Annotated in this window: 56 protein-coding genes and 1 pseudogene (1 of these 57 only partly in view); 22 read left to right on the top strand and 35 right to left on the bottom strand. The window is 63.6% G+C overall.

The features are described 5' to 3' along the window. The 6 genes from FJ940_RS27850 to FJ940_RS27825 all read left to right on the top strand — a co-directional run. Positions 1-2,267: the 3' portion of a circularly permuted type 2 ATP-grasp protein gene (locus FJ940_RS27850; RefSeq protein ID WP_140658526.1), read on the top strand. The gene continues 145 nt to the left of window position 1, outside the view; the window shows 2,267 of its 2,412 coding nt (coding positions 146-2,412); its start codon lies beyond the left edge, outside the window; the stop codon is at positions 2,265-2,267. A gap of 14 nt (positions 2,268-2,281) precedes the next feature. Continuing rightward, a complete protein-coding gene (locus tag FJ940_RS27845) occupies positions 2,282-3,166 on the top strand; it encodes a transglutaminase family protein (RefSeq protein WP_140522300.1) in 885 nt (294 codons plus the stop codon). Positions 3,167-3,295: 129 nt separating this feature from the next. Then, a complete protein-coding gene (locus tag FJ940_RS27840) occupies positions 3,296-4,399 on the top strand; it encodes a DNA topoisomerase IB (RefSeq protein WP_140658524.1) in 1,104 nt (367 codons plus the stop codon). An 84-nt stretch (positions 4,400-4,483) separates the two neighbouring features. Beyond that, positions 4,484-4,858, top strand: coding sequence for a YciI family protein (locus FJ940_RS27835; RefSeq protein ID WP_140496184.1), 375 nt, complete (start codon positions 4,484-4,486; stop codon positions 4,856-4,858). Further along, positions 4,855-6,117 carry an RNA polymerase sigma factor gene (locus tag FJ940_RS27830; protein ID WP_140522297.1) on the top strand — a complete coding sequence of 421 codons (1,263 nt, stop codon included), beginning with the start codon at positions 4,855-4,857 and terminating at the stop codon, positions 6,115-6,117. The genes FJ940_RS27835 and FJ940_RS27830 overlap by 4 nt, the downstream gene beginning before the upstream one ends. 170 nt (positions 6,118-6,287) lie before the next feature. After that, positions 6,288-7,802 (top strand): aldehyde dehydrogenase family protein, encoded by a 1,515-nt coding sequence (locus FJ940_RS27825; RefSeq protein ID WP_140658523.1) that lies wholly within the window; start codon positions 6,288-6,290, stop codon positions 7,800-7,802. Between the two features lie 188 nt (positions 7,803-7,990). Here the strand turns inward: FJ940_RS27825 and FJ940_RS27820 are convergent, their stop codons facing one another. The 17 genes from FJ940_RS27820 to FJ940_RS27740 form a co-directional block, all read right to left on the bottom strand. Then, positions 7,991-8,845: a hypothetical protein gene (locus FJ940_RS27820; protein WP_140496181.1), complete on the bottom strand. Its 855-nt coding sequence runs from the start codon at positions 8,843-8,845 to the stop codon at positions 7,991-7,993. Between the two features lie 382 nt (positions 8,846-9,227). Beyond that, positions 9,228-12,119, bottom strand: a complete 2,892-nt coding sequence (locus FJ940_RS27815) for a nitrate reductase (RefSeq protein WP_140658521.1) — start codon at positions 12,117-12,119, stop codon at positions 9,228-9,230. 3 nt (positions 12,120-12,122) lie between these two features. Next, positions 12,123-12,452, bottom strand: a complete 330-nt coding sequence (gene nirD / locus FJ940_RS27810; protein ID WP_140658519.1) for a nitrite reductase small subunit NirD — start codon at positions 12,450-12,452, stop codon at positions 12,123-12,125. 208 nt (positions 12,453-12,660) lie between these two features. Next, complete coding sequence (gene nirB, locus FJ940_RS27805) at positions 12,661-15,111, bottom strand: nitrite reductase large subunit NirB (protein WP_140658517.1); 2,451 nt, start codon at positions 15,109-15,111, stop codon at positions 12,661-12,663. 20 nt (positions 15,112-15,131) lie between these two features. Next, positions 15,132-16,433 (bottom strand): nitrate/nitrite transporter, encoded by a 1,302-nt coding sequence (locus FJ940_RS27800; protein ID WP_140496177.1) that lies wholly within the window; start codon positions 16,431-16,433, stop codon positions 15,132-15,134. A 68-nt stretch (positions 16,434-16,501) separates the two neighbouring features. Next, complete coding sequence (locus tag FJ940_RS27795) at positions 16,502-16,822, bottom strand: hypothetical protein (protein ID WP_140496176.1); 321 nt, start codon at positions 16,820-16,822, stop codon at positions 16,502-16,504. A 210-nt stretch (positions 16,823-17,032) separates the two neighbouring features. Next, positions 17,033-18,259 carry a CmpA/NrtA family ABC transporter substrate-binding protein gene (locus FJ940_RS27790; RefSeq protein WP_181167297.1) on the bottom strand — a complete coding sequence of 409 codons (1,227 nt, stop codon included), beginning with the start codon at positions 18,257-18,259 and terminating at the stop codon, positions 17,033-17,035. Positions 18,260-18,261: 2 nt separating this feature from the next. Continuing rightward, complete coding sequence (locus FJ940_RS27785) at positions 18,262-18,864, bottom strand: ANTAR domain-containing response regulator (protein ID WP_140496174.1); 603 nt, start codon at positions 18,862-18,864, stop codon at positions 18,262-18,264. A 125-nt stretch (positions 18,865-18,989) separates the two neighbouring features. After that, positions 18,990-19,322, bottom strand: a complete 333-nt coding sequence (locus FJ940_RS27780) for a hypothetical protein (protein WP_140496173.1) — start codon at positions 19,320-19,322, stop codon at positions 18,990-18,992. A gap of 112 nt (positions 19,323-19,434) precedes the next feature. Beyond that, positions 19,435-20,235, bottom strand: coding sequence for an endonuclease/exonuclease/phosphatase family protein (locus FJ940_RS27775; protein ID WP_140549708.1), 801 nt, complete (start codon positions 20,233-20,235; stop codon positions 19,435-19,437). A 107-nt stretch (positions 20,236-20,342) separates the two neighbouring features. Then, positions 20,343-21,806, bottom strand: a complete 1,464-nt coding sequence (locus FJ940_RS27770) for a phosphatidylserine/phosphatidylglycerophosphate/cardiolipin synthase family protein (RefSeq protein ID WP_140560354.1) — start codon at positions 21,804-21,806, stop codon at positions 20,343-20,345. A gap of 120 nt (positions 21,807-21,926) precedes the next feature. After that, on the bottom strand, positions 21,927-22,952 hold the full coding sequence (locus FJ940_RS27765) for an ABC transporter ATP-binding protein (protein WP_140496170.1): 1,026 nt from the start codon (positions 22,950-22,952) through the stop codon (positions 21,927-21,929). Positions 22,953-22,960: 8 nt separating this feature from the next. Next, complete coding sequence (locus tag FJ940_RS27760; RefSeq protein WP_140496169.1) at positions 22,961-23,803, bottom strand: carbohydrate ABC transporter permease; 843 nt, start codon at positions 23,801-23,803, stop codon at positions 22,961-22,963. Further along, positions 23,800-24,720, bottom strand: a complete 921-nt coding sequence (locus FJ940_RS27755; protein ID WP_140496454.1) for a sugar ABC transporter permease — start codon at positions 24,718-24,720, stop codon at positions 23,800-23,802. Before FJ940_RS27755 ends, FJ940_RS27760 begins: the two co-directional genes overlap by 4 nt. 23 nt (positions 24,721-24,743) lie before the next feature. Continuing rightward, entirely contained in the window at positions 24,744-25,988 is a 1,245-nt protein-coding gene (locus FJ940_RS27750) for a sugar ABC transporter substrate-binding protein (protein ID WP_140658515.1), read from the bottom strand. Between the two features lie 79 nt (positions 25,989-26,067). Further along, on the bottom strand, positions 26,068-26,856 hold the full coding sequence (locus FJ940_RS27745; protein ID WP_140496167.1) for an SDR family oxidoreductase: 789 nt from the start codon (positions 26,854-26,856) through the stop codon (positions 26,068-26,070). Next, on the bottom strand, positions 26,853-27,611 hold the full coding sequence (locus tag FJ940_RS27740) for a FadR/GntR family transcriptional regulator (RefSeq protein WP_140496166.1): 759 nt from the start codon (positions 27,609-27,611) through the stop codon (positions 26,853-26,855). Before FJ940_RS27740 ends, FJ940_RS27745 begins: the two co-directional genes overlap by 4 nt. A 133-nt stretch (positions 27,612-27,744) precedes the next feature. Here FJ940_RS27740 and FJ940_RS27735 point away from each other — a divergent pair, with 133 nt between their 5' ends. The 4 genes from FJ940_RS27735 to FJ940_RS27720 are packed head-to-tail and all read left to right on the top strand — an operon-like array spanning position 27,745 to position 30,981. Next, positions 27,745-28,884: a mandelate racemase/muconate lactonizing enzyme family protein gene (locus FJ940_RS27735; protein WP_246671097.1), complete on the top strand. Its 1,140-nt coding sequence runs from the start codon at positions 27,745-27,747 to the stop codon at positions 28,882-28,884. A gap of 52 nt (positions 28,885-28,936) precedes the next feature. Further along, a complete protein-coding gene (locus tag FJ940_RS27730; protein ID WP_140632677.1) occupies positions 28,937-29,803 on the top strand; it encodes a DUF6772 family protein in 867 nt (288 codons plus the stop codon). Next, the gene (locus tag FJ940_RS27725; protein ID WP_140496164.1) at positions 29,803-30,138 is read left to right on the top strand and encodes a hypothetical protein; all 336 of its coding nucleotides are present in this window, start codon (positions 29,803-29,805) and stop codon (positions 30,136-30,138) included. The genes FJ940_RS27730 and FJ940_RS27725 overlap by 1 nt, the downstream gene beginning before the upstream one ends. Before the next feature lie 54 nt (positions 30,139-30,192). Continuing rightward, positions 30,193-30,981 carry an SDR family oxidoreductase gene (locus tag FJ940_RS27720; RefSeq protein ID WP_140658511.1) on the top strand — a complete coding sequence of 263 codons (789 nt, stop codon included), beginning with the start codon at positions 30,193-30,195 and terminating at the stop codon, positions 30,979-30,981. A gap of 141 nt (positions 30,982-31,122) precedes the next feature. Here FJ940_RS27720 and FJ940_RS27715 read toward each other — a convergent pair whose 3' ends face one another. The 6 genes from FJ940_RS27715 to FJ940_RS27690 all read right to left on the bottom strand — a co-directional run bounded on the left by FJ940_RS27715 (position 31,123) and on the right by FJ940_RS27690 (position 35,941). After that, positions 31,123-31,425: a DUF982 domain-containing protein gene (locus tag FJ940_RS27715; protein ID WP_140658509.1), complete on the bottom strand. Its 303-nt coding sequence runs from the start codon at positions 31,423-31,425 to the stop codon at positions 31,123-31,125. A gap of 153 nt (positions 31,426-31,578) precedes the next feature. After that, a complete protein-coding gene (locus FJ940_RS27710) occupies positions 31,579-32,046 on the bottom strand; it encodes a hypothetical protein (RefSeq protein WP_140658507.1) in 468 nt (155 codons plus the stop codon). A gap of 66 nt (positions 32,047-32,112) precedes the next feature. Beyond that, a complete protein-coding gene (locus FJ940_RS27705; protein WP_140496161.1) occupies positions 32,113-32,577 on the bottom strand; it encodes an Hsp20 family protein in 465 nt (154 codons plus the stop codon). A 354-nt stretch (positions 32,578-32,931) separates the two neighbouring features. After that, complete coding sequence (locus FJ940_RS27700; protein WP_140632638.1) at positions 32,932-34,701, bottom strand: thiamine pyrophosphate-dependent enzyme; 1,770 nt, start codon at positions 34,699-34,701, stop codon at positions 32,932-32,934. Between the two features lie 49 nt (positions 34,702-34,750). Then, entirely contained in the window at positions 34,751-35,191 is a 441-nt protein-coding gene (locus tag FJ940_RS27695; protein WP_140560359.1) for a DUF2267 domain-containing protein, read from the bottom strand. Positions 35,192-35,338: 147 nt separating this feature from the next. Then, positions 35,339-35,941 (bottom strand): alpha-ketoglutarate-dependent dioxygenase AlkB, encoded by a 603-nt coding sequence (locus tag FJ940_RS27690; RefSeq protein WP_140560360.1) that lies wholly within the window; start codon positions 35,939-35,941, stop codon positions 35,339-35,341. A 164-nt stretch (positions 35,942-36,105) separates the two neighbouring features. Between FJ940_RS27690 and FJ940_RS27685 the strand changes: the two genes are divergently transcribed. From FJ940_RS27685 to FJ940_RS27665, 5 genes are all read left to right on the top strand, one after another. Next, positions 36,106-38,493, top strand: coding sequence for a phosphoketolase family protein (locus FJ940_RS27685; RefSeq protein WP_140658538.1), 2,388 nt, complete (start codon positions 36,106-36,108; stop codon positions 38,491-38,493). Between the two features lie 18 nt (positions 38,494-38,511). Beyond that, positions 38,512-39,702 (top strand): acetate/propionate family kinase, encoded by a 1,191-nt coding sequence (locus tag FJ940_RS27680; protein ID WP_348641160.1) that lies wholly within the window; start codon positions 38,512-38,514, stop codon positions 39,700-39,702. Between the two features lie 106 nt (positions 39,703-39,808). Continuing rightward, complete coding sequence (locus tag FJ940_RS27675; protein ID WP_140496157.1) at positions 39,809-40,267, top strand: DUF2231 domain-containing protein; 459 nt, start codon at positions 39,809-39,811, stop codon at positions 40,265-40,267. Beyond that, positions 40,254-41,600: a sorbosone dehydrogenase family protein gene (locus FJ940_RS27670; RefSeq protein WP_140522266.1), complete on the top strand. Its 1,347-nt coding sequence runs from the start codon at positions 40,254-40,256 to the stop codon at positions 41,598-41,600. Before FJ940_RS27675 ends, FJ940_RS27670 begins: the two co-directional genes overlap by 14 nt. 173 nt (positions 41,601-41,773) lie before the next feature. Continuing rightward, on the top strand, positions 41,774-41,971 hold the full coding sequence (locus FJ940_RS27665; protein ID WP_140496155.1) for a hypothetical protein: 198 nt from the start codon (positions 41,774-41,776) through the stop codon (positions 41,969-41,971). Positions 41,972-42,070: 99 nt separating this feature from the next. On the opposite strand, the gene FJ940_RS27660 is transcribed toward FJ940_RS27665, so the two are convergent. After that, complete coding sequence (locus FJ940_RS27660) at positions 42,071-43,774, bottom strand: HAD family hydrolase (protein ID WP_140658505.1); 1,704 nt, start codon at positions 43,772-43,774, stop codon at positions 42,071-42,073. A gap of 269 nt (positions 43,775-44,043) precedes the next feature. Here FJ940_RS27660 and FJ940_RS27655 point away from each other — a divergent pair, with 269 nt between their 5' ends. Together FJ940_RS27655 and FJ940_RS27650 are read left to right on the top strand one after the other, a co-directional pair. After that, positions 44,044-44,853 carry a nucleotidyltransferase family protein gene (locus FJ940_RS27655; protein WP_140496153.1) on the top strand — a complete coding sequence of 270 codons (810 nt, stop codon included), beginning with the start codon at positions 44,044-44,046 and terminating at the stop codon, positions 44,851-44,853. After that, complete coding sequence (locus FJ940_RS27650) at positions 44,846-45,595, top strand: metallophosphoesterase (RefSeq protein WP_140496152.1); 750 nt, start codon at positions 44,846-44,848, stop codon at positions 45,593-45,595. Before FJ940_RS27655 ends, FJ940_RS27650 begins: the two co-directional genes overlap by 8 nt. Positions 45,596-45,619: 24 nt before the next feature. Here FJ940_RS27650 and FJ940_RS27645 read toward each other — a convergent pair whose 3' ends face one another. Next, a complete protein-coding gene (locus FJ940_RS27645) occupies positions 45,620-45,805 on the bottom strand; it encodes a hypothetical protein (protein WP_140496151.1) in 186 nt (61 codons plus the stop codon). 202 nt (positions 45,806-46,007) lie between these two features. Here FJ940_RS27645 and FJ940_RS27640 point away from each other — a divergent pair, with 202 nt between their 5' ends. Further along, entirely contained in the window at positions 46,008-46,181 is a 174-nt protein-coding gene (locus FJ940_RS27640) for a hypothetical protein (protein ID WP_140496150.1), read from the top strand. A 121-nt stretch (positions 46,182-46,302) separates the two neighbouring features. After that, positions 46,303-46,740 carry a CBS domain-containing protein gene (locus tag FJ940_RS27635; protein ID WP_140496149.1) on the top strand — a complete coding sequence of 146 codons (438 nt, stop codon included), beginning with the start codon at positions 46,303-46,305 and terminating at the stop codon, positions 46,738-46,740. 54 nt (positions 46,741-46,794) lie between these two features. On the opposite strand, the gene FJ940_RS27630 is transcribed toward FJ940_RS27635, so the two are convergent. The 3 genes from FJ940_RS27630 to FJ940_RS27620 all read right to left on the bottom strand — a co-directional run bounded on the left by FJ940_RS27630 (position 46,795) and on the right by FJ940_RS27620 (position 49,325). Next, entirely contained in the window at positions 46,795-47,985 is a 1,191-nt protein-coding gene (locus FJ940_RS27630) for an NADH-quinone oxidoreductase subunit D (RefSeq protein ID WP_140658503.1), read from the bottom strand. A 77-nt stretch (positions 47,986-48,062) separates the two neighbouring features. Further along, positions 48,063-48,449: a hypothetical protein gene (locus FJ940_RS27625; protein WP_140658501.1), complete on the bottom strand. Its 387-nt coding sequence runs from the start codon at positions 48,447-48,449 to the stop codon at positions 48,063-48,065. Between the two features lie 162 nt (positions 48,450-48,611). Continuing rightward, positions 48,612-49,325, bottom strand: coding sequence for an MgtC/SapB family protein (locus tag FJ940_RS27620; protein WP_224618017.1), 714 nt, complete (start codon positions 49,323-49,325; stop codon positions 48,612-48,614). A gap of 149 nt (positions 49,326-49,474) precedes the next feature. Here FJ940_RS27620 and FJ940_RS27615 point away from each other — a divergent pair, with 149 nt between their 5' ends. Next, on the top strand, positions 49,475-50,092 hold the full coding sequence (locus FJ940_RS27615; protein ID WP_140522254.1) for an NAD(P)H-dependent oxidoreductase: 618 nt from the start codon (positions 49,475-49,477) through the stop codon (positions 50,090-50,092). Between the two features lie 99 nt (positions 50,093-50,191). Here the strand turns inward: FJ940_RS27615 and FJ940_RS27610 are convergent, their stop codons facing one another. Continuing rightward, positions 50,192-50,473 carry a hypothetical protein gene (locus tag FJ940_RS27610; RefSeq protein WP_140658499.1) on the bottom strand — a complete coding sequence of 94 codons (282 nt, stop codon included), beginning with the start codon at positions 50,471-50,473 and terminating at the stop codon, positions 50,192-50,194. 364 nt (positions 50,474-50,837) lie between these two features. Between FJ940_RS27610 and FJ940_RS27605 the strand changes: the two genes are divergently transcribed. Further along, the gene (locus FJ940_RS27605) at positions 50,838-51,176 is read left to right on the top strand and encodes a DUF427 domain-containing protein (RefSeq protein ID WP_318012459.1); all 339 of its coding nucleotides are present in this window, start codon (positions 50,838-50,840) and stop codon (positions 51,174-51,176) included. A 77-nt stretch (positions 51,177-51,253) separates the two neighbouring features. Here FJ940_RS27605 and FJ940_RS27600 read toward each other — a convergent pair whose 3' ends face one another. The 3 genes from FJ940_RS27600 to FJ940_RS27590 are packed head-to-tail and all read right to left on the bottom strand — an operon-like array spanning position 51,254 to position 53,089. Further along, positions 51,254-51,670 carry an HD domain-containing protein gene (locus tag FJ940_RS27600; RefSeq protein WP_140513578.1) on the bottom strand — a complete coding sequence of 139 codons (417 nt, stop codon included), beginning with the start codon at positions 51,668-51,670 and terminating at the stop codon, positions 51,254-51,256. Between the two features lie 13 nt (positions 51,671-51,683). Next, positions 51,684-52,739 (bottom strand): ATP-dependent DNA ligase, encoded by a 1,056-nt coding sequence (locus tag FJ940_RS27595; protein ID WP_140560377.1) that lies wholly within the window; start codon positions 52,737-52,739, stop codon positions 51,684-51,686. Beyond that, a complete protein-coding gene (locus FJ940_RS27590) occupies positions 52,691-53,089 on the bottom strand; it encodes a GFA family protein (protein ID WP_224618060.1) in 399 nt (132 codons plus the stop codon). Before FJ940_RS27590 ends, FJ940_RS27595 begins: the two co-directional genes overlap by 49 nt. Before the next feature lie 256 nt (positions 53,090-53,345). On the opposite strand from FJ940_RS27590, the gene FJ940_RS27585 reads away from it, so the two are divergent. Further along, the gene (locus tag FJ940_RS27585; RefSeq protein ID WP_140522250.1) at positions 53,346-53,954 is read left to right on the top strand and encodes an isochorismatase family cysteine hydrolase; all 609 of its coding nucleotides are present in this window, start codon (positions 53,346-53,348) and stop codon (positions 53,952-53,954) included. Between the two features lie 19 nt (positions 53,955-53,973). Here the strand turns inward: FJ940_RS27585 and FJ940_RS27580 are convergent, their stop codons facing one another. From FJ940_RS27580 to FJ940_RS27575, 3 genes and pseudogenes are all read right to left on the bottom strand, one after another. Then, positions 53,974-54,417 (bottom strand): PPC domain-containing DNA-binding protein, encoded by a 444-nt coding sequence (locus FJ940_RS27580; RefSeq protein WP_140522248.1) that lies wholly within the window; start codon positions 54,415-54,417, stop codon positions 53,974-53,976. A gap of 145 nt (positions 54,418-54,562) precedes the next feature. After that, positions 54,563-54,727 (bottom strand): hypothetical protein, encoded by a 165-nt coding sequence (locus FJ940_RS28585; protein ID WP_181165226.1) that lies wholly within the window; start codon positions 54,725-54,727, stop codon positions 54,563-54,565. Positions 54,728-54,828: 101 nt separating this feature from the next. Continuing rightward, positions 54,829-55,485 (bottom strand): annotated as a pseudogene (locus FJ940_RS27575) (EmrB/QacA family drug resistance transporter); the annotation flags it as partial.

Raw genomic sequence — 55,485 nt, 5'->3', positions numbered from 1 at the left:
CGCTCGACGATCTCGGCGCCGAAGAACTCGCCCAGCGTTTTGCCCGTGCCGACCAGTATCTGCGCGACGCCGGCGTCTACTATCGCGTCTACGACAAGGCCGGCGCCAACGAGCGCGAATGGCCGCTGGCGCATGTTCCGGTGCTCATCGAGGATGCCGAGTGGGCAGCGATCAGCGCCGGCCTGGTGCAGCGCGCCGAGCTGTTCGAGGAGATCATCGCCGATATATACGGGCCGAACCGGCTGGTCGAGAAGGGCATCCTGCCGGCCGGACTGATCGCGGCAAGCGCCGAATATTTGCGGCCCGTGGCCGGAACCAGGCCGGCAGAGGGGCATTTCCTTCACTTCTGCGCTTTCGAACTTGGCCGCGGGCCGGACGGCCGCTGGTGGGTGTTGGGCGATCGCACTCAGGCACCATCCGGCGCCGGTTTCGCTCTGGAGAACCGCGTCGCCACGACCCGCGCGCTGTCGGACATCTATGGCGAGATGCATGTGCATCGCCTCGCCGGCTTCTTCCGGCGCTTTCGCGATGCGCTGATCGGCATGGCCAGGGAAGCTGACGGCCGCGTCGCCATATTGACGCCTGGGCCGCTCAACGAAACCTATTACGAACACGCCTATATCGCCCGCTATCTCGGCATCATGCTGCTCGAAGGCGAGGACCTGACCGTTTCCGGGGGCAGGCTGATGGTGCGCACCGTTTCCGGGCTGATGCCGATCAGCGTGCTGTGGCGACGGCTGGACGCGGCGTTCGCCGATCCGTTGGAACTGCGCTCGGAGTCGCAAATCGGTACGCCGGGCCTGGTCGAGGCGATCCGGCAAGGCAGCGTCTCCACCGTCAATGCGCTCGGCTCGGGCCTGATGGAAACGCGCGCGCTGCTTGCCTTCCTGCCCAAGATCGCGCGCGAATTGCGGGGCGAGGAACTCGAGCTGCCCACCGTCGCGACATGGTGGTGCGGTCAGGCATCCGACCGAGCGCATGTGCTCGCCAATATCGACCGCATGGTGATCGGGCCGGCGCTGTCGACGAGGCTGGCCTTCGAGGACGACGACCAGACTAGGCTTGGCTCCGCGCTGTCGGCCGGGGAGCGGGCGGACCTGGTGGCGCGCATCGAACGCGACGGCGACGCTTTCGTCGGCCAGGAAGCGGTGACGCTTTCGACGACGCCCGTCTATGTCGGCGGCTGGCTGGAGCCGCGGCCGGCAAGCCTGCGTGTCTACCTGGCGCGCACGCCCGAGGGCTGGACGGTGATGCCGGGCGGGTTCGCCCGCGTCGGCCTGTCGCTCGATCCGACCGCGATCGCCATGCAGCGCGGCGGCCAGGCGGCCGATGTCTGGGTGGTCAGCGACCGGCCGGTGGAGCGCGAGACGCTGCTGCCACAAGAGGGCGACAGCTTCAGCCGCACCAGGCCGGGCAGCCTGCCCAGCCGCGCAGCGGAAAACCTGACCTGGCTCGGCCGCTACATCGAACGCTCGGAAGACACGGTGCGCATCCTGCGCGCCTATCATGTGCGGCTCGCCGAAACTTCCGATCCGGATATGCCGCTGCTGGCCGACATCAGGGATCATCTCGAACCGTTCGGCATCGATGTCGGAACAGCGATCCCATCGGGGCTGATCGGTACGCTGGACAGCGCGGTCTACAGCGCCGGCCAGATCCGCGACCGTTTCTCGCCGGACGGCTGGCTGGCGCTCAAGGACTTGTCGAAGACCATCCATCAGTTCGCGACGACGGTGGCGCCGGGGGATGACGCGACGCGGGCGATGACCGTCATCCTGCGCAAGCTCGCCGGTTTTTCCGGCCTGCTGCACGAGAACATGTACCGCTTCGCGGGCTGGCGGTTCCTGGAGATCGGCCGGCGGCTGGAACGCGGCATACAGATCGCCAGCACGCTCGCCCGGCTGACCAGCGACAAGGCGCCGGACGGCGCGCTCGACATGATGCTAGAGATCGGCGACAGCGTCATGACGCACCGGCGGCAGTACCCTGTGCAAGCCGGCCGCCGCACGGTGATCGACCTTCTGGCGCTCGATCCGCTCAATCCGCGTTCCATCCTGTTCCAGCTCGAACGGCTGAAGGCCGAGATCGGGCTGCTGCCGGCGATCGGCGGCGAGGGGCACATGTCGCCTGCGGCCAAGGAAATCCTGCAGCTCAACACAGCCATCGCCATCAAGGAGCCAGCGGACATGACTGTGAAGGCGCTGAACGATCTCGCCGGCGAGATAGGCGGGCTCTACAGCAGCCTCGCCAAGGCCTATTTCGGTTAAGGCGGCGCTCCGGCATGCTCTACGACATCAGGCTTCACCTTCACTACGACTACGCCGCCGTCGCCGGCGGCGGCCGTCACCAGGTCCGCGTGTTGCCGCCGACCATCGACGGCGTGCAGCGCGTCGTCGCAGCGTCGCTATCCTTCGCGCCGGCGCCAAACGAACGCTCGGATTTTTCCGATTTCTTCGGCAACAACGTCACCTCGATCGCCTTCCGCGACGCGCATGACGCGCTCGACATCAGGATGAGCGCGCGCGTGGCGGTGTCGCGACCGGAACTCGGGCTCGACGTGTCGCCCGATCTTAGCCGGCTGCGTCAGGAGCTCGCCGCCATGCGCTCCCTGGCGCCGGATACACCGCACCATTTCCTGGCCGCCAGCGGTCACGCCGGCATCGATGCGGCGATCACCGCCTATGCGCGCGATAGCGTCGGCGGCTCGGCCGCCGGTACGGCGATGAACCTCTGCAATCGCATCCACCGCGATTTCACCTATGATGGCGAGGCGACAACCGTGCGGACCCTGGCTGGCGACGCATTCCGGCTGAAGCGCGGGGTGTGCCAGGATTTCTCGCATATCATGATCGCCGGCCTGCGCGGGCTTGGCATACCGGCCGGCTATGTCAGCGGCTTCCTGCGCACCATTCCGCCCAAGGGCAAGGCCAGGCTGGAGGGCGCCGACGCCATGCATGCATGGGTCAAGGTGTGGTGCGGGCGCGATGCCGGCTGGCAGGAGTTCGACCCGACCAACGGCATGCGGGCCTCCAACGATCACATCACCGTCGGCTATGGCCGTGACTATTCGGATGTCGCGCCGATCGTCGGCGTTCTCAAGACCACCGGCGGACAGGTCGGAGAGCAAGCCGTCGACGTTATTCCGGTGGTGCTGGAGAAGACCTGACGTCAGGCCTGCTTGCGCAAAGCGCCTTGCAGGGTTCCGCCCGACGTGGGTGGCCGCCGACTTTTCGGACAGGAATGGAACCAGTGCTCGGCCCAGAGGCTTATCTACGGGTGTTTCCGTGGGGCCAGCATGCTGCAGAAATCCGGATTGACTATCGACGGCGAGGCCGCACCAAAGAACGGCGCTCAGATCTCTGCCGAGGATGCCGCACTGATCTATGTCAGCGATACCGAGCCCGGTATCCGCCGACTGAAAGCGGGCAAGGGATTTTCCTACAGGGGAGCTGACGGAAGGCCGGTCTCGGATGCCACCCGAGCGCGCATCGAGGCGATCGTTATCCCGCCGGCCTGGACGGATGTGTGGATCTCGCCCGAGGCGGACGGCCATATCCAGGCAACCGGCAGGGATCAGCGCGGGCGCAAGCAATATCGCTACCATCCGCGTTGGGCCGAGGAACGCGACAGCGCCAAATATTCGAGCCTTGTCGCTTTCGCCGAAAGCCTGCCGGAGCTTCGGCGCAGGATCGACAGCGACCTGCGCCGCCATGGCCTGCCGCTCGAACGCGTCGTCGCCGCGATCGTCTGGCTGCTCGACAACACCATGATCCGAGTCGGCAACGCCGCTTACGCCCGCGACAACAAGAGCTTCGGCCTGACGACGCTGCGGGACCGCCATGTCGACATCAAGGGATCGAGCCTGCGGTTCGCCTTCAAGGGCAAATCGGGCAAGGAATGGAAATTGAAGCTGGTCGATCGCCGCATCGCGCGAATCGTGCGGGGCGCGCAGGACCTGCCGGGCCAAAAGCTGTTCCAGTATCTCGATGAGGACGGCAACAGACACCCGGTGCGCTCCGAGGACGTCAACCGCTACATCCGCGAGGCCATCGGCGATGCATTCAGCTCGAAACATTTCCGTACATGGGGCGGCACCATTCACGCCGCGTCGCTGTTCGCGCAAACGGTGCTGCCCGACAGCCAGGCACAGCAGAAACGGGCGATGAACAGCGTCATCGACAGGGTCGCCGAGCGGCTGGGCAACACGCGCGCCGTCTGCCGCCAATGCTATATCCATCCGCAAGTCTTCGAAGCATGGCTGCAGGGACGGCTGCTTGCCGAAATGGCGGAAGCCAACAAGCGCAAACGGTCGATAGACGGTCTCGATGACGAGGAAGCGCTCGTGCTGCGATGGCTGAAGACGCACGAAAGCGGACCCGCGGCAACCACCGGCCGCTGAATCCACGGCGCCTCGATTTTTTTATCGACGCCGTGTCGGGATCGGTCCTAGTGTTTCGTCCTTTGACACAGAAGAGGACAAACCATGCTCTACGCGATCTTGTGCTATGCTTCCGAAGACGTCGTCTGCTCCTGGAGCAAGGAACAGGACGACAAGGTCATGGCCAACATTCTCGATGTCCAGCAGAAATACGCGGACGCCGGCCGGCTTGGCCCGGTGGCGCGGCTTTTGCCGACGACGGCGGCGACGACGCTGAGGAAGGTCAAGGGCGAATCGATCGTCATCGACGGGCCGTTCGCCGAGACCAAGGAACAGTTCCTCGGCTTCTACACGCTCGAATGCGCCGATCTCGACGAGGCGGTGGAGTTCGCGCGCGAACTTTCCGAGGTCAATCCGAGCGGCGGCTCCTACGAAATCCGGCCGGTATCCATCTTCAATCCCACTAGGGTCGCCGTATGACCGAACTTGCCTGGATCAGCTCAGCGATCAGCGCCGCCCGCCCGCAGGCGATGGGTGCGCTGCTGCGCTATTTCCGCGACCTCGATACGGCGGAGGAAGCTTTCCAGGACGCTTGCCTCAGGGCGCTGAAGAACTGGCCGCAGAACGGTCCGCCGCGCGATCCGGCGGCCTGGCTGATCTTCGTCGGACGCAACAGCGGCATCGACGCGGTGCGCAAGCGCGCCAAGCAGGCGCCGATGCCGGAAGAGGACCAGATATCTGATCTCGAGGACGCAGAGAGCGACATCGCCGAGCGGCTCGATGGCGCGCACTACCGCGACGACATATTGCGACTGCTGTTCATCTGCTGCCATCCCGACCTGCCGGCAACGCAGCAGATCGCGGTGGCGCTGCGCATTGTCTCCGGCCTTACGGTCAAGCAGATCGCGCGCGCCTTCCTGGTCGGCGAAAGCGCCATGGAGCAGCGCATCACCCGCGCCAAGGCACGTATCGCCGACGCCGGCGTGCCGTTCGAGACGCCGGGCGCGGTGGAGCGCTCGGAGCGGCTCGCCGCAGTCGCAGCCATGGTCTACCTGATCTTCAACGAGGGCTATTCGATCAACAGCGGCGAGGCGCCAGCCCGCGCGCCGCTGTGCGAGGAGGCGATCCGGCTGGCCCGGCTGCTGCTCAGGCTGTTCCAGACCGAGCCGGAGATCATGGGGCTGACGGCGCTGCTGCTTCTCCAGCATGCGCGCGCACCGGCCCGCTTCGATGCGGACGGAGAGATCGTTCTGCTCGAGGATCAGGACCGCAGCCTGTGGAGCCGCAAGATGATCGATGAGGGGCTGGCGCTGGTCGACAAGGCGCTGCGCCACCGAAAGCCCGGCCCTTACCAGGTGCAGGCGGCGATTGCCGCGCTGCATGCGCGGGCTGAAAAGGCCGAGGACACGGACTGGGTGGAGATCGACCTGCTCTACGGCCTGCTCGAACAAATGCAGCCGTCGCCCGTCGTCACCCTCAACCGTGCGGTTGCGGTCTCCAAGGTGCGTGGCCCGGAGGCCGCGCTCGCCATGATCGAGCCGCTGGAGCAGAGGCTTTCCGGCTATTTCCACTTCTTCGGCCTCAAGGGCGGGCTTTTGATGCAACTCGACCGGGGCGAGGAGGCGCGGGTCGCCTTCGATCGCGCCATCGCGCTTGCCAACACCGCGGCGGAAGCGGCCCATATACGCATGCACATCGACCGGCTGATGAAGGACAGCGCAGCGCGCACCGCAAGCTGACCCTGGTTCAATGGTCTGGCCCGAGCTTGGACCATGCCGGGGTGGCGATTTTTTCCTGAAACCGCTATTGGCACGCCAAGACAGCGCCACCCTGCGCCTGACCGCACAGGGAATGCACGGCGCAATGCTTGACCACGCCACATGAATGGCGGGATCTGAAAGGGACAGACATGACGATAGCGAAGGAAACCGCCGAGCTGCTGGCGAAACTGGGTGTTGCCAAGGAGGCGCTTGCCGGCGGCGACCTGATCGTGCGCAGCCCGGTCACGGGCGAGCAGATCGCGGCATTGAGCACGATCTCACAGGCCGATGCGGCCAGGACCATCGATGCCGCGCACAAGGCGTTCCAGGCCTGGCGGCTGGTACCGGGCCCGAAGCGCGGCGAGCTGGTGCGGCTGCTCGGCGAGGAATTGCGCGCGCACAAGGCCGAACTTGGCCGGCTGGTGTCGATCGAGGTCGGCAAGATCCCCTCGGAAGGGCTCGGCGAAGTGCAGGAGATGATCGACATCTGCGACTTCGCCGTCGGTCTTTCCAGGCAATTGTACGGACTGACCATCGCGACCGAGCGCCCAGGACACCGGATGATGGAAACCTGGCATCCGCTCGGCGTGGTCGGCGTCATCTCCGCCTTCAACTTCCCGGTCGCGGTGTGGTCGTGGAATGCGGCGCTGGCGCTGGTCTGCGGCGATGCGGTGGTATGGAAGCCTTCCGAAAAAACGCCGCTGACGGCGCTGGCCTGCGAGGCGATCTTCAAGCGCGCCGTCAAGCGCTTCGGCACTGATGCGCCGGAAGGGCTCGCGTCGGTGCTGATCGGCGACCGCGCCGTCGGCGAGATTCTGGTCGATCATCCCAAGGTGCCGCTGGTCTCCGCCACCGGCTCGACCCGCATGGGCCGCGACGTCGGCCCGCGCCTGGCCAAGCGCTTTGCACGCGCGGTGCTGGAGCTCGGCGGCAACAATGCCGGCATCGTCTGCCCGACCGCCGATCTCGACATGGCGTTGCGCGCGATTGCCTTTGGCGCGATGGGCACGGCGGGCCAGCGCTGCACGACGCTGAGGCGCCTGTTCGTGCATGACAGCATCTACGACGCCTTGGTACCGCGGCTGAAGAAGGCCTATCAGAGCGTCTCTGTCGGCAATCCGCTGGAGACGTCGGCCCTCGTTGGGCCGCTGATCGACAAGGCAGCCTACGAAGCCATGCAGAAGGCGCTGCAGGAAGCGTCCGCCCACGGCGGCAAGGTGACCGGCGGCACGCGGGTCGAGAATGGCCATCCGGACGCCTACTACGTGCATCCGGCGCTAGTCGAAATGCCCAGCCAAGTGTCGCCGGTGACCGAAGAGACGTTCGCGCCGATCCTCTATGTGATGAAGTATTCCGATTTCGACGCCGTGCTTGACGAGCACAATGCGGTGGGAGCGGGGCTGTCGTCGTCGATCTTCACCCGCGACCTGCAGGAGTCCGAGCGCTTTCTCGGCGTCGACGGCTCGGACTGCGGCATCGCCAATGTCAATATCGGCACGTCGGGCGCCGAGATCGGCGGAGCCTTCGGTGGTGAAAAGGAAACCGGCGGCGGCCGCGAGAGCGGCTCCGATGCGTGGAAAGCCTATATGCGCCGCGCCACCAACACGGTGAACTATTCCAAGGCGCTGCCGCTCGCCCAGGGTGTCTCCTTCGACATCGAGTGACATTGCGGGTTCCGGCTCGGGTGACCTTGCGCACCCGGGCCGTTCTGCGGCCTGAGGTTCACTGCTGAGGGCAGTTATGCTGTCATTCTTCGTATGGTGCTGACGTCCCGCCGCCGAGGCGGTTTTTTTGTTTCAAAGGATACACAGCGGCACGGACCGCCTTCATAGCCTGGGCAGCGGCGAGTCTCTCAGTGGTCGGTGGAAAAGCATGCTGCGAAGGCGGCATCCACGATGGCCAGCTTGGCGGCCTGGACGGTCATGTATTCCTGAAAGAAGCGGTGCGAGACCCACATCACGGAATTGCCGCGCTGGCCCAGCCAGCCGATGCTGCCGAGCGCCTCGGCATCGCGTAGTTTTCGGGCGAGGTGGGTGCGCGACAGTTTGAGCCAACTGGCGAATTCCGCCACCGAGACCACGCTGGTCGGAATCCGATCTAGGCCGGCATGGTCGGGGTCGATGCCGGACATGAGCCGATCCATGACGATGCCGCCATTGTTGAGCCAGATGAACAGGGAAAAGGTCTGGTTGGGTTCGCGCACCGGTTTGGACGAAAGCAGGCCGTCGGCCACGAGGGGCTGCAGGGCGGCGAGCATATCGGGCCGCTCCAGGTATCTCGCCAGCCGGTCCGCGCCGTCGAGTCGGTCAAGGGTCCGTAGATGTGCGTGCACCCATCCGGTGAATGTCCGCACCGTGTCCGCTGTCGGCTGCAACGGGTGGGTGCGCCCGTCTCCGCCCGCGACGTATTCGGCGATGCGGTAATTCAGCATCTCCTTGATGAAAGCGTCGGCGGTGTTGCGGCTGGCGACCTTGTGCTGATGCACGAACTCGATGAAGCGCGACACCGTCAACGCGGTGCGACGGTCGCCCGGGTCGCGCCTGAAATGCATGGCAAGGCCGACATGGCCCATCAGCCAGCGCTGCTGCGTGGCGAATATGGAAGCAAGCCGCGGGCTGGCTTCGTAGATGTGGATCAGCGCCAACGACTGCTCCTGGACGTGGCGGTGCAGATCCGGATGAGCGGCTATGTCCTCGATGTCCAGCATCCGCCTCCTTCTGGTTGGCCAAGCTTACTGCGCTCCAAGAGCGGGTCGCGTCGAAGCGGATTCATGCGACGCGCTTTTGGCTTTTTTCGTGCATGTCGTCCTCCCAAAACCGAGGTTACTTTTGGGCGACATGCATTAAGACATTTTCAGCCTTGCGCTTTTGTGTCCAGATGAGACAGCTCGGACTAAAGTCCAGTTCTGTAGCCAATGATGGCGGCGAGACGTCGGCGGCAACCCACACGGCGGCAAGTACGGCGCGCTTAGCGATCTGGACAACCGCAGCTACGCCCCGGGTGTCGTCCTGCCGCCCGGCCATGATGGGCTGACGCGGGGTCCGCCGGCGCATACGCATCGGGAGGCCGCCGATGGCGGGTTCTGCCGCCTACTCGGCCGCCTGAACGCGATGTGCCTGGATGATGGCGCGGATCTCAGAGCGGCAGGAGCCGCAATTGGTGCCTGCCTTCAGCGCGGCGCCGATGGCTTCCACGTTCGTGCAGCCGGAAGCCACCGCCGCCGTGATCTGCTTGATCCCGACGTTGAAACAGGAGCAGACGGTCGCGCCGGCATCGGGCCGTTCGGCGCCGGCGCGGCCGGCGACGATGCGGAAGCGCTCGCGTTGGCTGGCATGGGCCTCTTCGAGCTGCTGCGTTGCCCATCCGCGCGACACGGCGACCGGGCCGGGAGCGACGAACAGGGCGCCCGCGAGCTGTACGCCATCGAAGGCGGCGATGCGATGCTGGCCGGCATCGCGGTCGTGATAGGCGAGTATTTCGGCATCGGTCGAGGCGCCGAACAGGGATTGGGCAAAAGTCGTCCAGTCGATTTTGTCGTCTGCAAAGGCGAGCTCGACCCGCCAGCCATCCCTGCAGCGGGCCACGGCCCAATAGTCGCCGGCGATCGCTTCGGGCCTTTGTCGGGTCACGGCGAAGCCGAACGCCATCGCGGCGAATTTCTCGATGTGCACCGCGACGTGCTTCAGTGCCGGCTGGCCGGAAACTGGGTCGGTGAGTGGCGCGGTGAGCGTGTCGAGCCGGCCCTTGGCGGTGAACTGGTCCGTCCAGTGCATCGGCGCGAAGATGCTGCCCCGGCGCTGGCGGGACGTGATCAGCGCGCGCACGAGCACGGCGCCGCGCGGGCTGGAAACGCGCGCGATGTCGGCGTCGCCGATGCCGTATCGCGCGGCGTCGTCGGGATGAATCTCGACGAAGGGTTCGGCGATGTGCTGCGACAGACGCGGGCTTTTGCCGGTGCGTGTCATGGTGTGCCAATGGTCGCGGACACGGCCGGTGTTGAGGATGAGGGGGAATTTCTCGTCCGTGCGGGTTTCCGTGACAGGGCGGACGGCGATGAAGCGCGCCTTGCGGTCGGGCGTGTAGAAATTGCCGTCGGCGAAGAAGCGGGTGTTCGGTGGCCCTGCTTTATCGTTCTCCGGTTGGGGCTCAGCTTGAACGTTCCCCTCCGAGAGATGTCGAGCCCAGGCGCCCCCCTCTGTCCTGCCGGACATCTCCCCCTCTAGGGGGGAGATCGGCAGTTTTGTCGACGGCGCTCGTCCTGCGGTATCGGCGATTGGCGAAGGCCGTCGTGGCATCCAATCTCCCCCCTTGAGGGGGAGATGGCCGGCAGGCCAGAGGGGGGCGCCTGGGCTCGGCGCCGGCCATTGAAAAGGCGCCAGCGCGTCGTATTCCTCCCCATTGAGGCCGGCATAAATCCCAATATCGAAATCGCGCCCACCGTCGTTTTCAAATCCCGACAGCGCCGCGTGTTCGCCAAAAACCTCCGCCGGGGATGCATGCGCGAACGCTTCGCCAAAACCCATCCGCCGCGCCACTTCCGCAATGATCCACCAATCCGGCCGCGCCTCGCCAGGTGCCGCCAGGAACGGGCACTGGCGTGAGATGCGACGCTCGGAATTGGTGACGGTGCCGTCCTTCTCGCCCCAGGCGGTGGCCGGCAGCCGGACATGGGCATGGCGCACCGTGTCTGTGTCGGCCTGCACGTCCGACACCACCACAAACGGGCAGGCCTTGATCGCTGCTTCGACGGCGTCGGCATCGGGCATCGAATCGACAGGATTGGTGGCGAGGATCCACAGCGCCTTGATCCGCCCGTCGGCGACCGCCCGGAACATGTCGACCGCTTTCAGGCCGGGCTTTTGCGCGATGTCAGGTGCATTCCAGAAGCGCTTCACGCGTTCGCGATGCCCCGAATTTTCAATCTCCATATGCGCGGCCAGCATGTTGGCCATGCCGCCGACCTCGCGTCCGCCCATGGCGTTGGGCTGGCCGGTGACCGAGAACGGCCCGGCGCCGGGCCTGCCGATGCGACCGGTGGCGAGGTGGCAGTTGATGATGGCGTTGACCTTGTCGGTGCCGGACGACGACTGGTTGACGCCTTGGCTATAGACCGTGACGGTCTTGGCGGTCGCGGCGAACAGGCCGTAGAAGCGGGCGAGCTCGTCCTCGCTCAGGCCCGTGGCGGCAGCGATGCCGGCAAGGTCGAGTGCCGAGGCGGCGAAAAGGGCTTGTCCGAAGCCGGTCGTGTGCGCCGTGATGTAGGCGCGGTCGAGCGCATTGTGCTGGCCGAGCCAAGCGAGCAGGCCGGTGAACAGGGCGACGTCGCCATCGGGCGCGATCGCCAGGTGCATGTCGGCGATATCGGATGTCATGGTGCGGCGCGGGTCCACCAGCACGATTTTCATCTCCGAGCGCTTCTCACGCGCGGCAGCTATGCGCTGGTAGAGCACGGGATGGCACCAGGCGAGATTCGAGCCGACCAGCACGATGAGATCGGCAAGCTCCAGATCCTCGTAGGTTCCGGGCACCGTGTCGGAGCCGAAGGCGCGGCGATGGCCGGCGACCGAGGAGGCCATGCAGAGGCGCGAATTGGTGTCGATATTGGCCGAGCCGATGAACCCCTTCATCAATTTGTTGGCGAGATAATAGTCCTCGGTCAGCAACTGGCCGGAGACATATAAGGCGACCGCATTCGGCCCATGTTCGGCAATGGTTTGCGAGAAGGTCGACGCGACAAGATCGAGTGCCTCGTCCCAGGAGGCGCGGCGGCCGTGGATCTCAGGATGGAGCAGCCTGCCGTCAAGACCTATGGTCTCGGCAAGAGCAGAGCCCTTGGAGCAGAGCCGGCCGAAATTCGCGGGATGATCGGGGTCGCCGCGGACCGACACCTGCCCGTCCGCGGCGACCTTCGCCAGCACGCCGCAGCCCACCCCGCAATAGGGGCAAGTGGTCCTCACCTCGCGTGCTTCGCCAATCTGCATGGGTCAGGCCGCGCGGCTGGCCAGCGCTTCGAGCGCGATGAACAGACGCTCGCCCTCGATCTTCACCGGAATGGTGCGCACCGCGCCCTCGTCGGCGCCGAGCGCCTTGCCGGTCTCCAGCGAGATGACCCAATTGTGCAGGGGGCAGGTGACCGCCGCGCCATGGACGATGCCCTGGCTCAGCGGGCCGCCCTTGTGCGGGCAATGGTCGTCGATGGCGAAGACCTGGTCCTCGGCGGTGCGGAAGATGGCGATCTTGCCTTGCGGCGTGGCAACGCAACGCGCGCCCCGGCGGGGGATGTCGGACAGGGTGCCGATCGGTGTCCAGGTCATTGGGTCGCCTTTACTTGATACGAATGCGCCCAGGCGCCCCCCTCTGTCCTGCCGGACATCTCCCCCTCGAGGGGGGAGATCGGCAGTTTTGCTGATGGCGTCCGTTCTGCGAAGTTGGCGATTGGCAAAGGCCGTTGTGGCATCCAATCTCCCCCCTTGAGGGGGAGATGGCCGGCGGGACAGAGGGTGGCTCGCGCGAACATCTCCATCACTCCGCCGCCTCCGCGAACCCGACCGAGGCCATCGGCCGGAACTCGTGCTTGTCCTTGCCTGACACGCGTTCCGACCACGGATCGACCTGGGCGAATTTCTGGGAAAAGACGAAGCGGTCGTAGAAGGCCTTGCGCTTGTCGCCATCGTCCATGATCTGGCGCTTGATCTCGGCGATGCCGACGCGCTTGGCCCATTTGTAGATGCGTTCGAGATAGCGGGCCTGCTCGCGGTACATCTGCGTCAGCGCCACGATATGCTCCAGCGCTTCGTCCTCGGTCTTGACCAGGCCAAGCACTTCGGTGCCCTTGATGTCGAGGCCTGCCGCACCCGCGAAATGGATCTCGTAGCCACTGTCGACGCAGATGACGCCGACGTCTTTGCAGGTCGCCTCGGCGCAGTTCCTCGGACAACCCGACACCGCCATCTTGACCTTGGCCGGCGTCCACGAGCCCCACATGAATTTCTCGATGCGGATGCCGAGGCCGGTGGAATCCTGCGTGCCGAAGCGGCACCAGTCGGAGCCGACACAGGTCTTCACCGTGCGCAGGCCCTTGGCATAGGCATGGCCGGAGACGAAGCCGGCCTGGCCGAGATCGGCCCACACCGCCGGCAGGTCTTCCTTGCGGATGCCCAGCATGTCGATGCGCTGGCCGCCGGTGACCTTCACCATGGGGATCTCGAACTTATCGACGACATCGGCGATGGCGCGCAGTTCGGCGGCATTGGTGACGCCGCCCCACATGCGCGGCACCACCGAATAGGTACCGTCCTTCTGGATGTTGGCGTGGACGCGCTCGTTGATGAAGCGCGACTGGTAGTCGTCGGCGTATTCGTCCGGCCGGTCGCAGACGAGATAATAGTTGAGTGCCGGCCGGCATTTGGCGCAGCCGCAGGAGGTCTTCCATTCCAGCTCCTGCATGACGGCAGGTATGGTCTTCAGCCCCTTGGCCTTGATCAGCCGGCGCACCTCGTCATGGCCGAGCGTGGTGCAGGAGCACATGGGCTGTACGGCGGCCGGGTTGTACTTGTCGCCGATGGTCAGCACCATCAGTTTTTCGACCAGCCCGGTGCAGGAGCCGCAGGAGGCCGACGCCTTGGTGTGCGCGCGCACGTCGTCGAGCGAAGTCAGCCCCTTGGCCGCGATCGCGCCCGTGATCTTGCCCTTGCAGACGCCGTTGCAGCCGCAGATTTCCGCATCATCCGGCAAGGCTGCAACGGCCGCCATAGGGTCCAGTGGGGCACCCCCCTGGTAGGACTGGCCGAAGATCAACGTATCGCGCATTTGCGATATGTCTGTTTGCTTCTTCTTGAGGTCGTTGAACCAGGCGCCGTCCGCGGTCTCGCCGTAGAGCACGGTGCCGATGATGCGGTCGTCCTTGAGCACGAGGCGCTTGTAGACGCCGGCCGCCGCGTCGCGCAGCACGATCTCCTGGCGGTCCTCGCCCTCTGCGAAGTCGCCGAGCGAGAACAGGTCGATGCCGGTGACCTTGAGCTTGGTCGGCGTGTCCATGTGGACAAAACCGGCCGCCTCGTCGCCGGCGAGCTGGCGGGCGGCGACGCGGGCCATCTCGTATAGGGGGGCGACCAGCCCATAGATCTGGCCGTTGACCTCGGCGCATTCGCCGAGCGCGTAGATGTCCGGGTCGTTGCTGCGCATGCCGGCATCGACGACGATGCCTCTGTTGACGGCGATGCCCGCCTCCTTCGCCAGCGCTGCGTTCGGCCGGATACCGACGGCCATCACCACCAGCGTCGCGGGGATGACGGTGCCGTCGACGAGTTCGACCTGCTCGACCTTGCCGTTGCCCGTGATCGCGTTTGTATTGGCCTTGGTGACAACCTTGATCCCGCGCTGCTCGACGGCGCGCTGTAACAGATAGCCTGCCGCCGGATCGAGCTGGCGCTCCATCAGCGTCGGCATGACATGCAGCACGGTGACGTCCATGCCTTGCGCGTTGAGGCCCGCTGCTGCTTCCAGTCCGAGCAGTCCGCCGCCGATGACCACAGCCTTGGCGCGCGACTGGGCCGCGAGCATCATCGCCTGGACGTCGTCGAGGTCGCGATAGGTGAGAACGCCGGGCAGGTTGTGGCCGGGCACCGGGATGATGAACGGCACCGAGCCGGTGGCGATGACAAGCTTATCGTAGGGTTCGGTGACGCCGTGGTCCGACGTGACGGTCTTCGCTGCGCGGTCGATGGCGACGATCTTATGGCCCTTGTAGAGGGTGATGTTGTTGGCGATGTACCAGCCGTCGCCATGGATGATGATTTCTTCGTAGGCCTTCTCGCCCGAGAGGACCGGCGACAGCATGATGCGGTCGTAATTGACGCGCGGTTCGGCGTTGAAGATGGTGACGCTGTAGCGGTCCGGCGCCTGTTCCAGCAGGTGCTCCAGCATGCGCCCGGGGGCCATGCCGTTGCCGATGATGACGAGTTTTTGGGTCATGTTCCTAATCCGCTCCGGTGTCACTCTGCAGCATAGGAAAGGGTCGACGCCTTGGTTGATGCGGCCCGCCCCATCCGCCTGACGCTGACATGCATCCAGGCAAAGCAGGCGACGACGAGGACGAAGAGCAGCATGAAGCAACTCGACCAGACGCCGGTGAGATCGTTCAGCGCGCCAAAGGCGATCGGCAGGATGAAGCCGCCAAGGCCGCCGATCATGCCCACGACGCCGCCAACGGCCCCGACGCTCTGCGGATAGTAAGCCGGGATATGTTTGTAGACGGCGGCCTTGCCGAGGCTCATGAAGAAGCCGAGCACGCAGGCGACGGCGATGAAGGCGAGCGGGCCGATCTCGAAATGGAAGGCGATCGGCCCGCTGATGCCGCGCACCACATAGTCTGCCGAGGGGAGAGACAGCACCAAGGTCGCGACGGCACAAACGGAGAAGGTCCAGTAGAGTACGGTACGAGCGCCGACGCGGTCGGAAAGCACTCCGCCATAGGCGCGGAAGATGCTCGCGGGAATCGAATAAGCCGCGCCGATCATGCCGGCGGTCGCCAGCCCGAAGCCGTAAACGCCGATCAGGTAGCGCGGCAGCCACAGCGACAGCGCCACGAACGCACCGAAGGAGAAGAAGTAATAGAAGGCGAAGCGCCAGACCTGCGGGTTCTTCAGCGGCGCGAATTCCTGCCAGAAGCTCCTCGCAGGCGTGGTCTTGCCGGCGCGGCGCTCGCGAATCACGGGATCGTCGCCGGTCGTGAACCAGAAGATGGCGGCCATGATGACGAGTGCTGCCGCCCAGATCAGCGCGACCGATTGCCAGCCCCAGGCGAGAAGCACGAAAGGCGCCAGGAATTTGGTGACAGCGGCGCCGACATTGCCGACACCGAAGATGCCGAGCGCCGTGCCCTGCCTGCCCGCCGGGAAGAAGCGCGAGACATAGGCGACGCCAACGGCGAAGGAGCCGCCGGCAAGCCCGACGCCGAGTGCAGCGATCAGCATCTGTCCGTAAGTGTGCGCAAAAGCGAGCAGGAAGGTCGCTACCGCCGCAGCGAGCATGGTGGCGGTGTAAACCAGCCGTCCGCCATAGCGGTCGGTCCAGACGCCGAGCACCATGCGCACGAGGGAGCCGGTGAGGATCGGCGTGCCGACGAGCAGGCCGAACTCCGTCTCGTTCAGCCCAAGTTCCTGCTTTATGCGCACGCCGATGATGGAAAAGATCGTCCACACCGCAAAGCAGACTGTGAACGCGATGGTGGACATCACGAGCGCCTGCCGGGGGGCATTGTCCTGGCTGGGCGCGGCTGGGAGGATTGCGGTCATGTCAGGCTCCGGTTTGCGATGGAGAAGCACCGCGCGTGTTTTCTTGATCGATGGTCAGCGGCGCGGCATCAGCGCGGCGAGCTTGGCGCGTTCACTTGGGCACCTTTGCCCTCGGCCACGGCGCCAACCGGGAACAGCATCTTCGCTGCGACGAACAGCGCCGCCGCCAGCGCGCTGCTGGCGACAAAATCGCGGCGCGTGAAATCCTTGAGGGTTGTTCCAGTTCCGATCCGTTTCGTCATCGTCGTCTCCGGTTGGGCGCTGCCTGGGACCAGCACCGTCGATTGCGTGTTCGGCCAAACAAAAAAGCCGCCGGCCAGGTCTTCGCGTCCGGGAATCCGGATCGCGTCTTGACCTGAGCGGCAGCTTTGCCTGTGGGCGCCCGCCATTGGACGCCTGTTCCGTGACCCACTAAGGGTCCGGTTATTTCAATGCAGGAACCGTGCCAGTCTCGCCTTAGAAAGGAATTTCGAATGAATTCAGCTGAATAGCCGATTCACGGGCAGATCCGGCCACCAGGTGACAAGGCCAAACATTGGTCAGCTATGCGATCAGTCCGCATAAATTTTGTGCAATGCACAAGAATGGCGCGGAAATGATCACCCTTGCCGCTGCGCCCCGATATAAGCGTCGATCTGGTCCGGATCGAAGATGCGGCCGTCGAAGAAACCGTCGGGGCCGAGCACCAGGCTTGCCCCGGCCGAGCCGACGGGCGTTGCGATCTTCAACGCCCCCTCGACCTTGGCATTGGCGCCCGGCAGCGCTACGCCGAGTGGCTTCAGCGCCGCCCGATAGAGGTCGGGCCGGTAGCAGTCGCGGGCGACGGCGAGGTTTTCAGGCGTGTGCGCGATATCGCCCCAGCGCACCATCTGGGTGTAGAACCACAGCGCATGGCTCTTCCAGGGAAAGTTCGCCGCCTTGTCGAACGGAACGAAGAAGTCCTCGACGTTCCGCTCGGCGCCGCTGCCGAGGCGGAGATGTCCGGTCAGGACCGGCATCTGGATTTCGGCGGACTGGCCAAGGAGGCCGGGCTGCGCCATCAGCGCCGCCAGTTCGCCTCGATTGGCCGGGTCCTGGCACCAGCGGGCGGAGTGGTGCAGTGCCCTGAGCAGCGCCGCCAGCGCCTCCGGCTGCGCTTCGGCCCAGGCCTTGCGCGCACCGATCACCTTTTCGGGACTGTTGCGCCACAAAAGCGCCTTGACGGTGACGATGTGGCCGGTGCCGGCCGCGACGGACGCACTGTTCCAGGGTTCGCCGACGCAATAGCCGTCGATGCGGCCGGCGGCCAGCGCGTCGGCCATGAAGGGCGGCGGCACGATGACGATCTCGATCTCACCGTCGGGGTCGATGCCGCAGGCGGCGAGCCAATAGCGCAGTTCGTAATTGTGCCCGGAATGCGGATGCACGACGGCGAAGCGTAGCGGGTCGCGGCCGGCCGCCGCGCGTTCGCGGATAAACGCGCCGAGCGCCGCGCCGGCGCGGGCCGGATCGAGATCCGATACGGCGCCGTGCGCCGCCATGCCTTCCCAGACGGCGTTGGAGATGGTGACGCAATTGCCGCCGAGGCCGAGCGAAAAGGGCACGATCGTCTCGGATGCCAGCGGCGTGAGCCCGAGGTTGCAGGCGAGCGGCATCGGCCCAAGCATATGGGCAAGGTCGAAATGGCCAATGGCGATGCGGTCGCGGATGTTGGCCCAGGAGGTTTCGCGGTGGAGGACGAGATCGACGCCTTCGCGCGCGGCAAAGCCCATTTCGCCGGCCGCGACCAGCACGGCGCTGTCGAACAGGGGCATGAAGCCGGCGGTGATCTGATGCGCAGCTGTCATGCTCATTCATCCTCCAGCGGCCCGAGCAGCCCGGCTGTCGTCACCAGGCTATGGGCGATGTCGCTGATCTTGCGGTTCTGGTTCATCGCCGTCTTGCGCAGCAGCGTGTAGGCCGCGTCTTCGCTCAGACCCCGCGATTTCATCAATATTCCCTTGGCGCGGTCGATGACCTTGCGGTTCTCGAGTTCGCTGCGCGCTTCCTCCAGTTCGCGTGCCATGCGAGAAAAGGCGTTGAAGCGGCTGACGGCCATGTCGAGGATCGGCTTCACGCGTTCCTGCCTGAGGCCATCGACGACATAGGCGGACACGCCGGCATCGACCGCGGCCTCGATAGAGGCCTGGTCGGAACGGTCGACGAACATGGCGATCGGGCGCTTCACCGCGCGCGACAGCTGGAACATGTTCTCCAGCATGTCGCGGTTGGGATTTTCGAGGTCGATGACAATCACGTCGGGTTCGATCTCGGCGATGCGGCGCGCAATGCCCGCCACGTCATGGACGACGGTCACCCGCTGATGGCCGGCCTCGCGCAGTCCCGCCTCGATGATCGAGGCGCGGATACGGTTTTCGTCGATCACCAGGACGGCTAGGGAGGATAGGACCATGCCCCGCATTGTGGGCAAGGTCGCGGAATTGTGCAATGCGGCATAGCCAGTGCAGCAGAAGGGGCGTGGCCGCAGCTTACCGCATTGCAATCAGGCCACGCAGATGCACTTCAGCGATCCTCGGGTCAGGTGCAGACACGAACCTCTTCGATCACCCTGTGATGGTGGCGCCAGTGTTTCACCAACTCGATGTGGCAGCGGTGGTGACGATGGTAGCGGCGGTATTCGCGGTCGCTGTAACGAACATCGCTGTCCTCGTCGTCATTATAGCGATTGTCGATATAACGCTGGCGATCGTGATGGCGGCGCACGACGACCTCGCCATTGTCATAGTCGTCGTCGGGCGAATACTGGGGCTCGTCGCCGGACTGGATGGTGACGCTCGCGGCCTGCGTCGGCGCAATGACGGAAGCCGAAGCGGCCAACGCCATCATCGAGGCCAGGAAAAAGCTTCTCATGTCTCGTCCTCCTGTTGTCCAAGCCATATCAACTCGCAAAAGGAGCCGCCGTTCCGATACCGCCCTACACGCTTTCCAACGCGGTCGACATCAAGGCGTTATCGGCGCGTGGCTACAGGCGGACAAAGGCGGTCAGCGGCAGATGGTCGGAGGCGACCCGCGACAGCGGCGTGTCATGCGCTTCGACGGCCGCGATCATTCCGTGCCGGTTGGCCATGATGCGGTCGAGCGCCAGCAGGGGCAGGTTCGAGGGGAAGGTGGGAACAGCCGGAGGCAACGGTCCAAACGTCAGATGCAGCGTGTTCAGCGCGGAGCGGTTTCCGAGGCGCCATTCGTTGAGGTCGCCGAGCAGCAGCGTCGGCTTCTCGTCGGGGCTGTTCATGATATCCAGTACGACCTGTGCCTGCTGCGACCGCGAACGGCGCAGCAGGCCCAAATGCGCCGCGATGACGCGCAGGGACTGGCTTCCGTCGAGGTCGATTTCTGCCACCAGAGCGCCACGCGGTTCCAGCCCGGGAAGCCTGATCTGATGCACGTCGCGCACGACGCCCTTTTTGAAAAGCAAGACGTTGCCGTGCCAGCCATGGCCCTTGCCGGTTGCCGAAATCGGCACCGGCACCAGGCCGGTTTCCAGTTCGAGCCGGGACAGGTCGAGAAGTCCGGTCCGGTCGCCGAAACGATTGTCCGCTTCCTGCAGGGCGATGACATCCGGGTCGATCTCGCGGATGACGCGACTGGTGCGCTCGGGATCGAACTTGCGGTCGACGCCGATGCATTTGTGGACATTGTAGGAGGCGACCAGCGTTCCGGTGGCGTCCGCCTTGTTGGTCGACGTGGCATTGGCCTTCCGCATCCGCTTGTCGCGAATGGACAAAAGCATGCTTGCCGGCAGGCTGCGCCCGTTCACCCGCATCGTTTGCCCGCCATTCCTGCTGCTTGCACCATGCACCTCAAAAAATAGAACCTTTCGGCATCTGTTCCATCATCGATTTCAAGCTATCTGGCAAACACGTCCTTTTGTTAAAGATAGGGCGAGCCCAGCCACAGGATGCGATCGAACAGACGGATGACGAATGGCCGCGCCCGCAATGCTTCCAGCGTGACAGGGACGGCCGTCTCGATCGCCGCCGCGATCCGCTTTTCGACCTCGCTGGCGAAGCCGGCGTCGAGTACCTCCAGGTCGATCTCGAAATTGAGCCGTAGCGACCTGGCGTCAAGGTTGGAAGACCCGATATAGGCCCATGCGCCATCGATCGAAAGCAGCTTCGAATGGTCGAAAGGTCCTTCCGTGCGCCAGACGCGGCAATAGTGCTTCAGAACCTGGTCGAATTGCGCCGTCATCGCACGGTCGACAAGGAAAAGATTGTTCACCGCCGGCACCACGATATCGATTTCGACACCGCGTCTTGCCGCGGTCGTCAGGGCGCTGATCAGTTCGCGGTCCGGCAGGAAATAGGGCGACATGAGGCGGATCGATTTGCGCGCGACGGAGAAGGCGCCGATCAGCAGCTTGTGATTGGTCTCGACGCTGGCGTCCGGGCCGGACGCGACCGCCCGCACCAGCATGGGCGTGGCGGGCGCCGGCGACAGCGGGGCAATTCGCCAGGCATCGCCCGTCAGCGCCTCGTTGCTGGCGAAACGCCAATCTTCGGCGGCAACCGAAAAGAGGTCGGCTACCACTGGACCGGTCACGCGAAAATGCGTGTCCCTGGAACTGTTGGAGCCGGCAAACTCGGCGGAAAAGCCCTTGCGAATGTTCATGCCGCCGGTAAAGACAACCGTGCCGTCGACCACCAGGATCTTCCGGTGGGTCCTCAGATTGGCATAGGGCAGGTGCAGGCCCATGACGATGTTGCCGTTGAAGAGCCCGGCGGTGATGTCGGCGCCGCGCAGGTGGCCCAATATGCTGGGCACGGAATAGCGGGCGCCTACGGCGTCGATCAACACGCGCACGCTGACGCCGCGGCGGACCGCCCGGGCAAGGGATTCCACGAAGAGCAGGCCGACGGGGTCATTGTCGAAAATATAGGTTTCGAGCAGGACGCTGCGTTCGGCGCCGTCGATGGCCGCACACATCGCGGTATAGGCTTCGTCGCCTGTTTCCAGGACCGTGATGGCATTTCCCGGATGAAGCGCGCGCCGCGCCACCCTGTCGCCCAGCGTCCTGAGGCCGATGAAGCGCGGCCCGTATCGTTCGACGATCAGGGCCTCCTCGGCGGCAATGTCGCGGTCGTGCCTGGCGGACGCCAGATCGCCGGCAAGCGAGCGCTGTGCGCTGATCGAGGCGCGCCGGATGCGGTTGATGCCGGCCACGGCATAGATCAGCACGCCCAGGATCGGCGACAGCACCATCACGCCGACCCAGCCGGTGGCGGCCCGGACGTCCTCCTTGGTCATGACGGCATGGGCAATGCCAACGCTGGCGATCATCACCGAGATGATCGCCAGGATTTGAGGCCAGTGAGTCGTCAGGCTCTGCAGCATGGCCGGAACTATCCAGCGAGCGGGTACAGAAGGCAATGCGGCGGGTCATTCGCCCGTTCTCATGCTTCCGCGGGTTATCGCGTCCGCACGCCGGCTACGCGCTGGCCATTCCTGATCGCGTCAGACCGCGCGGCCCTCGCCGTCGAAGAAGTGCAGGTTCGTCGGGGCTGCGTCCAGGCCGATCTCGGCGCCGATCTCGGGCGCCGTTCCTTGATTGTGGATGACAAGACAAGTCTGGCCCGCGTCCAATTCAACGTGGATGAGCGTGACGGCGCCAGTGTATTCGGCAAGCTTTACCTTGCCGCGCAGCGTGGCGGACGAAGGCTGGGCCAGCGACAGGTGCTCGGGCCGAACGCCGATCGAGACGGCCGCCGCAGGCACGGACGCCCCGTGGGTGATTGGCCGTCCATCGGCGAGCGGCAGGATGTTCATCTTCGGGCTGCCGATGAACTGGGCGACGAAAATGGTTCGGGGGCTGTCGTAGAGCTCGCGCGGTGAGCCGACCTGTTCGATCTTTCCGTCGCGCAACACCACGATCTTGTCGGCAAGCGTCATGGCCTCGATCTGATCGTGGGTCACGTAGATCATCGTCGTCGACAGGCGCTGGTGGAGCGCGGCGATCTCGGAGCGCATGTGCACACGCAGTTCGGCGTCGAGGTTCGAAAGCGGTTCGTCGAAAAGGAAGACGTCGGGATTGGCGACGATGGCGCGGCCGATGGCCACGCGCTGGCGCTGCCCGCCCGACAGCTGACGCGGGAAACGGTCGAGCAACGGCTCGAGCTTCAGCGTCGCGGCGGCCTCCGAGACGCGCCGGGCGCGCTCGCCGGCCGGCACTTTGCGGACCTTGAGGCCGAAGCCCATATTGTCGCGGACGGTCAGGTGAGGGTAGAGCGCGTAGGACTGGAACACCATGGCCACGCCGCGCCTGGCCGCCGGAACCTCATTGACCAGACGGCCGCCAATGTGGAGTTCGCCCTCGCTGAGATGCTCGAGGCCGGAGATCAGCCGCAACAGCGTCGACTTCCCGCATCCCGACGGGCCGACGAAGACCACGAACTCGCCATCCTCGATCTCGAGATCGACGCCACGGATCACCTCGACCGTTCCGAACCGCTTGCGGATGTCCTTGAGCAGAAGCTTTGTCATGACTCCCCTTATCCCTTGACGCCGGAGAGGGCGAAGCTCTCGATGATCTGGCGCTGGGCGATCAGATAGATGATGAGGATGGGAACCACGGCCAGGCTCGTCGCCGCCAATTGCAGGTTCCACAAGGGCAGGCCGTAACTGTCGTTGAAGTTGGACAGCGCCAGCGGCAGCGTGAATTTTTCAAGCGAACTGAGGAAGATCAGCGGTTCGAGGAACAGGTTCCACGAATGCAGGAAGGTGATGATCGCAACCGCCGCAAGCGCCGGCCGCGCCATGGGCAGGGCGATCTTCAACCAGACGCCGAAGCGCGAGAGGCCGTCCATCTTGCCGGCCTCTTCGAGTTCCCTGGGCAGCGCCAGGAAGAACTGACGCATCAGGAAGGTCGCCACCACGCCCTGCGGGCCGAAGACCGGCAGAAGGATGAGCGGCCAGTGCGTGTCGATCAGGCCCATGGCGCGGATCAGGAAGAAATTAGGGATGATGGTGACCTCTTCCGGCACCATCAGTGCCATCATCAGGAACAGCATCAACAGCCCGGCGCCGGCAAAGCGGATGCGCGCCAGCGCGTAGCCCGCGAGCGAGGCGATGAACAAGGTCAGCACCGTCACCGTCGCGGCGATGTAGAGCGAGTTGAAATACTGCCGCGCGAAGGGCTGATAGGTGAACACTTCCGCGAAGTTCTCGAAGCGCCAGACGCGGGGAATCAAGGTCGGCGCGCCGAAGATTTCGGTGGTGCTCTTGAAGCCGCCGGAAATCATCCACAGGAACGGGAACACGAAGGGCACGGCCAAAAGCAGCAGCGCCATGGTCCAGCAGATACGATAGAGAATCTCGGTCCGGCGCTGGGTCACTCCATCTCCTTCCGCCGCAACATCACCTGCACGAGGGTGAGCGCCATCACGATGACGAACATGATCAGGGCCAGCGCGGCCGCGTAGCCGACGTTGAAGAATTTGAAGCCTTGCTGATAGATGTAGAAGGCCAGCACCAGGGTGCCGTTTTCCGGGCCGCCGCCGGTCATCTGGTAGATGTGGTCGAACACCTTGAACGAGCCGATCGTCGTCAGAACCATGATGACCAGCGTCGTCGGCGCGAGCAGCGGCCAGGTGATCATGCGAAAGACCTGCCAGCGCGAGGCGCCTTCCAGCGCCGCTGCCTCCTCGTAGTCGCGCGGTATCGATTGGAGCGCGGCGATGTAGAGGATCATGTTGAGGCCGACCATCTTGATGACTCGGGTGACGATGACGGCCGCCATCGCCCAGTTGGGCTCGCGCAACCAATTCGGGCCATCGATGCCGATCCAGGCGAGCATCTGGTTCACGGCGCCGCCTTCGCCCTGCAGCATGAATTTCCAGACGATGGCCCAGGCGATTGCCGATGTGACCACCGGCGCGAAGAAGACCGTGCGAAAGAAGACGACACCGAAGAACGGCCGCGAAAGCGCCAGCGCGAGGGAGAGCGCCAGCGCCATGTTCAGGGGAACGAGCCCCAGCGCGAAGATCACGGAATTGCGCACGACATGCCAGAAGTCGGGGTTCTCCAGCAGCGCATTCTGGAAATTGCGAAGCCCGACGAAGGTCGCCTGCTGGCTGAGCAGGTTCCACTCGGTCGTCGAATAATAGAAGATGGCGACCAGCGGCCCAAGGAAGAAGACCAGGAAGCCGATCAAGGTCGGGCTGACGAACAGCCATGCCTCCAGCATCTCCCTGGCCTTCAAGCTCAGCCACGGCGCGCTGGCAGGGCGCGCCGCATTGTCCCGGGATGCCATGCCGGCCATGAACCGAAATCCTGTCAGAGCAATGGCTGAATGGCGGCGCAGACGCCCTTCAGCGCCTCTTCGACATTGGCGTCGGCCCGCCACAGCGCGTCGACGCGCGGCGCCATCGCGGCGAATATCTGCGGCACATGCTCATGCGAAGGGTGAACGCGGCCGTTGACGATCGCTGCGGCGACGCTTTTCATCTGCTCGGGCGGGATCAGCTTGTTGGAGTTGACGAAGGCGTCGCTCTCCAGGACGCTCTTGCGGGCCGGCGGAAAGAACTGGGCCATGGCAGCCACATTGTCCTTGCTGGTCATGTCGGCCACCAGTTGCGCGGCAAGCTCCTTGTTCTTGCCGGACGCAAAGACTGTCAGCGCGGCCTGGCCGATGACCGGAGCTTCGCCGGCGGGTCCCGAAGGCAAGGGGGCGATGCCCCATTTGAAGCCTGCCTCGGGCATCTTCGAGGCTCGCGAGATCTGGTTCACGGTCATCGCCGAATTGCCGGAGAAGTAGTCGCCCTGCTCTCCCGGCGGCACGATCGACCTGTCCTTGAACACCATATCATGGAGCTGCTTGATGGCAGCCACCGCTTCAGGCTTGTCGAGGCCGCACTGGCCGTCGGCCCACAGATCACCGCCGTAAGCGCGCACGGGCGGCAGCAAGGCGTGCGTCATACGCGATGCGTAACCTTCGCCATCCTTGAATTCGAAGCCCCATTTGCCGGGATTGGCCTCGGTGATCTTCTTGGCGACCTCCTGGAATTTCTGCATGTTCCACTCGCCCTTCGCGGCGAGCTGGTTGGGATCTTCGACACCTGCTTTGTCGAACATGTCCTTGTTGTAGTAGATCAGGAAAGGCGAGGTGGAGAAGGGCACGCCGTAGACCTTGCCGTCCTTCTGCCAGAGCGCCATGGCGGGCTGGGAGAAATCGTCGAAATTGTATCCCTCGGTCGCCTTGAGCGTCGGGCCGATGTCCATCAGCAGCCCGGCGTTCTCGAAGGCGGGTGCGGCATCCTCCATCATCCAGGCGATGTCGGGGGCGTTGCCCCCGGCGACCTGGAAAGTGAGCTTCTGCGTGTAGTCGGCGACCGGAACGGTCTCGAATTTCACCGTGACGCCCGGATGCTTGGCGATGAAGCTCTGGGCGATGCCGTTCAGCATCTTGAGGTGGGCCTCGCTGCCCGTCCACACGGTCACTCGGAGTTCCTGGGCCAGCGAGTGCGCCGACAGGGCGCACAGCGCCAAGGTCGATAGTGCAAGTTTGATTGCGGTCTTCATGGTTTCCTCCCGAAACGCCGATGGTCCAATCAACAACTGCGGGCGCGCAACGAACGGGCCGGCAGGCGGCGGCGACTTGTCATGCTGTTGTCCCCGGCAGCGCGCTGGGCGCGTCGCCGATCGTCCAGCCGCCGTCGACGGGCAGGTCAGCCCCGGTGACGTAGCGGGCGGCGTCGCTGCACAGAAAAACGAAGGCGCCGACGAGGTCGTCGGCCTGGCCGTGGCGGCCGGCGGGAATCTTCGCCGCGACCGCTTGGCGGAAGGCTGCGTCCCGGTAGCGCTCGGCGGTTGCCTCCGTCTCGATCGCGCCGGGCGATACCACATTCATGGTGACGCCATGCGGCGCAACCTCGCGTGCCATGGCGCGCACCGCCGTAAGTTGCGCCGCCTTCAGCGAAGCATAGACGATTGTTTCCGCGCGCGGACGCCTCGCCATCACGCTGCCGGTCGCGACCACGCGTCCCCACCCGCGCTTGGCCATGGCGGGAACGAGCCGCGTGGCCAGGGTAAGCAGGGCCGTGAAGTTTGCCGCCACATGGGCCTGGATATGCGCTTCGTCGATCTCGCTCCATGCACGGCGCCGCTCGATCGCGCCGTTCGAGACGAGGATGTCGATGGGCCCGGCGCCGGCGGCTTCATCGGTAAAGGCCGACATTGACTTGCTATCGGTGAAATCGGCCTCGAGAACCGCGGTGCCCGGGCCGATAGCGGCAGCCGTTTCGCGCGCGCCGGCGGCGTCACCGAAGTGATGCAGCGCGACGCTGGCGCCATGCTGCGCCAGGGCGATCGCAACCGCGCGCCCGATGCCGGAGCTGGCGCCGGTCACCAGCGCCCGCCGTCCGGCAAGGGAAAAACGGTCCTTGCTCACGGCGACGGCTCCCCGAGCTTGCCGGCCACCTCGAACGAGGCGATGTCGGCCGCGTCGAAATGCTCGTGAATGCGCCGGTCCGCGAGATCGGTGTCGCCCGCCATGATCGCGTCGTAGATCGCCTGGTGCCGTTCGACGGTGGCCCGCCAATCCGTTTCCGTGCGGTTGGAGCGCTGGGAGAACAGTTCCGAAACCTCGCGTTGGACAGACCGCATCCCTTCCATCTGAATACGGATCATGGAGTTGCCCGTGGCCGTCGCGAGGCCGAGGTGGAACAGAATGTCGGCTTGCGTGAAATCGCCAGGCCTCCCGATGCCGGCGTGCATGTCGAGCACGGCCTGGCGCATCATTTCCAGGCCGCGCGGATCGCGGCGCTCGGCGGCCAGCCTGGCTATGCCAACCTCGATGACGCGGCGCATCTCGTTGGCTTCCTGAAGCCGCGTCAGGCTCGAACGGACCGCATAGGCGTAGATGCGCTCCATCGGCTCGCCGCTAAGTGCCTTGGCGCGGGCAACTTTTCCTTGCTGGGTCGAAACGAGGCCGGCGCTGGTCAACTGGCGCAGCGCCTCGCGTGCGATGGGCTTGGAGACGCCGAATTCCCGGGCGATCTCGCCTTCCGGCGGCAGCGCTTCGCCAGGCGCGATGCGTCCGTCGAACAACGCCGCGGCGATCGCATCCGAGACGCCGTCCGCGAGGCGGGAAGGGCTCGCGAGTTTCGCGGAGAAAATCGGCTTGCGTGCTTCGTCCAGGGGCATTCGGAATCCTTTCCGAGCTCACTAGCACGGTTTTCCCAAACATAGCAACTAAGTTTTTTGGTTGCTAAGTTTACAAGTGAAAGCTATGAAGGCGGTGCGAGAGGACCAAGGGAGAAATCTGGAGCCGATGCACGTGAGCGATCCAATCGCGGCGGGGCCGCTGAAGATTGCCGAGGTGATTGCCCATCCCCTCAGCCAGACATTGCCCCGGCCCACGGTCACGTCCTGGGGCGTCTATGAAAAGGTCTCGCTGGTCCTGGTCGAAGTGCGCACGAGCGAGGGCATTGTCGGCGTAGGCGAAACCCTGGCGCGGTTCTCGCCCAAGGCTTATGTCGAGCTGATCGAAAGCTCGCTCAAGCCGCGCCTGCTCGGCCAGGACGCGCGCAACATCGACGCCCTATGGCAGTCCATGCGCCGCGCGCTTTCGGGCAGGGCGGGCGGCGTGCTGATCGAGGCCATCGCCGGCGTGGACATCGCGCTATGGGATATATTGGGCAAGGCGACCGGACAGCCGATCGCGAAGCTTCTCGGCGGTGTCGGACGCGACCGCATCGACGTCTATGCCGCCGCGGTCAACTGGGTCGACGACGATGCCGCCGACGCTGAACTCGATCGTTATCTCGGCGAGGGCTTTACGCGCATCAAGGTTAAGATGGCGCGGCCAGTGCGCGAAGCCTGCAAACGGATCGAGCGCATCCGCAAGCGCGCCGGCGATGCGATCGGGCTCTGCGTCGATGCGAACTGGGCCTACAATCTGGACGAGGCGGTCGAGGTAGGTCGTGCGCTTTCGGCAAACGGCTATTTCTGGTTCGAGGAGCCGCTGCAACCGGAAAACGAGCAGGGCTACGAGGAACTGCGCCGGCGCTGCGACGTGCCGCTGGCCGCGGGCGAGAGCAATTTCACGTTGGACCAGGCGCAGCGCCTGATCGCCAACCGGACGCTGTCCGTGCTGCAGCCCGACGTGGCGCGCGCGGGCGGCATCTCCGAGACGCGTCGCATGGCCGACTACGCCGCGGCGCATGATGTCCGCTACGCGCCGCATATCGGCATGTCGGGCATCGTCTGCGAGACCGCAAGCGTCCATCTGTCAGCCGCGATGCCGAACTTTGGCGTCATGGAGTGCGAGTGCGACGCCAGCCCGTTCAAGGCCAGCCTGGCCGATCTCGCGCCCGGTTGCGTCAGGCAGAAGAACGGCACGCTCGACGTCCCGCAGAAACCCGGGCTCGGCATCGAGATCGACTGGGACGCCGTCAAGAAACTGAAAGCCGGATGAGGCCGAGATGAAGAACCAGGTTCCAAACCAGGGCGCTGACCTCGCCGAGGCGATGCGGCTGGCGTTGTTGCGCGCGGACCCCGCGCTCAGCCGCTTCGACCCGCTGCCGCGGATATTGTCGTTCGACGATTTCGCGCGCGGCCATTGCGGCTGGTCGCAGCTTGTCGGCAACTATGAGGACGATCTGGACACCATGCTGCCGGGCTACGCGCAGCATACCAGCGCCATGCTGTCGACGCTCGCGCACTGGGACGCCGGCTCACACGGGGGGATGGATTCATCCTATGCGTTGAAGGTTGCGACACGTCCCCTGCCGGGAGCCCGCAACGTCGCCATCAAACGCCACACATTCAGGAAGCGCGGACCGATCCGCTTCGAAATGTATTTCACCTTCAAGCCCGAAGCCAATGCGCTGAAGCTTTCCGAAACCGATGTGCGCTCCGTCGGCTTCCTGTTCGACCTGCAGGGCGGAGATCAGGATGGCAACAGCGATCGGGTCATGCCGCATCTGCGCTTTTTGAACGCGCTCGACGGCCAGCACTTGCAAAAATGGCAATACAAGCGCGAGACCGAGAAGATCATCCCGATCGGCAGCGACGACAAGACGATCAGCCACTATCACCTGTCGCCGGAGGGATGGCTCGACCTTCCCGGCGGATCGCAGCGCCTGTGCTACAACGAGATCCCCACCAAGGTGAACTGGACTTATCTGTGCTTCGATTTCGATCTGGAATCGATGACGGCGCTCGGGCTGCGCTGCAACGATCGCAGCTTCGATCTCTCGGGATTCGATTCGATCCGCATTCCGGCGATGAAGAACCTGTGGTGCATGCTCAATTTCGGCCTCTTCGCTGAAACCGACGTTGCCAAACGGGCCTTCCTCTATGTCGATTCCATCTGCATTTCCGGAGACTTCTGATGCTGCCCGAGAACATCACCGCGGTCGTCTCGCGCAACGAGCGCTGGCGCGGCGAGGCCGCCAGCGAGCCTTACGAGGCAGGATGGGCGCGCGAGGCGATCTTCTTCGTGCGCGCGTTGAAGCAACCTGTCGGCCCTGCGGCAACGGCGTGGATCGAGATCTCGCCGGATGGAATGCACTGGCTGCGCGAAGGCACCGAGTTTGTCATGCCGGCCGAGCGCGACGGCATGGCAATGGCGCGGCTTAGCCATTTTGGCAACTGGCTGCGCGTCGCGGCGCGTTTCGACAGCGGCGCGGAGTGCAGCGTGCTCGTGACGCTGCACCTGAAGGCCTGAACACGCCGTGCCAAACCTTGCCGTCGGCCAACCCTTACTGTTCACGGAGACATCATGATCGATCCCTATCCGACGTTTGCCCAGGACAGTTTTGCCGGCAAGACCGTGCTGGTGACCGGTGCCGCGAGCGGCATGGGTTTCGAGACCGCCCGTGCCTTTCTCTCCAAGGGCGCCGAGGTCGTGATGTGCGACCGCGATACCGAGGGGTTGGCGAAGCGCCATGACGAATTGAGCGGAACGGCCGGGACACCACCGCACAAGGTGGTGGCCGACATGGGCGACCCCGACAGCATCGCGCGCATGTTCGACTATTGCGACGCCAAGCTGGCGCGGCTCGACAACGTCGTGACCTGCGCGGCGATCATCACTGCCAAGAGAATCGCGGAGCAGGATTGGGCGCACTGGCGGCGCGTCCTCGGCGTCAATCTGCTGGGCACCTTCTTCACCGTCCAGGGGGCGGTGCAGCGCATGCAAGGCAATGCCGGCGGGGGGAATATCGTGTGCGTGGCCTCCGACGCCGGTGTGCATGGCGGCGGCGGGCTCATCGCCGACACCGCCTATGCGGCGTCCAAGGCCGGCACGCTGTCGCTGGTGAAGTCGGTTGCGCGCGAATTGGCGGGAAAGAAGGTGCGCATCAACGCCCTCAATCCGGGGCCGACCGATTCGCCGATGCATTCCCATATCGACCAGGCTCTCAAGGACCGCATCGCGGCCAATTTGCCGATGCGCCGCATGGGCCGGCCCGACGACATGGCCGCCGCGATCCTATTCCTTTGCTCGGACGCCGCGAGCTTCGTCTATGGCGCGGCGCTCGACGTTGATGGCGGCTCGATGTTCCGCTGACCGGCACCGCCAAGCATGGTGACCGGCGTTAGCACCGGTCACCGCGCCCTGCCGGCGGCACGACCTACGGAATTAGGCGCTCTCCATGACTTTGCTCGGAACCTGACATACTTGAAACCGAAGGTTCGGCGAACGTTCTCCTCAGGCGGAAATGCCGCCTCTGCCCGTCTTGATCCCCGCCATCCAGGGTATGGAGGTCGAGACGTCTTCAAGGATCCTGGCCGAGCGCGCAAAGCCGGCAAAAGCATCGCGTGCCAGCGAGGCTGGGACATGGCCGTCATAGGCGCGTTGACACGCGCGCAGGGCGGTTTCGAAAATCGGGCCTCTGCGGTTCCGGGGCCAATTCTGCAGAAACTCGAATGCATCTTCGAGGCACGCTACTTCCTCGATGATGAAATCCCCGTTCTTCACCAGAACAGGCTGCTCGAACATTTTGTCATTCATGAACTTCCTCCATTGGCTGGATGCTTTTGAGGGGTTGGACCCAACCCCTTCATTGGGGCAGTTCATCGTTTCACGAGACGCCGAACTGCTCTAACCGTCTGTTTCCACGTAATTTCCAGGGAAAAAGCGGTATGCGCTTTTCTCGGGATTGCTCTAGGCTGCTTCAGGTTCCGGCAGGGAAAATGCCCCGCCACCACCTGCCCTCGGCGGGATCGCCGCGCAGACCGGGCTCGGAGGTGGATCGTCATCATCGTCTTCACCTCGGATGCCCGCGATCCAGCGGAACCAACTCCCTCGACGGAAGCGGCCGAAAGAACGCCGCTGGGACCGAGACGCCGCCCTGTGCGGCGGATGCCCTTGCTCGCGCTCATCCAGTGCCTTCAGCGCGCGAAGGATCTCATCCACATTCATGACCGAGCCGTCATCCAGCCTGCGCAGCGACGGAGCGTCGTCAACCGCATGCGCGTCCGAGGCCCATGAGGCAAGCAAGGCACGCTTCGCCTCAAGGCTCATGGTTGAGCAGTTGAGAACGTCGCCGGGGTTTTTCGGCACCGGCGAGACGTCGATGCGGGTCGGTTTTCTTGTGCCGGCTTGAAGAAAGATATCAGCTTCGCTTCTCATCTCCGTTCTCCGCAATCTTGGCTTCCCGGCGTTGCCGGGAGGCGGACCGCAGGTTGTTGCGACATTCTAGGCCGCCTTGCGCGACACATCCTGGCTTATCGACTTCGTTGTATTTTCAGGGTCGCGGACGCCAATCTCGATGCGACGCGGCTTGAGTTCCTCGGGCACCTCACGCACGAGCTCGATGGCGAGCAAACCGCAGTTCAGCGTCGCAGCCTTCACCCTTACGTGGTCGGCCAGCCTGAAGGCCTGTCTGAAATTACCTATCGCAAGGCCTTGGTGGAGAACTTGCCGCTGCTCTGGATCGGGCTTCTTGCGTCCGGTAACGCACAGTTCGGCGCCGTTCTGCACGAGTTCGAGCTCGTCCAGGTCGTAGCCTGCTACCGCCATGGTGATGCGGTAATTGTTCTCATTCTTCTTTTCAATGTTGTAGGGAGGCCAGTCCGAGCGAATGCTGCTGTCGAGCATGTCGAAAAGACGGTCGAAGCCGACCGTCGTGCGGTAAAGGGGTGCAAAATCCACGCTTCTCATATCCATATCCTCCGAAAAGCAACATGGGACGCCGCAGGTGTCGCGACGCCTTTTTCATCGAGCCGAAGCCTCGACGCGAAACGATCTGGGAACGGCCAGAAATCTCTTCAAGAGGGGTCCCAAAAATTTTTTGATGCTAAGTTGCCATGCAAGAACAGTGGCTTGCGGTAGTTCTGCCGCACGACCCTTTCACTCTTGCAACAGCAGGATCTGCCCCGAAGCGGTACATGGCCCGAGACTTCCGCGATGGTCGGGGCGCCGATACCGATCCCACGGACTCGGCAGAAGTATCCCTATGCAGTGTCGCCGCGCACGTCGCCATCCGTCGCGGACGTGGGGCGAGATCGGCTGTGCCTACGCTTCCTCGGAAACTTCGTTCATCATGGACTTCAGCGGCTCCTCGCCGACATTGTCCTCGATCTGGTCGTGTCCAGGCGTGTCCGGCAGCGCCTTGCGGAAATTCCTCGCATAATCCGGCGGCATCCTGGGCGGCATCATTGGCTCATAGGCGTCCACGACGGCCTCGATGATCACCGGTCCCTGCGTGGCGAAGGCCGCCTCAAGCACGCCCTCGACCTCTTCCGGCCGCGAGACGCTGTAGCCGATGCCGCCCATGGCCTCGGCGGCCATGGCGAAATCGATGGGCTGCAGCTCGCAGCCGAATTGCGGATTGCCAAGGAACATCATCTGCTCCCAGGCGATCTGGTTCAGCATGCCGTTCTTGAGCACGAGGACCTTGAGGGGAATGCCGTGCCGTACCGCAGTCGAGAATTCGCCGAGTTGCATGGCAAGCCCACCATCCCCAACCACTGCGAAGATAGGGCGCCCCGGAAAGGCAATGCCGGCGGCAATCGCATAGGGAAGGCCGCAGGCCATAGAGGCGAGCGCTCCAGAAACCCCGAATGCCTGTCCGGCCTTCATGTCGATGTGCCTGGCAGCCATCTCGGTATTCTGTCCTGAATCGGCTGCCAGGATCGCGTTCTCAGGCATACGCCTGCCGAATGCCTTGACCACGAGTTGCGGCTTCAGCGGCACATCCGGCTTGGCTTCGGATAATGCCATTGCATCGCGCCAGCGGGTCATTTCCTGCCGCGCCTTTCCCAGGAAGGAGCGGTCGCTCTTGCGCTCGAGGCGTTCGTTGAGAAGACGCAAGGTTTCGGCGGCATCGCCTACGAGCCCTGCCTCGACGGGATACCGCAGGCCGATCCTCTGCGCGTCACGGTCGATCTGGACGCCGCGCGCCTTGCCAGGTTCGGGATAGTATTCGATGTAGGGGAACGTCGATCCGACAATCAGCAGGGCGTCGCATTCGCTCAGCGCATCCTGCGAGGCGCGGGTGCCGAGAATGCCGATGCCGCCGGTCGTATTCGGATGGTCGTCGGGCAGCACGGCTTTGCCGAGCAGCGCCTTGGCGACGGGCGCCGCCAGCAGGTCCGACGCGCGCTCAAGTTCTTCGCGCGCGCCGAGTGCGCCGCGTCCGGCCAGGATAGCGACTTTTTTCGCCGCATTGAGAATCTTAACCGCCTGGTCGAGCTGGTCGGCAGCCGGAAGCCGGCTGCCTTCGAACCATCGATCGGGGGTGTGCGAGGGCCGGTTTCGCTTCGAGCGGTCTGCCTCGGGCAACTCGTTTTCCTGTACATCGCTGGCAATCGACAGATGGGCGACGCCGCGCCGGGCAAGAGCCGAGCGGCAGGCGAGACTGGCCAGGTTTTCCATATGGGCGGCATCGGAGACCTGCGCGTTGAAGATCGCGACGTCGTTGAAGGCGCGGGTCAGGTCGACGTCCTGCTGCGTAAAAGTCTCGATAAGGTCGTGGAACTGCATGCCGGTGATGGCAAGCACGGGAGCCTGGTCGAGCTTGGCGTCATAGAGGCCGGTAAGGAGGTGTGTGCCCCCCGGTCCCGAGGTGGCCAGGCAGACGCCCAACCTGCCGGTCCATTTGGCATAGGCGCACGCCATGAAGGCGGCAGATTCTTCGTGCCTGACCTGGACGAACCGGATGCGGTCCTGACGGGTGCGCAACGCCTCCATGATGCCGTTTATGCCGTCGCCCGGCAGGCCGAAGACGACCTCCACTTTCCAGTTGATCAGCGTGTCGACGAGGATTTCGGCGGCATTGGGCATGGCGGATTTCCTTTATTGAGCACGCCGCCCTCTCGAACCGAGAGGAGGTTCAGTGTTTCGTATCGGGATCGGGACAGAGCTGCCGTACGTCCTCAGGCAGCGAGGCGCGGACCTTTCTGATCTGACCAGGGTCGATATGATGAAAGAGGACCTTGAAGACCGATTGAACCGCGGCTTTCGGGTCGACGGGACGCGTATCGTTCATGCCCTGCTCAACGGGGCCGAGAAACTCTTCAAGAGAACGGCTCTTTTGCGGCAGGCGTGACGGCTCGAACTGCTCATAGTAGGTGCCGCGCACGAGCAGCGGCAACTGCGCTCCAAGATGCGAAGCCATGTCGACCGGCAGCCGGTCCCTGACGGTGCGCAGGACGACGCCGAGCAGGTGCCAAGCGAACTGGCGATCCTGTCCGTGGTCGGCCATGATCTCGTCCAGCCAGACGTTGGTGGTGTGGGTGGTCTTGTCGAAAATCTCGAGTCCGGTAGCGCTCATCGCCGCCTCCTCAATCGAATCGCTCACCCGCAAAACCCGTCGGCAAAACCATCGGTGGCAGGGAAAGTTTCATGCCGGGCCGAAATTTCTTCGCTTCGGCAGTTCACGCGAGATGCTGCACCGGCTGTCGCAGTCGCTGTCCGACGATCACAACGGCCGGAGCGTCCGCAACGTGATCGAATAGCGATGCTCTTTCACCGGCGGTATGCTGTGCTCCCACTCGGTCCGGGCGGCCCCAGCCATCAGATATGCGGACCTCGGCTCGACCGTGACGGTTTCGCGGTCCCATTTCGCACCGTTCCTGCGGCGCAGGCGGAAACTGCAAGCAGCCAACAGCGACACTCCGGCGACAATGCCGAAGTGCGGCTTGTCGCTATGCCATCCGATGCCGGCGCCCGGTCGATATTCGTTGATCAGGACCTGCACGAAATCGGTGGCAGGCAGGCCGGCAAAGCCGGCTACCTTGTCCCTCAAGGGCAGCAAGAAACCTGGTATGGGCGGCGCCTCCATCACCTGGCGCCGCTCATAGTCGTAGCGCAGGCCGAAGCCTGCCACGCGCCTGTTCGCGAGATAGCCGTGGAAATCGAATGGCTGGAAGGACAGGCTCTCGAGCTCCCGCACCAGTTCAGCTTCCTGCGCCGGCGTGATCAGTTCGGGCAGGTAACGAAATCCTTCCGGCAAGCTGTCGGGCGCACCAAAGAGGTCGTCCTGGCGAGGGTCCGTGGGATTGCTGGATCGGGGCGATGGCATCGCCTTTAGATGGTGAAATCCGCGGCTGAGGCAAGATTTCCCCGGCCGGCTGTGTGGGGCGGCTCGCATTTGATGGGAACCTCGACTTCGCTGTCGGATTATTCAATGCGGGCGGCACGCATCGTATTTCAACCAGCTTTGCCAAGGAGAAACTCGTGCGGGCAATGCGTAGCCGGCCTGAACAAGGAGAGCTCGATCTCATCGACCGTTATTGGCGGGCGGCGAATTTTCTGTCGGTCGGACAGATCTATCTGATCGACAATCCGCTGCTGAAGGAGCCGTTGCGGCCGGAGCACATCAAACCTCGCCTGCTTGGCCACTGGGGGACCACGCCCGGGCTGAATTTCATCTACGTCCATCTCAATCGCATCATCAGGCAGCGTGATGCCGACGTGATCTACATTTGCGGCCCAGGCCATGGTGGACCGGGGATGGTCGCCAATACCTATCTCGAAGGGACCTACAGCGAAATCTATCCCGAGGTCAGTCGCGACGAGGATGGGCTGCGCAAGCTCTTTCGCCAATTCTCCTTTCCGGGCGGCATCCCGAGCCATGCCGCCGCGGAAACGCCGGGGTCGATCCATGAGGGCGGCGAACTCGGCTATGCGATGGCTCACGCCTATGGCGCCGCGTTTGACAACCCGGACCTCGTCGTGGCCTGCGTGATCGGCGACGGCGAGGCGGAAACGGGGGCGCTGGCAGCCTCCTGGCATTCGAACAAATTCCTCAATCCGGTCCATGACGGCGCTGTCCTGCCGATCCTTCATCTCAACGGCTACAAGATCGCGAATCCGACGGTGCTCGCCCGGATCGACGCGCAGGAGTTGCGAAGCTTGCTGGCTGGATATGGCTATGAACCTTTTTTCGTCGAAGGCGACGAACCGCGGGCGATGCACCGGCTGATGGCCGAAACGCTCGATACTGTCTTCGATCGGATCGATGAAATCCAGAAGGAAGCGCGCGAGACCGGCAGAGTGGATCATCGGCCCCGCTGGCCGATGATCGTGCTGAGAAGCCCGAAGGGCTGGACCGGCCCGAAGGAGCTGGATGGCAAGAAGGTCGAGGGTTTCTGGCGCGCGCACCAGGTGCCGATCACCGACCCGCGAAACGATGCAGGCCATCTCGCAGCTCTGGAAAATTGGATGCGCGGCTATCGGCCCGAGACGCTTTTCGATGAAGCGGGCAGGTTTCGAAACGAGCTACAGGCCCTGGCGCCGGACGGCGAGCGGCGCATGGGCAGCAATCCACATGCCAATGGAGGGATGCTCAAGCAGGAGTTGCGATTGCCGGATTTCCGCCACTTCCGGGTCGCGGTCCCGAAACCCGGCGGCGCAAGGGCCGAGGCGACGAAGCTCATGGGAGCGTTCATCGAGGAGGTCATACGGCTGAATGCCGATGCCCGCAATTTCAGGCTCATGGGACCGGACGAGACATCGTCAAACAGGCTGGATGCGGTCTTCGACGCGACCGAGCGCGTCTGGATGGAAAAGATCGAGCCTTATGACGAGCATCTGGGGCGCGACGGCCGCGTCATGGAGGTGCTGAGCGAACATCTTTGCCAAGGCTGGCTGGAAGGATACCTGCTGACCGGCCGGCACGGCCTCTTCTCATGCTACGAGGCGTTCATCCACATAGTCGATTCCATGTTCAACCAGCACGCCAAATGGCTGAAGGTCTCGCGTGAACTTGTCTGGCGGCGGCCGATCGCGTCGCTCAACTATCTGTTGACCTCCCATGTGTGGAGGCAGGACCACAATGGTTTCAGCCACCAGGATCCCGGCTTCGTCGATCTCGTCGCCAACAAGAAGGCGGACATCGTGCGCATCTACTTCCCGCCGGATGCCAATACGCTGCTCTGGGTCACGGATCACTGCCTGCGAACCTACAATCGGGTCAACGTGATCGTTGCCGGCAAGCAGCCGGCTTCCCAGTGGCTGCCGATGGACGACGCCATACGTCATTGCGAGGCCGGCATCGGGATCTGGGATTGGGCGGGAACCGAGCGTGGAGGGGAGGATCCCGACGTGGTGATGGCCTGCGCGGGAGACGTGCCGACGCTGGAGACGCTCGCGGCTGTCGACCTTCTTCGCCAGGCGATACCGGATCTCGCCATACGCGTCGTCAACGTAATGGACCTGATGGCGCTGCAACCCAAGGAGCAGCACCCCCACGGCCTGGCGGACGCGGAATTCGACAGGCTGTTCACGACCGGCAGACCGGTGGTCTTCGCCTACCACGGCTATCCCTATCTCATTCACCGGCTGACCTACAAACGGGCCAATCACGACAACTTCCACGTTCGCGGCTACAAAGAAGAGGGCACGACGACCACGCCCTTCGACATGGCGGTGCTCAACGAACTGGACCGTTTTCACCTAGCCATCGAGGCGATCGACCGGGTGCCGGGGCTGAGCGCCAGGGCAGCCGATGCGAGGGCCCGATTTGCCGACGGCCTGAACGAGCACACGCGCTATGTTCGCGAACATGGCGAGGACATGCCCGAGATCCGGAACTGGGCCTGGCGCGACAAAGCGGGCGCGGCGGATGGTTAAGGCTGTGCCCGCCGGGGAGTGCCGCTCGTGACCAGCGCAATACTCGCCCTCAATGCAGGCTCGTCCAGCCTGAAGTTCGGCCTGTTCGAAGCCGGATCACAGGAGGGGCCGGTGCTCACGGTGAGCGGTGCGTGCGAAGACTTGGATGACGAGCCAAGCCTCGTCGCCAAGGACGCGTCGGGCAAATCCATCTTCAAACGCGCCGTCAAGCCCGCAAGCCCGCCCGTAGAGGTTCTCCTGCGGGACTTGTTCGATGTCCTCGATCCGTATCTTGCGCAGGCTCCGCTGAGCGCGGTCGGCCATCGCATCGTCCATGGTGGCAAGCGGTTTTCGACTCCGGTCCTGCTGACCGGCGAGATCGTCGAGGCGCTCGACGCGCTGACGCCGATGGCACCGCTCCACCAGCCGGCCGGCCTGGCGCCGGTTCGTGCGATCTCCAAACTGCTGCCCGGCCTACCCCAGATCGGTTGCTTCGACACCGCCTTTCACCGCACGCTGGAGCCGCCCGTCAACCGCTATGCGCTGCCGCGCGAGTTCGAGGAAAGCGGGATCCGCCGTTACGGCTTCCACGGCCTTTCCTACGAATTCGTCGCAGGCCAGCTGCAGGCGCTTTCGCCCGGACTCCGGGGCAAGCGTTGCGTGGTCGCGCATCTCGGCAGCGGATGCAGCCTGTGCGCCATGCGCGAAGGCAGAAGTCTCGACACCACCATGGGGTTCACCGCGCTTGACGGGTTGATGATGGCCACGCGGCCGGGCGCCATCGACCCCGGCGTGCTTCTCTACCTTCAGCAGGCGCGCGGCATGTCCGTGAAAGAGTTGGAGACCTTGCTCTATCACAAGTCCGGCCTGCTCGGCGTTTCGGGAGTGTCGGCAGATGTGCGGACATTGCTTGGCAGCAAGGATCCTCGTGCGGCGGAGGCGATCGATCTCTTCACGTTTCGGATCGCCCGCGAGATCGCGGCGATGGGAGCCACGCTCCAGGGTATCGAGGCGCTGGTGTTCACGGGAGGGATCGGAGAGCATTCCTGGCAGATCCGTGACGCGGTTTGCGAGCGCCTGCGATGGCTGGACGTGTTGCTCGACGCGAATGCAAACCGGTCGGGAAAAGGGCGGATCACCGGCGAGGGCAGCGCAGTCGATGTTTACGCAATCGCCACTAACGAAGAATTGATCATCGCCCGCCAGGTGCTGGCGACCGTGCCGATCTGACCGCTGAACTCGGTCCGCGGCGACCCGCCGGGACCATCAGGCAGGAACCTCCGGCCTTGGGGATTGTTTATGGGCCAACCGAGAGTTGATATGGAAGGACTTCCTCATGGCAAGGGAGAATCCCGCTTCCACGGCCAGCATCGCCGGCCATCCCATCCATCCGATGCTCGTGCCCATTCCCATCGCCTGCTTCGTCGGCGCATTGCTGACGGACCTGAACTACTGGCGGACGGCGGAGATGATGTGGGCGAATTTCTCCGCCTGGCTGCTGACGGTCGGGGTGATCGTCGGCGTCCTAGCCGCCATTGCCGGCTTCACCGACTTCCTGGGCGATCGCCGGGTGCGCGCACATAAAACCGCGTGGCTGCACATGCTGGGCAATGCGCTGGCGGTCATACTCTCCTTCTTCAACATGCTCATACATACCCGTGATGCCTGGACCTCGGTCCTGCCCACAGGCCTGATCCTGTCGGCGCTGGTGGTACTCATCCTGATATTTACCGGCTGGCTGGGCTGGGCCCTTGTCTACCGCCACCACGTGGGAGTGGCCGATGAAACCGTTTGATCGATCCGGCAAGCGACGCGCTTATGGTACAGGGCTTGCGTTCCTTTGCTTTGCCACGCTCGGCGCCGCGGGCTGCAGCGACGACGCCGCCGACCCAAGCACTCAGATCGGCCCCAACCCGAATTTGCCGGAGATAAAGCAATATCTGTTCCCGCCGATGCATCTTGCATCCGTCGTCGGTTGGAAGAAGGACGAAACGCCGACGGTAGCGCAGGGCCTGCAGATCCATGCGCTGGCGACCGGGCTTCAGCATCCGCGCTCGCTCTACATCCTGCCGAACGGCGATGTGCTGGTCGTCGAATCGAAGGCCCCGCCGGAACCGCCAGCCAAACGGCCGAAGGATATCGTGATGGGCCTGATCGAATCGCTCGTCACCTCGGGCGGCGATACGGGACCGAGCAACCGCATCACCTTGCTGCGTGACAGCAATGGCGACGGCGTGCCTGACGTCCGGGATGTGTTCCTCGATCACCTGAATTCGCCCTTCGGCGTCGCCCTGGTGGGAAACGACCTCTATGTTGCCAACACCGACGCGATCATGCGCTACCCCTACAAACCAGGCGACACCAAGATCACCGCGCCGGGTGTCAGGTTGACGGAATTGCCGGGCGGTCCGATCGATCATCATTGGACCAAAAGCCTCGTCGCCAGCCCGGACGGTTCGTTGCTCTATGTCGGCGTCGGTTCGAACAGCAACATCACCGAAAACGGCATCGGCGCGGAAAAGGATCGTGCCGCGATCTGGCAGGTGGACAGGGCCACCGGACGATCGCGCATTTTTGCCAGCGGATTGCGCAATCCGAACGGCTTGAGCTTCGAGCCGCAGACCGGAGCACTCTGGACTGTCGTCAACGAGCGCGATGAACTTGGGCCAAATCTGGTTCCAGACTATATGACTTCGGTGAAGGATGGCGGCTTCTACGGCTGGCCGTACAGCTATTACGGCCAGCATGTCGATCCCCGGGTAATGCCGCAGCGCCCCGATCTGGTCGCCAAGGCGATCGTTCCCGACTATGCGCTGAGCTCGCATGTGGCACCGTTGGGCATGGCCTTCTACACCGGAACCAGCCTGCCGCAGACATATCGAGGCGGCGCCTTTGTCGGCGAGCACGGCAGCTGGGACCGTCCCGGGCTGAATGGCTACAAAGTCGTCTTCGTGCCATTCAGCGGTGGCCGTCCGAGTGGCATGGCTCAAGACGTCGTCACAGGTTTCCTCAACGACCAGGAGGAGGCGCGTGGTCGGCCGGTCGGCGTTGCCATCGACAAAACCGGAGCGCTGCTGATCGCGGACGATGTCGGAAACACAGTGTGGCGCGTCACACCCTCGGGGTGATGATCGCTGCTTCAGGCATGTCGCTCTCCCGCGGGTCGGCATCAAGCTCGGTCCGCCTTTGTCCCTTTGGCAGGATGTCACGAAATATTACGTGAGGGAACGTCGGCGCCGAAATCTGCATTCTCCGGGGGAGACGACCGTCGTCTCGAAGTTGGATTGAAAGGAGAATTACCATGCCCAATCAAGGTGGTAGCCACGAGCAACATGTGAAGGCGGGCCAGCAGAGCCACAAGAACACGGAAAACAAGAACCGCCAGCAGCAACAGGCCGCAGGCAACAATGAGCGGCAACAGGGCGACGGCTCCAACATGCGGGGCGGCTCGCACGAACAACATGTAAGAGCGGGCCAACAGAGCCACAAAAACCGCTAGGCATTTCAGCCAGGCGCGCTGACGCTCGCTCCGTATCATGACATGAGAAAGGTCCATCCCGAGGAATCGGGATGGGCTTGTGTCTACCCCGGCTCAAGGTCAGTCCGCGGGAGCAGTGTAACGGCGGCCAATGGCCTCGGCAATGGCCGCGCGGCTCTCCTGCATGTCCGTGCCGGTATCCGTTTCTATGTCCGCCACCTCGTCGGCGAGGTTCTTGTCCTTGATCTTGCTGCGGAACCATTTCGAATAGTCGCCGGCGCGCAGGTGATGTTCCCAGGTGCGATCGTCGATGCCTTCTGCGATGTGAAGGAACATCATCAGGTTCTGCGCTTTCAGGTTAAGCGCTCCGTCCGGCCCCCGGAAATAGAAGCTGTTGTCGCCAAGGTCGCCCTCGGCATATTTGCGCATGTGCCGCTTGCGAACCTGGCGGGGCCGTTCGACCTTGACCGTCCTGATCGGCTCGCCCGATGATCGTTTCCAAAACAGGACTTCGTCCTTTGGCGGCGGCACGGCGCCGTCGGGGACGTCGATGCCGGTGGCGGCACAGAAGCTTGCGACGATCTTGTCGGCTTCCGGTCCAAGCGCCAGGACGGTTTCGACGCCAGCCAGGACGTCGCGCGAAACCAGATCGGGGTGCACGGTGATCAGGATGGTCGCGGGGAGGCTCTTGGGCAGCGCGAAAGACGCGCCGTCACGGGCCTGGGGCAAGAGATGATGCGCCTCATCGATGATCAGCCAATGCGGTCGGCCGGTGCGCGCGCGAATGCTGGCCATGTCCGGCAGCAGCTTGGCAAAATTGCCGGGCCGTTCGGCGGTCTTCAGCCCCAGCATGTTGACAGCGACATTGTTGGTTGGCTTGGACAGAAGATCGAAGACCTCACGCGAGATCGGCGGGGTCTTGGCGTCGCCAACCACCACCACATTCTCGAGTTCCTGATAGTCGCCTTCGGGGTCGAGAACGCAAAACTGAAAACCCTTCTCGACAAAGCGCTCGGTCAACGCGGTGGCAAGCGTGGATTTGCCGATACCGGATGTGCCGGCCAGCAGCACGCCGCCGCCATGCGGTGAAAGGTGCACCTGCGCGCCCGATATGTCGGTTCCCACTTCCACATGTTGGCGAGCCGTCTCCACGAAGCCGGCATCGCGCGATATGAGCTGTTCGATCAGTTCCACCACGCCGGCACCTCGAGGGCTGGCTGTGACGAAATCCGCCGTCTCCTTAACGGTCGGCAATGCGTTGGCTACGGCGACGCCGAAGCCGACGGCGCGCAGGAATGCATGGTCGTTCTCGGCATCGCCGACACCGACGACGTTGTGGGCGGAAAACCCCAATTCCTCGAGTGCGCAGGCAAGGCCGGTGGCCTTGTTGACCCCGCTTGGCAGCACCATCACCGCGCCCTTGTTGAAGATGATCTCGAGCTCAAGTCCAAGCTCCTTGATCTCCGACAGCACGGCGGTTTCCTGTGGTTCCCAGGTGGCCACGACGCAGCGTCCGACCGACAGGGGCGCGACCCCGCGACGCTTCAGCCGGTCGACGAATTCAGCCGGGGGCGCCGGCGCCAAAAGCCGCTCCTTCTTCGAAGCGGGCGTATAGATCAACGCGCCGTTTTCGGCGACCACCCTGTCGAAGATGTCGAGTGCCGGAAAGACCCGCTCGAGATCGGCAAGCTCGCGGCCGGTCACCATGATCAGCTTGCGGCCCGTCTGCTTCAGCCGTTCGAGCGCAGCATAGGTCGCATCGGAGACGACCCCGTCTTCGGCGAGCGTGCCGTCATAGTCTGTCGCTAGGGCAAGAACATACATCCTGGATATCGTCTGCGCTTGAAACCAGACACCCCGATCGCCCGAAGGCAGCTTCGGCTGTCCGGGCTAACGATGCCGAATGGCGATGGTTCCATGCAGGGAAACGGCCCATGCAACCATATTGGAACCCAGGACTCTGCGGGTAATTTTGCCCGTCGCGCCCGATTTCCTTCAGGCCGCAACGCGACCATGGCGGAACCAGGCAGGGTTCCCGCTGTTAACAACGCGGGCGATCAATCGGTTGCCGATGTGTGGGAGCCATGCGTGCCATGATCAACGATCCGTTGCCGGGAACTGTTCCGGCATCCCTTCCCGCGATCGACGCAAAGGCCGCCCCGACGCTCAAGAACGCCGAGGCGGAGGTGTTCTATACCGAAGCCATTCGCGAACTCGCCGCCACCGACATTCCTTTCCTTGTCGCCGGAACCTACGCGGTAAGCGCCTACACCGGCGTCATCCGTCAGACCAAGGATCTCGATATCTTCTGCAAGGCAGGCGACTTCTCGCGCATCCTGGCCCATTTCAAGCAGCTCGGCTACGCGGTCGAAATCGAGGACGACCGGTGGCTTGGAAAGGTCTTCAAGGGCACGCATTTCTTCGACATCATATTCGCCTCGGCGAATGGAACGATGCCGGTAAGCGACCAGTGGATGGAGCATGCCCGCCAAACCGAACTGCTGGGAAGCCGGGTGAGGATCGTCGGCCCGACCGAGCTCATATGGTCCAAATGCTTCATCCAGGACCGAGGGCGTCATGACGGGGCGGACATCGCCCATACGATCCTCAAGGCGCAGGACCAGATCGACTGGCACAGGCTGCTCTCCTACCTGGAAGTCCACTGGGAAGTGCTGCTGATGCAGATTCTCAGTTTCAGATGGATCTATCCGAGCGAGCGCGACCGCATCCCCACATGGCTGCTTGACGAACTGCTCGACCGCCTTGCCAAGCAGCGCCAATTGCCTTCCCCCAGAATGAAGATCTGCCGCGGGCGCCTGCTTTCGCAGACCGACTACGAAATCGACGTCAAGGAATGGGGCTTCGCCGGCGTCGGCGGTACAGGAGAATTTCGTGATGGCTGAACGGACCGAAGACGCTCCGGCGATGGAGGGCACCGCCACGATCAAGGTGGCGGCCGTTGGCGACCTGCATGTGAAGGAGGACGCCCAGACATCGTATCGCGATCTCTTCGGCGAAATGTCGCGCGAGGCCGATATCCTCGTTCTTCCAGGCGATCTGACCAATCTGGGCAAGCCCCGCGAAGCCGAGATCCTCGCCGAAGACCTGCGCGCCTGCTCTATCCCGGTGGTCGGCGTGCTCGGCAACCATGATTATGAATCCGGCGCGGTCGAGGACGTCGCGGAAATCCTGCGTCAAGCGGGCGTCCATCTCCTCGACGGGCAGACGACCGAAATAGAGGAGGTCGGTTTTGTCGGCGTGAAAGGGTTCGTCGGGGGGTTCGGTTCACGCATGCTCGGCTCCTTCGGCGAGCCGGCCATCAAGTCGATGGTCGCCGAGAGCGTCAGCGAGGCCATGCGGCTTGAGAACGCGATGCGCCAGGTTCGCGCAAAACGCACGCTTGTCATTTTGCACTACGCTCCGATCGTCGAGACCATCGCCGGCGAACCCCTGGAGATATTTCCGTTTCTGGGCTCGTCGCGGCTGGCGGAAACGATCGACCGGTTCCAGGTCAGTGCTGTCGTGCACGGCCATGCGCATCGGGGAAGCTATGAGGGCCGCACGCCCGGCGGGGCGAGGGTCTACAACGTCGCCATGCACGTTTCCAAACCGACCGGCCGACCCTATGCCTTGCTTGAAATCTGACGGAGTCGGACGCCGTCCCGACGGTCAGCTTACCGCTTTGATAGATTTTGCCAGTTCTTCGAGCTTGTGCGGATCGTTGCCGTGACGGCGCACGAGCTCGCGTGCCTGATTGGACGGCAGATCGGCTGTCGCCACCAGTTGCCGGACCTGTTCACTGTCGACCGCGACTTGGGGCAAGTTGCTGCCGGAAATTCTCTCGTCACCAGCCATCGTCTTTCTCCTCGATCGATGCCGAGACAACGGATTGGAAAACCGTCCGGTTCCGAAAGACGGGGCTGAAGTCGACCGGCGGATCCGATCGGCAGCGCGCCGTCTCGATCCGTGGCGGCAAGGCCGGAGGCGACCGCGAATTGGCGATGGAACAAATGACGCCGGCCAGGAGTTGCGTCCCGAATGAAGGGAGGTGATCCCGATGCCAAACCCAGGAAAACCAGATCCCAATCGCGACGTGCCGATGCCGGCGCCGACCTGGAAGCCCGAACCGATCGAGGAGCCTGATCCGGAACAACTCCCGGACGAGACGCCTCTGCCCAATCCCGACGAGAACGAAGAATCGCCGATGCATGCCGGCAGCCGCGTCGTCTGAACGTGCGACGCATGAGATCCCGATCCCGTGGCAATGGAACGTCTTGGGCCGGCGCCATTGTCCCCCCATCGTGTTTCCATCGCAGCAACGGCAAGGGGCGCTTCAACCAAAGGAGAACATCATGAAAGTTGGCAACTGCATGACGCAAGGCGTTCAGGTCGCCAGTCCGGACCAGACCCTGCGGGAGGCCGCCGCCGCCATGGCCAGCCTCGATGCCGGCGCTCTGCCCGTAGGCGAGGACGACCGGCTGGTCGGAATGATCACTGATCGCGACATCGCCGTCCGTGGCGTCGCCCAGGGTAGGGGCCCGGATACGCGGATACGCGAAGTGATGAGTGCCGAGATCAGGTACTGTTACGACGACGAGGAGATCGAGGACGTGCTCCAGCAGATGGGGGACCTTCAGGTTAGACGGCTGCCGGTGATCAGCCGTGAAAAACGGCTGGTTGGCATCATCTCGCTTGGCGATCTCACGAAAAACGGCGAGGCAGCACGAGCCGGCGAAGCGCTGAACGGCATCTCACAGGCAGGCGGCGCGCATTCGCAGACGGCACACTGACCATCGATGACATTGCGAGAGCGCTGCCCGCGTCCCGCGGGCGGCGACGGCGGTTCAGCGATCGATCTCTCCAAAGACGATGTCGAGGGAGCCGATGATCGCCGAGACGTCGGCGATCATGTGCCCCCGGGACAGATAGTCCATCGCCTGCAGATGTGCGAAGGACGGCGCGCGAATCTTGCACCGGTAAGGAACATTGCCCCCATCCGAAACCAGATAGACGCCGAACTCGCCTTTCGGCGCCTCGACGGCGGCATAGACCTCGCCCTCGGGCACGTGATGGCCTTCCGTGTAAAGCTTGAAATGGTGAATGGTCGCTTCCATGGAGCGTTTCATCTCCGCGCGGCGTGGCGGCGTGATCTTCCGGTTGGGAATTGCGACCGGTCCTTGGCCTTGCGGCGACCGTAGCTTGTCAAGACATTGCCTCATGATCCGGACCGACTGGCGCATCTCCTCCATTCGTACGAGGTAGCGGTCATAGCAGTCGCCGTTCTTGCCGATGGGAATATCGAAATCCATCTGCGGGTAGCATTCGTAAGGCTGCGCCTTGCGCAAATCCCATGCCGCGCCCGACCCACGCACCATTACGCCCGAAAATCCCCAAGCCCAGGCATCGTCGAGACCGATGACGCCGACGTCGACATTGCGCTGCTTGAATATGCGGTTTTCGGTGAGCAGTTCTTCGAGATTGTCGCAGACCTTGAGGAACGGATCGCAGAAATCCCAGATATCGTCCAACAGGTCCGGGGGAAGATCCTGATGTACGCCGCCGATCCTGAAATAGTTGGCATGCATGCGGGCGCCCGATGCCCGTTCATAAAACACCATCAGTTTCTCGCGTTCGGCGAAACCCCAGAGCGGCGGCGTGAGGGCGCCGATATCCATCGCCTGCGTGGTGACATTGAGCAGATGGGACAGCAGCCGGCCGATCTCGCAATACAGCACGCGGATGAGCTGGCCGCGCTGTGGAACCGAGATCCCGAGCAGCTTCTCCGCCGCCAGGCAGAAGGCGTGCTCCTGATTCATCGGCGCCACATAGTCGAGCCTGTCGAAATAGGGCAGGGCCTGCAGGTAGTTCTTGTACTCGATCAACTTCTCCGTGCCTCGATGCAGCAGCCCGATATGCGGATCGACGCGTTCGACGACTTCGCCGTCGAGTTCGAGCACCAGCCGCAGGACGCCATGCGCCGCAGGGTGCTGCGGCCCGAAGTTTATCGTGAAATTGCGGACCGTCGCGTCAGTCATGACGCCCTCCTTCGACTTTGCCGCCTGGCACCGGGAATGGGACATCCGCCGAAGCACCGGGTTCTGCCCCCACGCCGTCAGGTCGTGGTCTGGATGATCAGCGTCAGCGTGCCGTCGCCGTCGATGTTGGCGGCCACCACTTCGGAGGCGTCAAGCCCATTCGCGGCCAGGGCCGAGGAGGCTTCCGGCGATGCGCTGACCGAACGCTGCAGGACGTGAAGGTCTTCCTGACTGGTCTGGGCAACCACGGTCTCGACCTTGGCCTTGAGGTCGGGTGGCAAGTCCGCCAATGCGACGATGGCTATGTTGGTGAATGTCTGTCCGGTGATGCCCTGGTCGGGGCCGGTCTGACCTGGCACGGCTTCCGGTGCCGGTGCGTCCGGGGGAAGGGGTGCGTTTTGGGACTGAGCATGGGCAGGCAAAGCCAGAGTGAGTGCCGCCAGGATGATGATTGCCTTGTTCATGATATCTTCCTTCCTTGTTCGAGGAGGGTCGATCGGGATGACGCGCGACAGGGACAGCAAGCCATCGCCTCGAACAGTGTTGCGTGTTCAAAGCGCGAAGTCCGGATTTGTTCCGGCTCCGGTCGAATCCAAGGCAGGGACGAGGACGCATCGCTGCCCTGCCTATGGTCGGGGACCTTTATCGCTGATCGCGTCAAACCGTTCGATGTCGTAGCGCGGACTGATCCGCGCCAGTATCTCGACGGAGGGTTTGGCCGCGTCGGGCTGTTTCCAGCTCAGCTCGAAGGAGAATACGAACCGGCCGCGCTCGATGTCGTGCTGCATTCCGAGAAAGCGCCAGCGATAGCCCAGCGGTTGAACCAGCGCGTCGAGGTCAGGCGGAACGCCGTTCGCCGACGAGATCGCCAGGATCGCATGATGGGTTCGTGGGACCCACAGATCGACCTGCTTCAGCACCTGAAGCGTTATCAACGTCAAAACCGTCCCCGCTGTGCCAAGTGCCAGTTGCCCGCCGCCGAAGGCGAGGCCGATTGCGGTCATGACCCACAAGGTGGCGGCCGTGGTGACACCCGTCACGAAATCGCCGCGGCGGAGAATGGCTCCGCCGCCAATGAAACCGACACCCGTCAGCACGCCCAGCGGAAAACGGAGCACGTCCATCACACTGAACGAATCGGGGCCCTTGCCGCCCACCTCGAGCAGGATATTGGCCTGCATCATCGCGATCGCGGCCGCCAGGCCGACTAGGATGGTTGTTCTGAGCCCGGCGGTGTGGCCGCGGGCTTCCCTGTTCATTCCGATGATCACGCCGGCAACAAAAGCAAGAGCCAGGCGCAGGGCTAGGTCGGTCAAGGTTGGATGAAGCGGCATGGTCATAGCGGGGACGACTCACGCAACGGGCTCGTTCTCCAACACCGCGGAGCGTTCGATGGTTCCCTAGGTGGAAGGTGAAGCTTCTTGTCGGGTTCAGGCAACCCACGACGTCCCGCTGCGTTTGGCACAGAACGCACTCGGGAGATCTTTCCATGCCGCTCACCGCCTTTGCGCTCAATTGCACCTTGAAGGCCTCCGACGACGCCGAGAAATCGTCCACGGACCGCCTGCTGGCGGATCTGCTGGCGGCAATGGTGCCGCATGGGGTCCGCGGCGAGATTGTTCGCGCCCTCGACCATGACGTCAAACCCGGCGTGCTGTCGGACATGGGCGAGGGAGACGGTTGGCCGCAGCTCCGCAGGAAGATCCTCGACGCCGACATCTTCGTGCTGGGCCTGCCCATCTGGCTCGGCCAGCCGTCGAGTGTCGCCAAGCGCATCCTGGAGCGCATGGATGCGTTTCTATCGGAGACCGACAAACAAGGCCGGATGCCGGCCGCCGGCAAGGTCGCGATCGTGGCGATCGTCGGCAATGAAGACGGCGCTCACGCCTGTCACGCGGCGTGCTTTCAGGCGCTAAACGACGTCGGCTTCACGATTCCTGCCAATGGCGGCGTGTATTGGGTTGGGCAGGCTATGGGCGACGTCAACTATGTCGACCTGCCCGGAACGCCGGAAGCCGTGGTCGAGATGATCGAAATGACGGCTTCGAATGCGGCCCATCTGGCCAGCGTGCTGAAGGAAAGGCAGTATCGCGGCGTCGGAAAGTGAAGAGATTTTCGTGGCGGCACAGAGTGCCCGTTGCCCTGACACCATCGGCCACTCGATGGTTGCCGGGCGCCAGCAAGATCAGTGTCGGCGCCCTTGGGGTCAGGGCTCGTCAAAAGGCCCGGCTCGCCTGGCCAGATCGCGCGATATGGCACCTTCCTCTTCGTCATCGGGCAATGCCTCGTCGCTGTTCTGGTAGGCGTTGTCATCGTCCTCCTCCGGCAGGTCGCCTTCCTTCTCGACGTCGACGACGGCGTCGACATTGTCGGACACCTTGTCTGGAAGAACCCTGCCGCCCTTGATTGCATCCCAGTCCGCCTGCTGGATTGCCGGGACTTCAGTTTCGTCCCGTTGTTCGGATCGTTGCTTCTTGCGCGGTTCCATCTCATGTCTCCGATATGAACGGGTGCCTCATGTGGCCCCTTTGTCGCCAGTTGCGTCGCTTTCCGCCGTCAGAACTCGGCTATCCTGATGGGTCGTGGAATCGGAAAGGCTAACGGATAACCGCCGACCCGGCCCGTTGTTCCTCTCAGTGGGATCGGTTGGTGTTCCGCCTTGGGCCTGGGATGCAGCATCGCGGGGTAGCCGCCGCATTCGCGCAACCAATCCCGCATTACCTCGTTTTGCCTTTGAGACCGGCCCTTGAACTTTACCAATTGGAAATCTCAGAGACACTCAAATGAACCCTTCAGCCGAGCCCCGATCACCGTCGGGAAACAATCTCCATATTCAGCCTTTCCATGGAACGGTGACTGTCAGATTCTCCGACGCCATCATCGCCTCCACCGAACATGCGCTGCAGGTCCAGGAAACGGGGAGGGATCCTGTGTTCTACATCCCGTTCCAGGACATCTATTTCGACCTGCTCGAGAAAACCGATACCACCTCGATATCGCCAAAAGGCACTGCGAGCTATTGGCGCGTGCATGCCGTTGGCGGATCGGCGGATGATTTCATGTGGGCGTATGAAGAGCCCGAGGCGCCTGTCCGGGTGCTTGCTCGCCACGCCGCCTTCGATCCCGGCAAGGCTCGCATAGACGCCGATCCCGCTGAAGACGAGCGCCACACGCCTCACATAGTGGAATAGCAGGACAGCGGCAGGATTTATCCAAGGGAACCGATTCCATTGGGTTGTCGTGCGATGACACCGGGCCCAGGTCGCCTTCACGCTGCGCGGTCTTCGTCGAGAATGCGCAGGCCCTCTTCAAATTTCGCGAGGGGAATCCCGGCCCGCCGCGCTTGCCACAGGTTGTCGGCCAGATCCGCACGCTTGACCGGCCGCGCCAGGGGATTTGACGCAGCCCGGCGCACGAAAGCGATTTCATTCTCGCCAGGCCTCTTCGTCAGCGCATCGACCGCAGCGACAATCGAGGGACCAAACCCCGCCGATTTCAGCCTTGTCCTTGTCCAGCCTTCCCCTTTTTCGAGGACGTCATGCAGATAAGCCACGATCTTCTGGTCAAGGGTTTCGACCGTGTCGACCACGCGCCTGCAGTGTTCGATATAGGGTTGCCCGGTCTTGTCGGTCTGCGATCGATGCGCGTCCTCGGCAATCTTGGCCGCGCGGTAGAGCATGCTCATTGCCAGCCTCCCTTCATTCAATCTGTTCGAACCCGCATTGCCGGGGCGCCTTGTCCGGCCGCCATCGCAGCAGTTTCGTTCCATGGCGAAACCGATTGCCGGTGACGTGATCGAAACGGACTTCGACCACCAACTCCGGCCGCACGGGCTCCCACTCCCCGCTGCGTTCGGTGCTCCAGCGGCTCGGCCCGCCGGGAGCCTTGCCGGTAAAGCCGGGTCCGCCTCTCAGGTTCTCGAGCTTCGCGGTAATTTCTGCCCTGTCGTCCTTGCCGATCGTCGACGTAAACCCGACATGGTCGAGTTTGCCGTGGTCGTCATAGAGACCGAGCAGCAGGGATCCGACCTGGCTGCTGCCCGTCAGGTAGCGGAACCCGCCGACGACACAGTCCGCGGTGCGCAGCCGCTTCACCTTGATCATGGTGCGCTCGCCCGGCCGATAAGGGTCCATCAGCAGTTTGGCGACAACTCCATCGGTGGAGCCGTGGCCGGCCTCGCCCAGCCAGCGCCTGGCGGTGGTCACGTCGGTGGTGCGCGGCGACAACCGCAACGAGGAAACGCCCGACCTCATGACGAAGCGCTCAATCGCGGCCCGTCGTTCCGTCAAGCTCTTGTCGAGCATGATCCCCCCGTCCGGATCGGCGAGAATATCGAACAGGACGAGACGGGCCGGGGTTTGCGCGCTCAGCATGCGAATCCTGCTTTCGGCAGGGTGAAGCCGCATCTGCAAGGCCTCGAAGGAAGGATCGCCATTCACTTCGATGACTATCTCGCCGTCAAGAACGAAAGACTGGGTATCGAGATCGCGCAACAGTGTCGTTATTTCCGGAAAATACCGGCCGAGCGGCTTGCCGGACTTGGCCCTGAGATCGACGCTTGCGGTGCCTTTGAAGGCCAGGCAGCGGAATCCGTCCCACTTCGGCTCATACTGCCAGAGACCGTCGTCGCCCGGCAGTGCGTCGGCCGCCTTGGCCTCCATGGGGCGGGTATCCAAAGGCAGCGGAAAAGCAGCGGCCACGGCTTCTACCACCGCTCTTCGGCGTCGTGGTGCGGCAGGTCCACACCGCAGCATGTCCATCCGAGCCGTTGCGCGGATCCGTAATTGTAGCGTGGCTCGAGATCGGCGGGATCGTCGAAGGTTCCGACATGCAGGGCGATCTCATCCGGCGATGCATCGTAGGCCAACGCGATGGGCGATCCGCAGTCGCGGCAGAAGCTTCTTTGTGCGATGGGTGATGACCTGCGGCAGAAAGGCTTGTTGGAAAGCCATTCCAAGCTGGCTGATGGTACCCACGCCAGGACTGCGAACGCACTGCCGGTCGAGCGTCGGCACATGTCGCAGTGGCAATAGTGAGTGCGCGGCCTGGAGATGGTGCGATAGCGGACGTTGCCGCACAGGCATCCCCCGGTTCGTTCTCTCATTTCTTGCTGCGCGACCATTGGCCGATCTCTCGAACCTCGATGCTGGTCAACGTTCCACCGATGATGTGGTTTCCGAGAGCCCGAGGGGAACGAGTTTCGCTGCCTCGCGTTTGGTCGGCACTCGAGAAACTGGGGACTAGCGCAAGGATGTCGACTTGAACGGAACCCCTATGCGGCTGGCATGTGCGTTCAGGTATCCGTCCCTGGCCGCCTTGTGCCGGCTCGACGCCGAAGACGACAAAGCGGGTCGCTGCTGATGTCGGCTCCGGGTCTGGCATATGGACCTCTGGGCGATCATTGTGCCCATCTGTGTGTCGACATGCAGCGGCTGTTCGCCGAGCCGTCGGAGTGGGCGACACCCTGGATCACCCGTGTCCTTCCCCGGATCGTCAGCCTTGCCGAAAGATATCCTTCACAAACGATCTTCACTCGCTTCCTTCCGGCGCGACGCCCGGGGCAGGGCACCGGCACCTGGAAGCGGTACTATGAACGCTGGGCATCGATGACCATCGACAGGATCGGCGAGGAGATGATCGAACTCCTGCCGCCGCTGGCGGCATGCTGCCCGCCGGCGATCGTTGTCGACAAGCACATCTACTCACCGTGGCCCGAAGGGCATCTGCACACGCTGCTTTCATCCCGCCGGATCGACACTCTCGTCATCACCGGCGGCGAGACCGACGTCTGCGTTCTGGCGACAGTGCTTGGCGCGATCGATATCGGCTACCGCGTCGTTCTGGTGACGGATGCCCTGTGCAGCTCTTCGGATGCAACACACGACGCGCTGATGACCGTCTATCATCAGCGGTTCGCGCAGCAGGTCGAAACGGTCGAGATGGAGACGGTTCTTTCCAACTGGACCTGATCTCGAAGCAATGTCCAGGTCAGGCGCTCAGGTCGATCAAGGCGATGCCGAGATCGGCGTGTTTCGTGCGGCGCAGATGAGCGGGGGACTCGACCAGTGTGACCTCCAGGGTCGGTCGCACCACGCCGCCCAGCAGATGTCCGCCCCGCGTCGCTCCGTCGCTCAGTCCGAGCACGGCATGCAGGTGGAGGCTGGGCTTGCCGTCATCGCCCAAGGCAATGTCGCCGATCGCGCTGAGAACCTCGCACTGCTCGTTGACCGGTATCTTGCGATAGTCCTTTGCCTCGAAATCGAACCAACCGACCGCTGCTCGCTCGAACGCGCCGAGCGCGGTCAGCGATGCGCCGTCGATCTGTTCTTCGCTGGCAAAGGCAGTGAGCACGCCAATCGCCTCTTCGCCAGGCTCGAGCACCACCACGAAGGTCCTCTGTCCCGCGACTTTCGAAACCAGTTTCGATTTCATTGCCGTTGTCCTGTGGCCAAGGTGCAGAAACCTTGGCGGTGAATTTTCAGGCCGGCCCACTTATTCGAACGAACCGTTCGCGTCCCGGTTCCATATTGCGGCAGGCGCGCGGCGTCGAAGCGGCCGGCAGTATCCGCCCGAACGCCTACCCCTCAGCCTTGAAGTTCTTGGCTTCCTTTTTCACCTCTTTCCTGTCGTTGTCGTGCTTGCGGATAAGATCTTTCGCCTGCTTGGGCGAGACGTCGGTCGTTTCGGCCAGATGCACGGCTTCGCGATCTTCGTCTTGTGGCCGGATCTTTTCCTTGGCCATCGGTCTGTCTCCTTTTTTCCGTGTCATGGGACGTAACCAGACAAGCGCCGCCCGGTTCCATGAAACTGCCTTGCTCGAAGGAGCGCCTGCCTCGGTAGAAGCTATTTCGCGGAGGAACTCGACTTGGGAGAGCGCAGCAAAAGTGCGAGCGGCACGAGCAGGGCGGTCGCGATCGCGGAGTAGCGAAACAAGTCCACGTAAGCCAGAAGCGTCGCCTGCCGGCCTATCGTCTGGCCAATCCAGCCGACCGCCTGGACTTTCGCCTCGACCGCGGGCGAGCCCTGAGCGACGAAATAGTCAGTCATGCGCCGAAGCATCTGCTGATAGACAGGCGAGGACTGCGCCGTGTTGCCGATCAGATGGGTCTGATGCAGTTGTGCGTTCTGCGCCACGACGGTGTTGGAGAGCGATACGCCGACGCTGCCGCCGATATTGCGGGCGACATTGATCAGCGCCGAGGCCTGGTTGGTCTTTTGCGGCGGCAGGCCGACATAGGCGGCCGTCGAAATGGGGATGAACAGGAAGGGAAGCCCTACCGTGATGAAAATGCGGGCATAGGTGAAATAGCTGAAACCGGCATTCGGCGACAGTGAAGTCAGGTGCCACAATCCCACGGCAACCGCCGACATGCCGATCATGATCAGGTATTTCGGCTGCACGAAGCCGGAGGCGAAGCCGGAAATCGGCATCAGCATCAGCATGGCGATGCCGCCAGGCATCATCGAAAGTCCCGAAAGCGTCGCGGTGTAGTCGAAGGT

The organism is Mesorhizobium sp. B2-3-7, from assembly GCF_006442695.1.
GTDB lineage: Bacteria > Pseudomonadota > Alphaproteobacteria > Rhizobiales > Rhizobiaceae > Mesorhizobium.
This window is presented reverse-complemented; position numbering and strand designations above follow the sequence as displayed.

What these genes read in the sequence shown, in the direction of transcription:
- FJ940_RS27845 (WP_140522300.1), top strand. Translation starts at nt 2,282, where the DNA reads ATGCTCTACGACATCAGGCTTCACCTTCACTACGACTACGCCGCCGTC.
- FJ940_RS27840 (WP_140658524.1), top strand. Translation starts at nt 3,296, where the DNA reads ATGCTGCAGAAATCCGGATTGACTATCGACGGCGAGGCCGCACCAAAG.
- FJ940_RS27835 (WP_140496184.1), top strand. Translation starts at nt 4,484, where the DNA reads ATGCTCTACGCGATCTTGTGCTATGCTTCCGAAGACGTCGTCTGCTCC.
- FJ940_RS27830 (WP_140522297.1), top strand. Translation starts at nt 4,855, where the DNA reads ATGACCGAACTTGCCTGGATCAGCTCAGCGATCAGCGCCGCCCGCCCG.
- FJ940_RS27825 (WP_140658523.1), top strand. Translation starts at nt 6,288, where the DNA reads ATGACGATAGCGAAGGAAACCGCCGAGCTGCTGGCGAAACTGGGTGTT.
- FJ940_RS27820 (WP_140496181.1), bottom strand. Translation starts at nt 8,845, where the DNA reads ATGCTGGACATCGAGGACATAGCCGCTCATCCGGATCTGCACCGCCAC.
- FJ940_RS27815 (WP_140658521.1), bottom strand. Translation starts at nt 12,119, where the DNA reads ATGCAGATTGGCGAAGCACGCGAGGTGAGGACCACTTGCCCCTATTGC.
- nirD (WP_140658519.1), bottom strand. Translation starts at nt 12,452, where the DNA reads ATGACCTGGACACCGATCGGCACCCTGTCCGACATCCCCCGCCGGGGC.
- nirB (WP_140658517.1), bottom strand. Translation starts at nt 15,111, where the DNA reads ATGACCCAAAAACTCGTCATCATCGGCAACGGCATGGCCCCCGGGCGC.
- FJ940_RS27800 (WP_140496177.1), bottom strand. Translation starts at nt 16,433, where the DNA reads ATGACCGCAATCCTCCCAGCCGCGCCCAGCCAGGACAATGCCCCCCGG.
- FJ940_RS27795 (WP_140496176.1), bottom strand. Translation starts at nt 16,822, where the DNA reads ATGGCGGGCGCCCACAGGCAAAGCTGCCGCTCAGGTCAAGACGCGATC.
- FJ940_RS27790 (WP_181167297.1), bottom strand. Translation starts at nt 18,259, where the DNA reads ATGACAGCTGCGCATCAGATCACCGCCGGCTTCATGCCCCTGTTCGAC.
- FJ940_RS27785 (WP_140496174.1), bottom strand. Translation starts at nt 18,864, where the DNA reads ATGGTCCTATCCTCCCTAGCCGTCCTGGTGATCGACGAAAACCGTATC.
- FJ940_RS27780 (WP_140496173.1), bottom strand. Translation starts at nt 19,322, where the DNA reads ATGAGAAGCTTTTTCCTGGCCTCGATGATGGCGTTGGCCGCTTCGGCT.
- FJ940_RS27775 (WP_140549708.1), bottom strand. Translation starts at nt 20,235, where the DNA reads ATGCGGGTGAACGGGCGCAGCCTGCCGGCAAGCATGCTTTTGTCCATT.
- FJ940_RS27770 (WP_140560354.1), bottom strand. Translation starts at nt 21,806, where the DNA reads ATGCTGCAGAGCCTGACGACTCACTGGCCTCAAATCCTGGCGATCATC.
- FJ940_RS27765 (WP_140496170.1), bottom strand. Translation starts at nt 22,952, where the DNA reads ATGACAAAGCTTCTGCTCAAGGACATCCGCAAGCGGTTCGGAACGGTC.
- FJ940_RS27755 (WP_140496454.1), bottom strand. Translation starts at nt 24,720, where the DNA reads ATGGCATCCCGGGACAATGCGGCGCGCCCTGCCAGCGCGCCGTGGCTG.
- FJ940_RS27750 (WP_140658515.1), bottom strand. Translation starts at nt 25,988, where the DNA reads ATGAAGACCGCAATCAAACTTGCACTATCGACCTTGGCGCTGTGCGCC.
- FJ940_RS27740 (WP_140496166.1), bottom strand. Translation starts at nt 27,611, where the DNA reads ATGCCCCTGGACGAAGCACGCAAGCCGATTTTCTCCGCGAAACTCGCG.
- FJ940_RS27730 (WP_140632677.1), top strand. Translation starts at nt 28,937, where the DNA reads ATGCGGCTGGCGTTGTTGCGCGCGGACCCCGCGCTCAGCCGCTTCGAC.
- FJ940_RS27725 (WP_140496164.1), top strand. Translation starts at nt 29,803, where the DNA reads ATGCTGCCCGAGAACATCACCGCGGTCGTCTCGCGCAACGAGCGCTGG.
- FJ940_RS27720 (WP_140658511.1), top strand. Translation starts at nt 30,193, where the DNA reads ATGATCGATCCCTATCCGACGTTTGCCCAGGACAGTTTTGCCGGCAAG.
- FJ940_RS27715 (WP_140658509.1), bottom strand. Translation starts at nt 31,425, where the DNA reads ATGAATGACAAAATGTTCGAGCAGCCTGTTCTGGTGAAGAACGGGGAT.
- FJ940_RS27710 (WP_140658507.1), bottom strand. Translation starts at nt 32,046, where the DNA reads ATGAGAAGCGAAGCTGATATCTTTCTTCAAGCCGGCACAAGAAAACCG.
- FJ940_RS27705 (WP_140496161.1), bottom strand. Translation starts at nt 32,577, where the DNA reads ATGAGAAGCGTGGATTTTGCACCCCTTTACCGCACGACGGTCGGCTTC.
- FJ940_RS27700 (WP_140632638.1), bottom strand. Translation starts at nt 34,701, where the DNA reads ATGCCCAATGCCGCCGAAATCCTCGTCGACACGCTGATCAACTGGAAA.
- FJ940_RS27695 (WP_140560359.1), bottom strand. Translation starts at nt 35,191, where the DNA reads ATGAGCGCTACCGGACTCGAGATTTTCGACAAGACCACCCACACCACC.
- FJ940_RS27690 (WP_140560360.1), bottom strand. Translation starts at nt 35,941, where the DNA reads ATGCCATCGCCCCGATCCAGCAATCCCACGGACCCTCGCCAGGACGAC.
- FJ940_RS27685 (WP_140658538.1), top strand. Translation starts at nt 36,106, where the DNA reads ATGCGTAGCCGGCCTGAACAAGGAGAGCTCGATCTCATCGACCGTTAT.
- FJ940_RS27675 (WP_140496157.1), top strand. Translation starts at nt 39,809, where the DNA reads ATGGCAAGGGAGAATCCCGCTTCCACGGCCAGCATCGCCGGCCATCCC.
- FJ940_RS27670 (WP_140522266.1), top strand. Translation starts at nt 40,254, where the DNA reads ATGAAACCGTTTGATCGATCCGGCAAGCGACGCGCTTATGGTACAGGG.
- FJ940_RS27665 (WP_140496155.1), top strand. Translation starts at nt 41,774, where the DNA reads ATGCCCAATCAAGGTGGTAGCCACGAGCAACATGTGAAGGCGGGCCAG.
- FJ940_RS27660 (WP_140658505.1), bottom strand. Translation starts at nt 43,774, where the DNA reads ATGTATGTTCTTGCCCTAGCGACAGACTATGACGGCACGCTCGCCGAA.
- FJ940_RS27655 (WP_140496153.1), top strand. Translation starts at nt 44,044, where the DNA reads ATGATCAACGATCCGTTGCCGGGAACTGTTCCGGCATCCCTTCCCGCG.
- FJ940_RS27650 (WP_140496152.1), top strand. Translation starts at nt 44,846, where the DNA reads ATGGCTGAACGGACCGAAGACGCTCCGGCGATGGAGGGCACCGCCACG.
- FJ940_RS27645 (WP_140496151.1), bottom strand. Translation starts at nt 45,805, where the DNA reads ATGGCTGGTGACGAGAGAATTTCCGGCAGCAACTTGCCCCAAGTCGCG.
- FJ940_RS27640 (WP_140496150.1), top strand. Translation starts at nt 46,008, where the DNA reads ATGCCAAACCCAGGAAAACCAGATCCCAATCGCGACGTGCCGATGCCG.
- FJ940_RS27635 (WP_140496149.1), top strand. Translation starts at nt 46,303, where the DNA reads ATGAAAGTTGGCAACTGCATGACGCAAGGCGTTCAGGTCGCCAGTCCG.
- FJ940_RS27630 (WP_140658503.1), bottom strand. Translation starts at nt 47,985, where the DNA reads ATGACTGACGCGACGGTCCGCAATTTCACGATAAACTTCGGGCCGCAG.
- FJ940_RS27625 (WP_140658501.1), bottom strand. Translation starts at nt 48,449, where the DNA reads ATGAACAAGGCAATCATCATCCTGGCGGCACTCACTCTGGCTTTGCCT.
- FJ940_RS27620 (WP_224618017.1), bottom strand. Translation starts at nt 49,325, where the DNA reads ATGACCATGCCGCTTCATCCAACCTTGACCGACCTAGCCCTGCGCCTG.
- FJ940_RS27615 (WP_140522254.1), top strand. Translation starts at nt 49,475, where the DNA reads ATGCCGCTCACCGCCTTTGCGCTCAATTGCACCTTGAAGGCCTCCGAC.
- FJ940_RS27610 (WP_140658499.1), bottom strand. Translation starts at nt 50,473, where the DNA reads ATGGAACCGCGCAAGAAGCAACGATCCGAACAACGGGACGAAACTGAA.
- FJ940_RS27600 (WP_140513578.1), bottom strand. Translation starts at nt 51,670, where the DNA reads ATGAGCATGCTCTACCGCGCGGCCAAGATTGCCGAGGACGCGCATCGA.
- FJ940_RS27595 (WP_140560377.1), bottom strand. Translation starts at nt 52,739, where the DNA reads ATGCTGCGGTGTGGACCTGCCGCACCACGACGCCGAAGAGCGGTGGTA.
- FJ940_RS27590 (WP_224618060.1), bottom strand. Translation starts at nt 53,089, where the DNA reads ATGAGAGAACGAACCGGGGGATGCCTGTGCGGCAACGTCCGCTATCGC.
- FJ940_RS27585 (WP_140522250.1), top strand. Translation starts at nt 53,346, where the DNA reads ATGTCGGCTCCGGGTCTGGCATATGGACCTCTGGGCGATCATTGTGCC.
- FJ940_RS27580 (WP_140522248.1), bottom strand. Translation starts at nt 54,417, where the DNA reads ATGAAATCGAAACTGGTTTCGAAAGTCGCGGGACAGAGGACCTTCGTG.
- FJ940_RS28585 (WP_181165226.1), bottom strand. Translation starts at nt 54,727, where the DNA reads ATGGCCAAGGAAAAGATCCGGCCACAAGACGAAGATCGCGAAGCCGTG.